The organism is Amycolatopsis sp. NPDC005003 (assembly GCF_053600695.1).
In genome coordinates this window covers 168,531-224,326 of the sequence record NZ_JBSGAI010000013.1, presented here as the reverse complement: position 1 = coordinate 224,326, position 55,796 = coordinate 168,531, and the positions used below count along the sequence as shown (strand labels likewise).

General features: G+C 71.2%; 54 protein-coding genes and 1 rRNA gene. 22 read left to right on the top strand and 33 right to left on the bottom strand.

Annotated features, from left to right (window positions below; all coding sequences use genetic code 11):
* From ACWED2_RS18005 to ACWED2_RS17995, 3 genes are all read right to left on the bottom strand, one after another.
* A 16S ribosomal RNA gene (locus tag ACWED2_RS18005) occupies window positions 1-172 on the bottom strand; the annotation flags it as partial.
* Between the two features lie 347 nt (window positions 173-519).
* On the bottom strand, window positions 520-1,794 hold the full coding sequence (gene tyrS / locus ACWED2_RS18000; protein WP_449691599.1) for a tyrosine--tRNA ligase: 1,275 nt from the start codon (window positions 1,792-1,794) through the stop codon (window positions 520-522).
* A 32-nt stretch (window positions 1,795-1,826) separates the two neighbouring features.
* On the bottom strand, window positions 1,827-2,465 hold the full coding sequence (locus ACWED2_RS17995) for a DNA-3-methyladenine glycosylase (RefSeq protein WP_449691598.1): 639 nt from the start codon (window positions 2,463-2,465) through the stop codon (window positions 1,827-1,829).
* 110 nt (window positions 2,466-2,575) lie between these two features.
* Here ACWED2_RS17995 and ACWED2_RS17990 point away from each other — a divergent pair, with 110 nt between their 5' ends.
* From ACWED2_RS17990 to ACWED2_RS17980, 3 genes are read left to right on the top strand one after another with little or no spacing between them, the layout of a single operon-like run.
* Window positions 2,576-3,130, top strand: coding sequence for a hypothetical protein (locus ACWED2_RS17990; RefSeq protein WP_449691597.1), 555 nt, complete (start codon window positions 2,576-2,578; stop codon window positions 3,128-3,130).
* Window positions 3,127-3,795, top strand: coding sequence for a DUF4166 domain-containing protein (locus ACWED2_RS17985; protein ID WP_449691596.1), 669 nt, complete (start codon window positions 3,127-3,129; stop codon window positions 3,793-3,795). Before ACWED2_RS17990 ends, ACWED2_RS17985 begins: the two co-directional genes overlap by 4 nt.
* Window positions 3,795-4,445: a TetR/AcrR family transcriptional regulator gene (locus tag ACWED2_RS17980; protein WP_449691595.1), complete on the top strand. Its 651-nt coding sequence runs from the start codon at window positions 3,795-3,797 to the stop codon at window positions 4,443-4,445. Before ACWED2_RS17985 ends, ACWED2_RS17980 begins: the two co-directional genes overlap by 1 nt.
* Here ACWED2_RS17980 and argH read toward each other — a convergent pair.
* The 8 genes from argH to argC are packed head-to-tail and all read right to left on the bottom strand — an operon-like array spanning window position 4,438 to window position 11,884.
* Entirely contained in the window at window positions 4,438-5,853 is a 1,416-nt protein-coding gene (gene argH / locus ACWED2_RS17975) for an argininosuccinate lyase (RefSeq protein WP_449691594.1), read from the bottom strand. The two genes, ACWED2_RS17980 and argH, sit on opposite strands and share 8 nt — an antisense overlap.
* A gap of 34 nt (window positions 5,854-5,887) precedes the next feature.
* Window positions 5,888-6,166: an argininosuccinate synthase gene (locus tag ACWED2_RS17970; protein WP_449691593.1), complete on the bottom strand. Its 279-nt coding sequence runs from the start codon at window positions 6,164-6,166 to the stop codon at window positions 5,888-5,890.
* Window positions 6,163-6,663, bottom strand: coding sequence for an arginine repressor (locus ACWED2_RS17965; protein WP_449691592.1), 501 nt, complete (start codon window positions 6,661-6,663; stop codon window positions 6,163-6,165). The genes ACWED2_RS17970 and ACWED2_RS17965 overlap by 4 nt, the downstream gene beginning before the upstream one ends.
* On the bottom strand, window positions 6,660-7,586 hold the full coding sequence (argF, locus tag ACWED2_RS17960; protein WP_449691591.1) for an ornithine carbamoyltransferase: 927 nt from the start codon (window positions 7,584-7,586) through the stop codon (window positions 6,660-6,662). Before argF ends, ACWED2_RS17965 begins: the two co-directional genes overlap by 4 nt.
* A complete protein-coding gene (locus tag ACWED2_RS17955; protein WP_449691590.1) occupies window positions 7,586-8,788 on the bottom strand; it encodes an acetylornithine transaminase in 1,203 nt (400 codons plus the stop codon). The genes argF and ACWED2_RS17955 overlap by 1 nt, the downstream gene beginning before the upstream one ends.
* Window positions 8,785-9,702, bottom strand: coding sequence for an acetylglutamate kinase (argB, locus tag ACWED2_RS17950; protein ID WP_449691589.1), 918 nt, complete (start codon window positions 9,700-9,702; stop codon window positions 8,785-8,787). Before argB ends, ACWED2_RS17955 begins: the two co-directional genes overlap by 4 nt.
* Window positions 9,699-10,859, bottom strand: coding sequence for a bifunctional glutamate N-acetyltransferase/amino-acid acetyltransferase ArgJ (gene argJ / locus ACWED2_RS17945; protein WP_449691588.1), 1,161 nt, complete (start codon window positions 10,857-10,859; stop codon window positions 9,699-9,701). The genes argB and argJ overlap by 4 nt, the downstream gene beginning before the upstream one ends.
* On the bottom strand, window positions 10,856-11,884 hold the full coding sequence (gene argC / locus ACWED2_RS17940; RefSeq protein WP_449691587.1) for an N-acetyl-gamma-glutamyl-phosphate reductase: 1,029 nt from the start codon (window positions 11,882-11,884) through the stop codon (window positions 10,856-10,858). Before argC ends, argJ begins: the two co-directional genes overlap by 4 nt.
* Window positions 11,885-11,958: 74 nt before the next feature.
* On the opposite strand from argC, the gene ACWED2_RS17935 reads away from it, so the two are divergent.
* Entirely contained in the window at window positions 11,959-12,951 is a 993-nt protein-coding gene (locus tag ACWED2_RS17935; RefSeq protein WP_449691586.1) for a helix-turn-helix transcriptional regulator, read from the top strand.
* A gap of 275 nt (window positions 12,952-13,226) precedes the next feature.
* Here ACWED2_RS17935 and ACWED2_RS17930 read toward each other — a convergent pair whose 3' ends face one another.
* Entirely contained in the window at window positions 13,227-13,724 is a 498-nt protein-coding gene (locus ACWED2_RS17930; protein ID WP_449691585.1) for a helix-turn-helix domain containing protein, read from the bottom strand.
* Between the two features lie 202 nt (window positions 13,725-13,926).
* Window positions 13,927-15,510: an alpha/beta hydrolase gene (locus ACWED2_RS17925; RefSeq protein ID WP_449691584.1), complete on the bottom strand. Its 1,584-nt coding sequence runs from the start codon at window positions 15,508-15,510 to the stop codon at window positions 13,927-13,929.
* A gap of 193 nt (window positions 15,511-15,703) precedes the next feature.
* On the opposite strand from ACWED2_RS17925, the gene ACWED2_RS17920 reads away from it, so the two are divergent.
* Window positions 15,704-16,393: a DNA alkylation repair protein gene (locus ACWED2_RS17920; RefSeq protein ID WP_449691583.1), complete on the top strand. Its 690-nt coding sequence runs from the start codon at window positions 15,704-15,706 to the stop codon at window positions 16,391-16,393.
* A 413-nt stretch (window positions 16,394-16,806) separates the two neighbouring features.
* Here ACWED2_RS17920 and pheT read toward each other — a convergent pair whose 3' ends face one another.
* From pheT to infC, 6 genes are all read right to left on the bottom strand, one after another.
* Entirely contained in the window at window positions 16,807-19,380 is a 2,574-nt protein-coding gene (pheT, locus tag ACWED2_RS17915) for a phenylalanine--tRNA ligase subunit beta (RefSeq protein WP_449691582.1), read from the bottom strand.
* Entirely contained in the window at window positions 19,380-20,441 is a 1,062-nt protein-coding gene (gene pheS, locus ACWED2_RS17910) for a phenylalanine--tRNA ligase subunit alpha (protein WP_449691581.1), read from the bottom strand. The genes pheT and pheS overlap by 1 nt, the downstream gene beginning before the upstream one ends.
* A 188-nt stretch (window positions 20,442-20,629) precedes the next feature.
* Window positions 20,630-21,445, bottom strand: coding sequence for a TrmH family RNA methyltransferase (locus ACWED2_RS17905; RefSeq protein WP_449691606.1), 816 nt, complete (start codon window positions 21,443-21,445; stop codon window positions 20,630-20,632).
* Window positions 21,442-21,819, bottom strand: coding sequence for a 50S ribosomal protein L20 (gene rplT, locus ACWED2_RS17900; RefSeq protein WP_004559056.1), 378 nt, complete (start codon window positions 21,817-21,819; stop codon window positions 21,442-21,444). Before rplT ends, ACWED2_RS17905 begins: the two co-directional genes overlap by 4 nt.
* Before the next feature lie 67 nt (window positions 21,820-21,886).
* On the bottom strand, window positions 21,887-22,081 hold the full coding sequence (rpmI, locus tag ACWED2_RS17895) for a 50S ribosomal protein L35 (RefSeq protein ID WP_086840453.1): 195 nt from the start codon (window positions 22,079-22,081) through the stop codon (window positions 21,887-21,889).
* Between the two features lie 67 nt (window positions 22,082-22,148).
* Window positions 22,149-22,769, bottom strand: coding sequence for a translation initiation factor IF-3 (gene infC / locus ACWED2_RS17890; RefSeq protein WP_086840451.1), 621 nt, complete (start codon window positions 22,767-22,769; stop codon window positions 22,149-22,151).
* A gap of 196 nt (window positions 22,770-22,965) precedes the next feature.
* Here infC and ACWED2_RS17885 point away from each other — a divergent pair, with 196 nt between their 5' ends.
* The 4 genes from ACWED2_RS17885 (at window position 22,966) to ACWED2_RS17870 (ending at window position 25,653) form a co-directional block, all read left to right on the top strand.
* Complete coding sequence (locus tag ACWED2_RS17885; protein WP_191313234.1) at window positions 22,966-23,325, top strand: DUF1844 domain-containing protein; 360 nt, start codon at window positions 22,966-22,968, stop codon at window positions 23,323-23,325.
* A gap of 157 nt (window positions 23,326-23,482) precedes the next feature.
* Complete coding sequence (locus ACWED2_RS17880) at window positions 23,483-23,977, top strand: hypothetical protein (RefSeq protein ID WP_449691580.1); 495 nt, start codon at window positions 23,483-23,485, stop codon at window positions 23,975-23,977.
* Window positions 23,978-24,025: 48 nt separating this feature from the next.
* Window positions 24,026-24,661, top strand: coding sequence for a GntR family transcriptional regulator (locus ACWED2_RS17875; RefSeq protein ID WP_449691579.1), 636 nt, complete (start codon window positions 24,026-24,028; stop codon window positions 24,659-24,661).
* Window positions 24,658-25,653 carry a 1-aminocyclopropane-1-carboxylate deaminase gene (locus ACWED2_RS17870; RefSeq protein WP_449691578.1) on the top strand — a complete coding sequence of 332 codons (996 nt, stop codon included), beginning with the start codon at window positions 24,658-24,660 and terminating at the stop codon, window positions 25,651-25,653. The genes ACWED2_RS17875 and ACWED2_RS17870 overlap by 4 nt, the downstream gene beginning before the upstream one ends.
* Before the next feature lie 15 nt (window positions 25,654-25,668).
* On the opposite strand, the gene ACWED2_RS17865 is transcribed toward ACWED2_RS17870, so the two are convergent.
* Genes ACWED2_RS17865 through ACWED2_RS17855 form a run of 3 tightly spaced genes read right to left on the bottom strand, consistent with a single transcriptional unit; the run spans window position 25,669 to window position 27,781 of the window.
* Window positions 25,669-26,052, bottom strand: coding sequence for a RidA family protein (locus tag ACWED2_RS17865; protein WP_449691577.1), 384 nt, complete (start codon window positions 26,050-26,052; stop codon window positions 25,669-25,671).
* The gene (locus ACWED2_RS17860) at window positions 26,052-26,810 is read right to left on the bottom strand and encodes an IclR family transcriptional regulator (RefSeq protein ID WP_449691576.1); all 759 of its coding nucleotides are present in this window, start codon (window positions 26,808-26,810) and stop codon (window positions 26,052-26,054) included. Before ACWED2_RS17860 ends, ACWED2_RS17865 begins: the two co-directional genes overlap by 1 nt.
* Window positions 26,807-27,781 (bottom strand): sugar kinase, encoded by a 975-nt coding sequence (locus ACWED2_RS17855; protein ID WP_449691575.1) that lies wholly within the window; start codon window positions 27,779-27,781, stop codon window positions 26,807-26,809. The genes ACWED2_RS17860 and ACWED2_RS17855 overlap by 4 nt, the downstream gene beginning before the upstream one ends.
* A 113-nt stretch (window positions 27,782-27,894) precedes the next feature.
* Between ACWED2_RS17855 and ACWED2_RS17850 the strand changes: the two genes are divergently transcribed.
* From ACWED2_RS17850 to ACWED2_RS17815, 8 genes are read left to right on the top strand one after another with little or no spacing between them, the layout of a single operon-like run.
* Complete coding sequence (locus tag ACWED2_RS17850; RefSeq protein WP_449691574.1) at window positions 27,895-29,193, top strand: amino acid deaminase; 1,299 nt, start codon at window positions 27,895-27,897, stop codon at window positions 29,191-29,193.
* Window positions 29,193-30,788, top strand: a complete 1,596-nt coding sequence (locus ACWED2_RS17845) for an N-acyl-D-amino-acid deacylase family protein (protein WP_449691573.1) — start codon at window positions 29,193-29,195, stop codon at window positions 30,786-30,788. The genes ACWED2_RS17850 and ACWED2_RS17845 overlap by 1 nt, the downstream gene beginning before the upstream one ends.
* Window positions 30,785-32,173: a GntP family permease gene (locus ACWED2_RS17840; RefSeq protein WP_449691572.1), complete on the top strand. Its 1,389-nt coding sequence runs from the start codon at window positions 30,785-30,787 to the stop codon at window positions 32,171-32,173. The genes ACWED2_RS17845 and ACWED2_RS17840 overlap by 4 nt, the downstream gene beginning before the upstream one ends.
* A 48-nt stretch (window positions 32,174-32,221) precedes the next feature.
* Window positions 32,222-33,346: a lactonase family protein gene (locus ACWED2_RS17835; RefSeq protein WP_449691571.1), complete on the top strand. Its 1,125-nt coding sequence runs from the start codon at window positions 32,222-32,224 to the stop codon at window positions 33,344-33,346.
* Between the two features lie 8 nt (window positions 33,347-33,354).
* Window positions 33,355-34,638, top strand: a complete 1,284-nt coding sequence (locus tag ACWED2_RS17830; RefSeq protein ID WP_449691570.1) for an extracellular solute-binding protein — start codon at window positions 33,355-33,357, stop codon at window positions 34,636-34,638.
* Window positions 34,638-35,585, top strand: a complete 948-nt coding sequence (locus tag ACWED2_RS17825) for a carbohydrate ABC transporter permease (protein WP_449691569.1) — start codon at window positions 34,638-34,640, stop codon at window positions 35,583-35,585. The genes ACWED2_RS17830 and ACWED2_RS17825 overlap by 1 nt, the downstream gene beginning before the upstream one ends.
* Window positions 35,576-36,424, top strand: a complete 849-nt coding sequence (locus tag ACWED2_RS17820) for a carbohydrate ABC transporter permease (protein ID WP_449691568.1) — start codon at window positions 35,576-35,578, stop codon at window positions 36,422-36,424. Before ACWED2_RS17825 ends, ACWED2_RS17820 begins: the two co-directional genes overlap by 10 nt.
* 1 nt (window position 36,425) lies before the next feature.
* Window positions 36,426-37,793: a beta-N-acetylhexosaminidase gene (locus ACWED2_RS17815; RefSeq protein ID WP_449691567.1), complete on the top strand. Its 1,368-nt coding sequence runs from the start codon at window positions 36,426-36,428 to the stop codon at window positions 37,791-37,793.
* Here the strand turns inward: ACWED2_RS17815 and ACWED2_RS17810 are convergent, their stop codons facing one another.
* Complete coding sequence (locus ACWED2_RS17810) at window positions 37,794-39,548, bottom strand: M64 family metallopeptidase (protein WP_449691566.1); 1,755 nt, start codon at window positions 39,546-39,548, stop codon at window positions 37,794-37,796.
* Window positions 39,549-39,694: 146 nt separating this feature from the next.
* Between ACWED2_RS17810 and ACWED2_RS17805 the strand changes: the two genes are divergently transcribed.
* Window positions 39,695-40,798 (top strand): hypothetical protein, encoded by a 1,104-nt coding sequence (locus tag ACWED2_RS17805; protein ID WP_449691565.1) that lies wholly within the window; start codon window positions 39,695-39,697, stop codon window positions 40,796-40,798.
* 16 nt (window positions 40,799-40,814) lie between these two features.
* On the opposite strand, the gene ACWED2_RS17800 is transcribed toward ACWED2_RS17805, so the two are convergent.
* On the bottom strand, window positions 40,815-41,483 hold the full coding sequence (locus ACWED2_RS17800) for a response regulator (RefSeq protein ID WP_354850970.1): 669 nt from the start codon (window positions 41,481-41,483) through the stop codon (window positions 40,815-40,817).
* Complete coding sequence (locus tag ACWED2_RS17795; RefSeq protein WP_449691564.1) at window positions 41,480-43,066, bottom strand: ATP-binding protein; 1,587 nt, start codon at window positions 43,064-43,066, stop codon at window positions 41,480-41,482. The genes ACWED2_RS17800 and ACWED2_RS17795 overlap by 4 nt, the downstream gene beginning before the upstream one ends.
* A gap of 145 nt (window positions 43,067-43,211) precedes the next feature.
* Between ACWED2_RS17795 and ACWED2_RS17790 the strand changes: the two genes are divergently transcribed.
* Window positions 43,212-44,555: a cation:dicarboxylate symporter family transporter gene (locus tag ACWED2_RS17790; protein WP_449691563.1), complete on the top strand. Its 1,344-nt coding sequence runs from the start codon at window positions 43,212-43,214 to the stop codon at window positions 44,553-44,555.
* 165 nt (window positions 44,556-44,720) lie between these two features.
* On the opposite strand, the gene ACWED2_RS17785 is transcribed toward ACWED2_RS17790, so the two are convergent.
* Window positions 44,721-45,116: a winged helix-turn-helix transcriptional regulator gene (locus tag ACWED2_RS17785; RefSeq protein ID WP_449691562.1), complete on the bottom strand. Its 396-nt coding sequence runs from the start codon at window positions 45,114-45,116 to the stop codon at window positions 44,721-44,723.
* Window positions 45,117-45,219: 103 nt separating this feature from the next.
* Between ACWED2_RS17785 and ACWED2_RS17780 the strand changes: the two genes are divergently transcribed.
* Window positions 45,220-46,638 carry a DHA2 family efflux MFS transporter permease subunit gene (locus tag ACWED2_RS17780; RefSeq protein WP_449691561.1) on the top strand — a complete coding sequence of 473 codons (1,419 nt, stop codon included), beginning with the start codon at window positions 45,220-45,222 and terminating at the stop codon, window positions 46,636-46,638.
* Between the two features lie 116 nt (window positions 46,639-46,754).
* On the opposite strand, the gene ACWED2_RS17775 is transcribed toward ACWED2_RS17780, so the two are convergent.
* The 4 genes from ACWED2_RS17775 to ACWED2_RS17760 form a co-directional block, all read right to left on the bottom strand.
* Entirely contained in the window at window positions 46,755-47,198 is a 444-nt protein-coding gene (locus tag ACWED2_RS17775) for an SRPBCC family protein (RefSeq protein WP_449691560.1), read from the bottom strand.
* Between the two features lies 1 nt (window position 47,199).
* Window positions 47,200-47,922, bottom strand: a complete 723-nt coding sequence (locus tag ACWED2_RS17770; protein ID WP_449691559.1) for an anti-sigma factor family protein — start codon at window positions 47,920-47,922, stop codon at window positions 47,200-47,202.
* Entirely contained in the window at window positions 47,919-48,470 is a 552-nt protein-coding gene (locus ACWED2_RS17765) for a sigma-70 family RNA polymerase sigma factor (RefSeq protein ID WP_026469270.1), read from the bottom strand. The genes ACWED2_RS17770 and ACWED2_RS17765 overlap by 4 nt, the downstream gene beginning before the upstream one ends.
* A gap of 144 nt (window positions 48,471-48,614) precedes the next feature.
* Entirely contained in the window at window positions 48,615-49,118 is a 504-nt protein-coding gene (locus ACWED2_RS17760) for a hypothetical protein (RefSeq protein WP_449691558.1), read from the bottom strand.
* 222 nt (window positions 49,119-49,340) lie between these two features.
* Between ACWED2_RS17760 and ACWED2_RS17755 the strand changes: the two genes are divergently transcribed.
* Window positions 49,341-49,877, top strand: a complete 537-nt coding sequence (locus ACWED2_RS17755; RefSeq protein WP_449691557.1) for a fibronectin type III domain-containing protein — start codon at window positions 49,341-49,343, stop codon at window positions 49,875-49,877.
* A gap of 3 nt (window positions 49,878-49,880) precedes the next feature.
* On the opposite strand, the gene uvrA is transcribed toward ACWED2_RS17755, so the two are convergent.
* Together uvrA and ACWED2_RS17745 are read right to left on the bottom strand one after the other, a co-directional pair.
* Window positions 49,881-52,733 carry an excinuclease ABC subunit UvrA gene (uvrA, locus tag ACWED2_RS17750; protein ID WP_449691555.1) on the bottom strand — a complete coding sequence of 951 codons (2,853 nt, stop codon included), beginning with the start codon at window positions 52,731-52,733 and terminating at the stop codon, window positions 49,881-49,883.
* Between the two features lie 90 nt (window positions 52,734-52,823).
* Window positions 52,824-54,029, bottom strand: a complete 1,206-nt coding sequence (locus tag ACWED2_RS17745; RefSeq protein ID WP_449691554.1) for an acyltransferase family protein — start codon at window positions 54,027-54,029, stop codon at window positions 52,824-52,826.
* A 111-nt stretch (window positions 54,030-54,140) separates the two neighbouring features.
* On the opposite strand from ACWED2_RS17745, the gene ACWED2_RS17740 reads away from it, so the two are divergent.
* On the top strand, window positions 54,141-54,818 hold the full coding sequence (locus ACWED2_RS17740) for an MBL fold metallo-hydrolase (RefSeq protein ID WP_449691553.1): 678 nt from the start codon (window positions 54,141-54,143) through the stop codon (window positions 54,816-54,818).
* Window positions 54,819-54,866: 48 nt separating this feature from the next.
* On the opposite strand, the gene ACWED2_RS17735 is transcribed toward ACWED2_RS17740, so the two are convergent.
* Complete coding sequence (locus tag ACWED2_RS17735) at window positions 54,867-55,553, bottom strand: alpha/beta fold hydrolase (protein ID WP_449691552.1); 687 nt, start codon at window positions 55,551-55,553, stop codon at window positions 54,867-54,869.
* Between the last annotated feature and the right edge of the window lie 243 nt (window positions 55,554-55,796).

Sequence of the window (55,796 nt, the reverse complement as noted above, 5' to 3'; positions counted from 1 at the left end):
TCCGGTATTAGACCTCGTTTCCAAGGCTTATCCCAGAGTGCAGGGCAGATTACCCACGTGTTACTCACCCGTTCGCCACTCATCCACACCCGAAGATGCTTCAGCGTTCGACTTGCATGTGTTAAGCACGCCGCCAGCGTTCGTCCTGAGCCAGGATCAAACTCTCCAACAATGAACAGTTTAATCGAGGCAATTTTCTTGCTCTCAAAGGAAACCCCGACGAGGGGGTTTCATATAAGCTCTACTGGCTTAGTTCACTAGCACACTGTTGAGTTCTCAAGCAACACACCCCGAACTTGCCGCGATCAAGCGGCTCGCTCGAAGCGAGTCATTCCTAGCAGTTTTTGGTGGGACACCCACTCAATCGCTGTCCGCGAGAGCTTGGTTCGTGTCCCGGTGGCCACCCGGTTTCCCTGGCGACTTGGAGAACTTTACACCCCCGGAAGAGGCCCGAAACAGGGGGGGTACCTTAACCGCGTTCCCGCAGGTCAGGCCCCTGTTTCGGGCCGCCGGGGCCGGTCAGCCGCCGAGCGCGACGCCGGCGACGTTCCGCTTGCCCTTGCGAACGACGAGCCACTTGCCGTGGAGGGCGTCCTCGCGGGACGGCTTCCACTCCTCGTCGACGACCTTCACGTTGTTCACGTACGCGCCGCCCTCCTTGAGGGTGCGGCGCGCGGCGCCCTTGCTGTCCACCAGTCCCCCGGCGAGCAGCAGGTCGACGATCGTCGGCTCGCCGGACGGGTCCACCTTGCCGTTCGGCACCTCGGCCATCGCCGCGTCGAGGGTGCGTTCGTCCAGGTCGCCGAGCTCGCCGCGGCCGAACAGCGCCTGGCTGGCGTTGATGACCTGCCGGGTCTGCTCTTCGCCGTGGACGAGCGTGGTGAACTCCTCGGCCAGCCGCTTCTGCGCGGCCCGCAGGTGGGGACGCTGTTCGGTGTCCTCCGCCAGCGCGGCGATCTCCTCCTGGTCGAGGAAGGTGAACATCCGCAGGTAGCGGACGACATCGGCGTCACCCACATTGACGAAGTACTGGTACCAGGCGTACGGCGAGGTCATCTCCGGGTCGAGCCAGAGATTCCCGCCGCCCGTCGACTTGCCGAACTTGCGGCCTTCCGCGTCGGTGACCAGCGGCGCGGTCAGCGCGTGCACACTCGCGCCGTCGGTCCGCCGGATCAGGTCGACGCCGCCGATGAGGTTGCCCCACTGGTCGGACCCGCCGACCTGCAGCTTGCAGCCGTACTGGCGGTGCAGCTGCAGGTAGTCCTGCGACTGCAGGAGCAGGTAGCTGAACTCGGTGTACGACATGCCGTCGCCCTCGAGCCGGCGCTTCACCGTCTCCCGGTTGAGCATGACGTTGATCGAGAAGTGCTTCCCGACGTCGCGCAGGAACTCCAGCGCGGTCTGCTGCCCGGTCCAGTTCAGGTTGTTCTCGACGATCGCGCCGGTCGGCGAATCGTCGAAGTCGACGAACCGTTCGAGCTGGCCGCGGATGCGCCCGGCCCACTCGGCGACGACGTCGAGGGTGTTCAGCGTGCGCTCCCCGGTGTCACGCGGGTCGCCGATCATCCCGGTCGCGCCGCCGGCCAGCACGATCGGCCGGTGCCCGGCGCGCTGGAACCGCTTGAGCATGAGCAGCGGGACCAGGTTGCCGGCGTGCAGGCTGGGCGCGGTCGGGTCGAAGCCGCAATAGAGCGTCACGGGACCCTGGTCGAGCTCGCGCCGGAGGGCGTCGATGTCGGTGGACTGCGCGATCAGGCCGCGCCAGGACAGCTCGTCGAGGATGTGTTCGCTCACGCCTGTAGATCCTCCCGCACCAGGTCAACCGACTAGCTGGCGGGTCGGACCCGCCGCTTGCCGCCCCGGCGGTAGGTGGACACGGCGGGTGACGCACCGTCCCAGAACCGCCACGGCGTGTCCATCGCCATCGCGACGCCGACGCGCGGGCCACTGCGGATCCGCTCGGCCGGCACCCGCTCGCCCACGTACAGCCGGACCGGCGACGCCGGGTCGGTCAGGTCGACGCCGTTCTCGTCGCGGTCGATGCGCAGCACCGACGTCAGGATCGCCGGGCCCTTGGCGAGTTCGCCGGTTCCCCGCGCGTTCGGCCGCCGTTTGCGGACGACGTCGAGGCCGGTGACGACCTCGCCCGCCCGCAGCAGCACCGCGCCGGCGACGCCGTCGGTCGAGCCGACGATGTTCGCGCAAAAGTGCATCCCGTAGACGAAGTAGACGTACAGGTGGCCGGCCGGGCCCCACATGACCGCGTTGCGCGGGGTCTGCCCGCGGTAGCAGTGCGACGCCGGGTCGTCCTCGCCCCGGTAGGCCTCGACCTCGACCAGCCGGACGCCGACGGTGCCGTCGGGCCCGTCGGCCTCCAGGACCGAGCCGAGCAGCAGGTGGGCCAGGTCGACCGGGTCGAGGGCGAGTTCGTCGCGGGTGAACAACCGGTCTGCGTCGCCGCTCAAACGGATTCCTCTCCTCGGCTGCCTGGCCCGGTCACCCTAACCCTTGAGCGGTCGCTCAAACTTCTCTACAGTCGTTTTGAGCAGTCGCTCAAAACGAGGGGAGACCAGGGATGCGACCGAAAGCGCTGTACATCGAGACTGTGATCCGCACTGATCTCGACACGCTCTGGCGGCACACCCAGGACCCGGACCTGCACCGGCGGTGGGACCTGCGCTTCGCCGAGATCGCGCCGATCGAGGGGCACGACGGGCACTTCCTCTACGCGTCGCGGTTCCTCGGAGTGACGGTCACCGGCGTCGGGGTGAGCGCGGCGTCGCGCACCTGGCCCGGCGGCTCGCACACCTCGGTGCTGCGGTTCGCCTCCGCCGACCCGCTGTCGCTGATCAGCGCGGGCGCCGGGTTCTGGCGCTACACGCCGGTCGGCGACGGCGTCCGGTTCGTCACCGGCTTCGACTACGGCACCCGCTGGGGACGCTTCGGGCGCGCGGCAGACCGGGTGTTCCGCCCGCTGTTCGGCTGGATGACGGCCTGGTCTTTCGACCGGCTCCGGATCTGGCTCGAGACCGGGGTGCCACCCGAGGAACAGCTCTTGACCGGGCCCTCGGCCGCCCGCTGCGTCCGGACGCGGCCTCGCGACCGGGTGCCGGCCGGAGCGTCGTCGTGACCGGCGTCTTCGAGCGCACGCTGGGCGCGGACTTCGCGAAGCTGCACCCTCGGATGCGGGAACGGCTCGCGCTGTCGGGCGCGCGCGGGATGATCGGCCACGGCGTGATGGACCGGATCTGGCGCGGTCCCGGTTTCACCGTGCCGTTCCTGTGGCTCGGGTCGGCGCGGCACATCCTGTTCCCCGAACACGGCCGCAACGTGCCGTTCACCATCGAGAACTACCCGTACGTGGACGGCCGAGGCCGCGAAACGGTGTCCTTCGTGCGGACCTTCGAGCTCCCGGAGCGGCGCCGGCGGTTCGACGCCCAGATGGTGCACAGCGCCGGGCGCGGGCTCGTCGACTACCTGGGGACGCACCAGCACCTGGCGGTCGACCTCGCGATGTCGGTCCGGCCGGACGGCGGGTTCCGGATCCGCTCCGGCGAGTTCCGGGTCCGGGAGGGGCCGCTGCGGACGCGTCTGCCGCGCGGCCTGACCGGGACCGCCACCGTCGACGAGTGGTTCGACGACGAACTCGGGGAATTCCGGATCGTGGTGGCGGTGGTCCACCCGCGCTTCGGGCCGGTGTTCGGCTACCGGGGCGGCTTCCGCGCCCGGTACGTCGATATCGGCGGAGGGGTGAGCGGGGCGGTGAAGCCACTCCGTGAGAAGGTCATGGACTGATGGGCACCAGCCGGAACTCCAGTTCGCAGGACACGAAGCAGCGGCTCGTGGACGGCGTGCTGGAGGTCGTCCGGCAGCAGGGCATCACCGCCGTCTCCGCCCGGTCGGTTGCCAGTGCCGCGGGCGCGAACCAGGCGCTCGTCTTCTACCACTTCGGCAGCGTCGAAGAGCTCGTCGCGCAGGCGTGCGTCTCCGCGACGGAGGCCCGCGTCGCGCTCTACCGGGACCGGTTCGCCGCCGTGGCCACGGTCGGCGAGCTGCTGGCGCTCGGGCGGGAGATCCGGACCGCGGAACGCGCGGAAGGCAACCTGGCCCTCCTCGCCCAGACCCTCGCCGGGGCGCAGGGCAGCGAACGGCTCGCCGAAGCGACCCGGGAAGGCCTGGACAAGTGGATCACCGAGGTCCGGTCGGCGCTCGAACGCGTGCTCACCGGGTCGCCGCTGGCCGAGCTCGCGGATCCCGACGGCCTGGCCCACGCCGTGTCCACCGGTTTCCTCGGGCTGACGCTGTTCGACACAGTCGATCCCGACGGCGCCGAGCAGGCCGTCGCCGCGCTGGAGCAGCTGGCCGTGCTCGTCGACGTCCTGGACGGGCTCGGCCCGGTGGCCACGCGGGCCGTCCGGGCCAAGCTCCGGAAGTCCCTCAGTTGAGCCACTGACGGGCCGCGGTGACGCGCTCTTCCAGCCGCGCTCGCTGCTCGGCCACGCGCACCGGGGCCGTGCCGCCGCGGGCGTCGCGGGAGTTCACCGAGCCTTCGACGGTGAGGACCTCCCGCACCGCCGGCGTGAGCGCGGGGTTGATCTTCTCGAACTCCTCGTCGGTCAGCTCGTCCAGGCCGACGCCGCGGGACTCGGCGACGCGGACGCTCTCGCCCGCCGCTTCGTGCGCGACGCGGAACGGGACGCCCTGGCGGACCAGCCACTCGGCGATGTCGGTGGCCAGGGTGAAGCCGGCCGGGGCCAGCTCGGCGAGCCGGTCGGTGTGGAAAGTGAGCGTGGCGAGCATCCCCGCGATCGCCGGGAACAGGAGCTCGAGCTGCTCGACCGAGTCGAACACCGGCTCCTTGTCCTCCTGCAGGTCGCGGTTGTAGGCCAGCGGCTGCGCCTTGAGGGTGGCCAGCAGGCCGGTGAGGTTGCCGATCAGCCGGCCCGCCTTGCCGCGCGTCAGCTCCGCGACGTCCGGGTTCTTCTTCTGCGGCATGATCGAGCTGCCGGTGGCCCAGGCGTCGTCCAGCGTCACGTAGCCGAACTCGGCGGTGTTCCAGATGATCACCTCCTCGGCGATCCGCGACAGGTTCACCGCGAGCATCGCCACGGCGAAGGCGAACTCGGCGACGAAGTCCCGCGAGGCGGTGCCGTCGATGGAGTTCTCGACGCTGGTCGCGAAGCCCAGCTCCTCGGCGACGGCCTCGGGGTCGAGGCCCAGCGACGAGCCGGCGAGCGCGCCCGAGCCGTACGGTGACTCGGCCGTGCGGGCGTCCCAGTCCTGCAGGCGCGAGACGTCGCGCAGCAGCGCCTGGCCGTGGGCCATCAGGTGGTGGGCCAGCAGCACCGGCTGGGCGTGCTGCAGGTGCGTGCGGCCGGGCAGGATCGCGTCCGGGTGCCGTTTGGCCTGCGAAACCAGCGCGTCGACGACCTCCAGGGTGCCGGCGACGACCCGGCGGGCGGCATCGCGCAGCCACATCCGGAAGAGCGTGGCCACCTGGTCGTTGCGCGAGCGGCCGGCGCGCAGCTTGCCGCCGAGCTCGGTGCCCGCGCGCTCGAGCAGGCCGCGTTCGAGAGCCGTGTGCACGTCCTCGTCGGCGATCGTCGGGGTGAACGCGCCCGACGCGACGTCCTGGGCGAGCGTGTCCAGCGCGGTCAGCATGCCGGCGAGCTCGTCTTCGGTGAGCAGGCCCGCCTTGCGCAGCACGCGAGCGTGCGCGCGGGACCCGGCGATGTCGTAGGGCGCCAGGCGCCAGTCGAAGTGCGTCGACGCGCTCAGCGCGGCCATGGCCTCCGCCGGACCGCTGGCGAACCGGCCGCCCCACAGCTGCACCGGCTGCTCGTTCCCGCTCACTGTTCTCGCTTCTCCTCGGTGTTCGTTCGGGTGTTCAGGCGACCGTGATCCGGCCGTCGTACAGGACCAGCCGGACTTCGCCCGAAACGGTGTCGGTCAGCCTGGCGCATCCGCGGCCGGTCCGCCGTTCGAGCGCGGCACACGCTTCGCCGCGGCCGATCCGCTGCGCCTCGCCGCGCGCGCTCAGCATCCGGCGGGCTTCGGCGACGGAAACGGTCTCGCCGTCGATCGCCACCGGGATCCCGCCGTCGAAGGTGATCACGACCTCGTCCGGCGCGAGGAACTCCCCCTCGGCCGGAAAGATGTCGATCATGGTGATCCTTCGTCCGCCGATCGCTGGGCGAGGGCGGCGAAGCGTTCGGCCAGGTCCTTGCCCGTCAGCGGTTCCCGCGCGATCACGGCGACGGTGTCGTCGCCGGCGATCGAGCCGACGACTTCTTCGAGCGCCGCCCGGTCGATGGCGCTGGCCAGGAACTGCGCCGCGCCCGGTGGCGTCCGCAGCACCATCAGGTTGCCGGACGAGTCCGCCGACACCATCAGCTCCGCGAGCAGCCGGGAGAGCCGCGACGTGCCGCCCTGCACCCCGCGGACCGGACTGCCGTCTTCGGGGATCACGTACACCGGCGCGCCCGAGTCCGGCCCGCGCAGCTTGACCGCGCCCAGCTCGTCGAGGTCGCGCGACAGCGTCGCCTGGGTGACCTCGATGCCTTCGGCGGCCAGCAGCTTGGCCAGCTCGGTCTGGCTGCGGATGGTCATGGTGGACACCAGTTCGGTGATCCGCGCCTGCCTGCCCACCCGGCTGCCGGTCATCGTCGGCTCTCCTCGAACAGCCAGACCAACAGCGCCTTCTGGGCGTGCAGGCGGTTCTCGGCCTCGTCCCAGACCGCGCTGGCCGGGCCGTCGATCACCTCGTCGGTGATCTCCCAGCCGCGGTGCGCGGGCAGGCAGTGCAGCACGATCGCGTCGTCCGCTGCCTTCTTCAGCAGCTCGGTGTTGACCTGCAGGGCGCGGAACGGGCCCACGCGGTCGAGCCCGTCGTTCTCCTGCCCCATCGACGTCCACGTGTCGGTGACCAGGACGTCCGCGCCGTCGACCGCCGCGTACGGGTCGGTGTAGACGGTGGCGGTGCCGCCGGTCTCGCTCGCGCGCTTCTTCGCGTCCAGCATCACGCCCTGGTCGGGCTGGAAGCCGACCGGCGAGACGACCCGGACGTGCATCCCGGCGGTGACGCCGCCGAGCAGCAGCGAGTGCGCCATGTTGTTGGCACCGTCGCCGAGGTAGACGAGGGTGAGGCCCTCGAGCTTCCCCTTGCGCTCACGGATCGTCATCAGGTCGGTGAGCACCTGGCACGGGTGGAACTCGTCGGTGAGCGCGTTGATCACCGGGATCGACGCGGCCGACGCCATCGTCTCGATGCGCTTCTGCGCGAAGGTGCGCCACACGATCCCGTCGACGTACCGCGAGAGGACCCGCGAAGTGTCCTCGATCGTTTCTTCGCGGCCGAGCTGCATCGAACGGCCGTCGACGATCACCGGGTGGCCGCCGAGCTGGCTGATACCGACCTCGAACGAGAACCGGGTCCGCGTCGAGTTCTTCTCGAAGATCGCCGTGATGGACTTGCCGGCCAGGGTCTTGTTGCCCAGCGGGTCGGCCTTGAGCGCGTCGGCGAGGTCGAGGATGGCCTTCTGCTCGGCCGGACTGACGTCGTCGTCGCGGAGGAAATGGCGCAGCATCAGTCGGAGTCCTTCGTGGTGGAGTCGAGCACGTTCGGGAGTGCGGCGAGGAAGCCTTCGGCCTGGTCGCCGTCGAGGACGAGCGGGGGCGCGAGCCGGACGGCGTCCGGCGCGACCGGGTTGACGAGGTAGCCCGCGGCCTGGGCGGCCTGGGCGACCGCCGCCGAAACGGGCTGCTTCAGGGCGATGCCGAGCAGCAGCCCGGCGCCGCGCACGCCGGCGACGAGGGGATGCCCCAGCGCCTCGACGCCCGCCGCGATGTCCTTGCCCAGCGAAGCGACGTGGTCGAGGAGCCCGCCGGCGGCGATGGTCTTCAGCACCGCCAGGCCGGCCGCGCAGCAGACCGGGTTGCCACCGAAGGTGGTGCCGTGCTGGCCGGGCTTGAGCAGATCGCCCGCCGCGCCGACGCCGATCACCGCGCCCAGCGGCAGCCCGCCGCCGAGGCCCTTCGCCAGCGTGATGACGTCCGGCACGATCCCGGCCTGCTGGTAGCCGAACCAGGTGCCGAGCCTGCCGAGGCCGGTCTGCACCTCGTCGAGGACCAGCAGCGTGCCGGTGGCCTTGGTGATTTCGCGGGCGGCCTGCAGGTAGCCGTCCGGCGCCGGGATGACGCCGGCCTCGCCGAGCACCGGCTCCAGGAAGACGGCCGCGGTGTCGGTGTCGACGGCGGCCTTGAGCGCCTCGACGTCCCCGAACGGCACGTGCTCCACGCCGGGCACCAGCGGTTTGAAGGCGTCGCGCTTGGCGGGCTGGCCGGTGAGCGTCAGCGCGCCCATGGTCCGGCCGTGGAACGCGCCTTCGGCGGCGACCACCTTGGTGCGCCCGGTCAGCCGGCTGATCTTCAGCGCGGCTTCGTTGGCCTCGGCGCCGGAGTTGACGAACAGCACCTTGCCGTGGCCGGTGAGGCCGGCGACGTCGAGCAGCGCCTCGGCGAGCTCGACGGCCACCGGGTTGACATACAGGTTGGAGGTGTGGCCGAGCCGCTTGATCTGCTCGGTGACGGCTTCGACGACGGCCGGGTGCGCGTGGCCGAGCGCGTTGACGGCGATGCCGCCGACCAGGTCGACGTACTCCTTGCCGTCGGCGTCCCACACCTTCGCGCCCTCGCCGCGCACCAGCGTCAGCTTGGGGGTGCCGTAGTTGTCCATCAGGGCGGACTGCCAGTGCGCCTGGCCGTCCACATTGGACTTGAGGTCGGTCACGGGAGCTCCGTTTCGGGGAAGACCATGGTGCCGATGCCGCGCGAGGTGAAGACCTCCAGCAGCACCGAATGGGCGAGGCGGCCGTCGATCACGTGCGCCCGGCGCACGCCGCCGCGGATGGCGCGCACGCACGCCTCCATCTTCGGGATCATGCCGCTGGCCAGTTCGGGCAGCATGGTCTCGAGGCGGTCGACGCGGATGCGGTCGATCAGCGACGACCGGTCGGGCCAGTTCGCGTACAGGCCTTCGACATCGGTGAGCACGACGAGCTTTTCGGCGCCCAGCGCGGCCGCCAGCGCACCCGCGGCCGTGTCGGCGTTGACGTTGTGCACGACGCCCTCGACGTCCGGGGCGACCGTCGACACGACCGGGATGCGCCCGGCGTTGACGATGTCGAGCACCGCGTCCGGGTTGACCTCGGCGACCTCGCCGACGAGCCCGATGTCGACCTGTTCACCGTCCACAGTGGCCTGTTTGCGCTCGGCGGTGAACAACCGGGCGTCCTCGCCGGAGATGCCGACCGCGTACGGCCCGTGGGCGTTGATCAGCCCGACGAGCTCACGGCTGACCTGGCCGGTGAGCACCATCCGCACGATGTCCATCGTCTCCGGCGTGGTGACCCGCAGGCCGCCCTTGAACTCGCCTTCGACGCCGAGCCGCTTGAGCATCGCGGTGATCTGCGGGCCGCCGCCGTGCACGACGACCGGGCGCAGGCCGGCCAGCCGGAGGAACACCATGTCCTCGGCGAAGGCCGCCTTCAGCTGGTCGTCGATCATCGCGTTGCCGCCGTACTTCACCACCACGGTGGCCCCGTGGAACCGCTGCAGCCAAGGCAGCGCTTCGATGAGCACCCCGGCCTTTTCGGCCGCCGTCGCGAGTCGCTCGTCCGCGGAAATCAGAGCCTCCTGGTTCATGAGGAGTACGCGCTGTTCTCTTCGACGTAACCGTGCGAAAGGTCGGTGGTGTAAATGGTCGCCGTGCCGGTGCCGAGGCCGAGATCGACGACGATTTCGACGGCCCGGCCAGTGAGGTCCGCTTCGGACCGGTCGGCGGCCGGCACCCCCTGGGCGAACAGGGTGACGCCGTTGATCGCGATCGACACGGCCTCCGGGTCGATGCGGGCAGGCACCCGGCCGAGCGCCATGGCGATCCGGCCCCAGTTCGGGTCGGAGCCGAACAGCGCCGTCTTGACCAGGTTGTCCTCGGCGATCGTGCGGGCGACCGCGATCGCGTCGGCCTCGGTGGCCGCGCCCCGCACGGTGACGTCGACGTCCTTGGTCGCGCCCTCGGAGTCCGCGCGCAGCTGGAGCACCAGGTCGTGGCTGACCGCGGTGAGCAGCTCGGTGAGCTCCGCTTCGGTGGGCTCGATCCCGCTCGCGCCGGACGCCAGGACCAGGACGGTGTCGTTGGTGGACGTGCCGCCGTCGACGTCGAGCCGGTCGAAGGTGACGTGGGTCGCCGCGCGCAGGGCACGGTCGAGGGTCTCCTTGTCGACCACGGCGTCGGTGGTGAGGACCGAGAGCATGGTGGCGAGGTTCGGCGCGAGCATGCCCGCGCCCTTGGCGAAGCCGCCGACGCTCCAGCCGCTGTCGTGCTTCGCGAAGGACTGCTTAGGCTTGGTGTCGGTGGTCATCACGCCCTTGGCGGCGTTGAGGCTCGCTTCGGCACCCGTGTCGAGGGCCTTGAACGCGGCGTCCACTCCGGACAGGACCGCGTCCATCGGCAGCCGTTCGCCGATCAGGCCGGTGGAGCAGACGGCGACCTCGATCGCGCCCGCCTGCAGGACCTCGGCGACCTTCTCGGCCGTGGCGTGGGTGTCCTGGAAGCCGCCGGGCCCGGTGGCCGCGTTGGCACCACCCGAGTTGAGGACGACGGCCCTCAGCCGCTGCTGCTTGAGCACCTCCTGCGACCACAGCACCGGCGCGGCCTTGATCACGTTGCGGGTGAACACCCCCGCGGCGACGCCGAGCGGGCCGTCGTTGACGACCAGGGTGAGGTCGAGCGCGCCGGAGGCCTTGATCCCGGCGGCGACGCCGGCGGCGCGGAAGCCCTGGGGGCCGGTGACGGTCACGGTGCCACTCCTACGGTGGGAAGCCCGGTGGTTTCCGGGAGGCCGAGGGCCAGGTTCATCGACTGGACGGCACCGCCGGCGGTGCCTTTGGTGAGGTTGTCGATCGCGGCGACGACGACCAGGCGCTTCGCGTCGGCGTCCACCGCGACCTGCAGCTGGGTGTTGTTCGAGCCGAGCGTCGCCGAGGTCGTCGGCCAGGCGCCCGCGGGCAGCAGCTGGACGAACGGCTCCGCGTCGTAGGCCTTCTCGTACGCCGCACGGGCGGCGGCCTCGTCCACATCGCCCTTCAGCGGAGCGCTCGCCGTGGTGAGGATGCCGCGGGGCATCGGCGCGAGCACCGGGGTGAAGGACACGGTGACCCGCTCCCCCGCGACGGCCGAGAGGTTCTGCGCGAACTCGGGGGTGTGGCGGTGCGCGCCGCCGACGCCGTACGCGCTCGCCGAGCCCATCACCTCGGAGCCGAGCAGGTTCGGCTTGAGGCTCTTGCCGGCCCCGGAAGTCCCGGTGACCGCGACGATCGTGACGTCGGGCTCGATCAAGCCGGCCGCGAACGCGGGCACCAGGGCCAGCGAGCCGCCGGTCGGGAAGCAGCCGGGCACGGCGATGCGCTTGGTGCCGGCGAGCTTCTCGCGGGCGCCGGGCAGCTCGGGCAGGCCGTACGGCCACTGGCCGGCGTGGTCGCCGCCGTACCAGCGCTGCCAGTCGCCGGCGTCGGCCAGGCGGTGGTCGGCGCCGAGGTCGACCACCAGGACGTCCGGACCGAGCTGCGACGCGATCGCCGCGGAGTGCCCGTGGGGCAGCGCGAGGAAGACGACGTCGTGACCGGCGAGGGTCTCCGGCGTCGTCTCCGCCAGGACGCGGTCGGCGAGCGGGGCGAGGTGGGGCTGGTGGACGACGAGCTTCGTGCCCGCGCTGCTGGCGGCCGTGAGCGCGCCGATCTCGACCTCGGGATGGGTCAGGAGCAGGCGCAGCAGCTCACCACCCGCGTACCCGCTGGCTCCGGCCACCGCGATGTTCACCGTCATACGCATGATTATGCACGCCCTTGCAAGTCTAAACAAACCCGGAGTGGTGGCCGCCACCTTGGGATGCTGGGCGCATGACGGACACCCCGGCCCGGTTGCTCGGCCTGCTTTCCCTGCTCCAGACACCCCGGGAGTGGCCGGGCAGCGAACTGGCCGACCGCCTGGGCGTCAGCCCGCGCACCATCCGCCGCGACATCGAACGGCTGCGCGACCTGGGCTACCCGGTCGAGGCCAGCCGCGGGGTGGCGGGCGGCTACCGGCTGGTCGCCGGCACCGCGATGCCCCCGCTGGTGCTCGACGACGAGGAAGCCGTCGCGATCGCGGTCGGGCTGCGCACCGCGGCCGGCCAGACGGTCGACGGCATCGAGGAGGCGTCCGTGCGGGCGCTGGCCAAGCTGGAGCAGGTCCTGCCGGCCCGGCTGCGCCGCCGGGTGGGCACGATCGGCACGGCGACGGTCGCCGTGCCGGCCACCGGGCCCGTCGTCGACCCGGCACAGCTGACGGTGTTCGCCGGGGCGATCGCCAACCACGAGACCGTCCGGTTCCGCTACCGCGCCCACGACGGGGCCGAGACCCGGCGCCGAGCCGAGCCGCTGCGGCTGGTCGCCGCCGGACGCCGCTGGTACCTGGTGGCGTACGACCTCGACCGGGCGGACTGGCGCGTGTTCCGCGTCGACCGCGTCCGCGACGCCCAGGCCACCGGCGGCCGGGTGGTGCCGCGCGAGCCGCCGGCCACGGACCTGGCGGCCTACGTCATCGACCGGTTCTACGACCTGGCGCCGTCGTACCGGGCGGTGGCCGTGCTCGCGGAGCCGGCGTCGCAGATCGCGCCCCGCCTCGGCCAGGCGCTGGGCGAGCTGACCGATCTGGGCGACGGCCGCTGCCGGTGGCGGAGCCACACCGACACGGTGGACTGGCTCGCGTTCCGGCTGCTCGGGCTGGGGTGCGCGTTCACGGTCGAGGAACCGCCGGAACTGATCGAACACCTGCAGGCGCTGGCCACGCGCGCAGCCGTGGCGGCCGGGGTGGCCTTGCCGGACCGCGCCGACAGCTCGCTTCGGGGTTAGCAGCCGGAAACCGAGGTTTCCGGCTCGGGCGCAGGCGACGCGACCCCGCTGCCGAACCAACGGCCCGGAACCACGGGTCGTCCGGCTGTCCGCCCAAGCCGCGCGGCAAGACTTCGAGCCCACCCGATGCTTCCCGCACCGCCGCCGGGCTCGGGGCGCACCAGAGTGCGCCACCTTTGGTGACATGTCCACTAGACCCTCCTGGCTGGTCGGTGAGCTGACCCAGGCGTTCGGCGGCAGGCCGGCCCGTCGGGGACCGGCCTGCCGCCGAACGGTCAGCTCGGCTCACCTCCGTCCGGGTCCGTGCGCCTGCTCGGCGGCACGGGGAGGTAGCAGCCCGGGTGCTCCGGGTCGCAGCCCACGCGCGGCAGCCGGGCGCGGATGCCGCCGGGGGTGCGCTCGAAGTACGCCGCGATCTGCGCGACGCTCTCCCCCGCGATCCACCGGTTCTCCAGCTCCGCGTCCGCCCCCTCGCTCCACGGGCGGCCCTGCTGGGCAGGACGGCCCGCGGATCTTCGCCGCGACCCGCGGCCCTCGCCGGTCGCGGACAGCAATCCGTCCGTGACGAGCTCCGCCACCGTGGCCGCCACCGCGACGTCCAGGTCGAGGCTGCCCTCGGCGACCGGTTCGCCGCCGGGGCCACCGGCTTCCAGGGTGATCATCACCCGGGGTGTGGGTTCGGCGCGGTCGACGTCCGTCCTGGTCGAGACCACGATCTGATAGGTGTTGTCCGCTGCCCGGACCTCGGTCCGGCGCTCTTGGATGATCGACATGCCACGAAGCTAGCGCGCACCCCCGACAATTTCGGCCACGCGCTGCTCACGGCCCACTCCGCTCCGAAATTGTCGGACCCCTCGCCTAACGTCTCCACCGGCCACGAACCGTCACGAGGAGGCGACGATGGGACACCGGCGGACAAGACGCTGCCCCGGTCCGGAAGAACCGGACCGGGGCAGCGGGATGCGGCGGTTGCGCTCAGAAGTGCAGCAGCTGGGCCAGCGTGCTCTGCTTCTCCTGGGCGGCCTTCGCGGAGTTGTCCGACTTCTGCGCCGCGGCGCCGTCGGGCACCGGCGGCGGCACCGGGCTGCACTGCACGTCCGAGTGGTTGCCGGGCCGGCGCTTCGGCAGCGTGCCGGTGGCCAGGTAGTCGGCGATCTTGTCGTCCACGCAGGACACCCCGGACAGCGAGCCGGCGTGCGTCGTCCCGCCCGGCGCGCTGATCAGGCTCGAGTTCGGGAACCGCTTCCGCACCTCGAGGCTGCCGGCGTACGGCGTGGCGGCGTCGAGCTCTTCACTGATGAGCAGCGCGCCGGCCACCTTGCTGCCGTCGATGTTCACCGGCTTGCCCGCCTTCGCCGGCCAGTACACGCAGGGCGCGTTGAACCAGGCGTTGCCCCAGGTCTCGAACGGGGCCTTGAAGTAGGTCAGCCAGTTGTCGATCCGCCACCGGTTCCAGTCGGTCGGCCACTGCACGTCGGTGCACTGCACGCCCAGGTAGACGGCGAACCCGTTGTCCTCGCCCGGCGGGTTCGAGCTGTCGTAGAGCTCTTTCAGGGTCTGCCAGTCGCCCTTGTGCACGTAGCCGTCGAAGGCCTTGGCCATGTCGACCCAGCCGAAGACGTAGTAACCGGCCTGCAGGAAGACGTCGGTCCACTCGTCGCCGCCGATCACCCCGCCCGCCGGGCTCTTGGCGAGCTTGCGCTGCGTGTCGTACCAGAGCTTCTCGACGGCGTCGCCGGTCTTGCCGAGGTGGTAGACGTCGTCGTACTTCGCGAGCCAGTCGAAGTAGATCTTGATGTTCTTGTCGAAGGCGACGTCCTGGTCGAGGTTGGCCTGGTACCAGACCTTCCGCGGGTCGACGTTGCCGTCCAGCACCATCCGGCGGACGTTCTTCGGGTACAGCGTGCTGTACACCTGGCCGAGGTAGGTGCCGTAGGAGAAGCCGTAGTAGTTGATCTGCTTCTCACCGAGGGCCTTGCGCAGGCTGTCCATGTCCTGAGCGACATCGGTCGTCTTGATGTGGTTCAGGATCTCGCCGTTCTTGCGGCACGCGTCGGCGTACCCCTTCGAGCGGGCCAGCCAGGTCTTCTCCAGCTGCACGGTGGTCGGCACGTAGGCCGGCCGGTTGTAGCTGAAGTAGTTCCCGTCGCAGCTGATGGCGGGCTTGCTGGACCCGACGCCCCGCGGGTCGAAGCCGATCCAGTCGTAGTTGTCCCCGGCGTGGTTCGGCACGTACTTGCCGAGCACCGACAGGCCGAGGCCGGAGCCACCAGGGCCGCCCGGGTTCACCAGCATGATGCCCTGGGACTGCGCGGTCTTGTGCTTGATCCGCGACACCGCGACGGAGACCTTCGCCCCGCCCGGCTTCGCGTAGTCCATCGGCACTTCGAGGAACCCGCACTCGGCGCCGTTGGCCTTGAGGCTCGCCGACGCGCAGGGCCCCCAGGCGATCGGCGCGGGGGTGAACTGCACCCCGGGCTCCGCCGAGGCGGCGGGCGCGGCGGCCATCAGCCCGGCCGCGAGCCCCGCGGCGGCGATGGCGGCAACGATTCTTTTCACAGTCGTCCTTTTCGTCCGCATTCGACAGCGTTCGCCAGATTTCGACGAAACTACCGGCAACCTCGGACAATCTCGCTGACCGACGCGGCTTCCGCCATCCGTCTTTCGTCGGTATCTGCGGCGACCGCGCGGCGCCGGAACTGTCGGTGGCCGGCAGTACGCTGCGGACCGCCGGAGCCCGACAGGAGGACCGATGAGCGCGGACGAAAGGCTGGTCGCGGCGATCCGCGCCGGGCTGGCGGAGCTGGCCGACCCGGCGAAGGCGCCGGCGATGCAGGCGTACATGAAGTCGGCCATGCCGTTCCGCGGAGTGGCGAAACCCGAGCGCAGCGTGCTCCTCAAGCGGGTGCTGGCCGACCACACATTGCCCGATCGGGTGACATTTTCCGGAACTGTCCTGGAGTTGTGGCGGGCGGCCGAATTCCGCGAGGAGCGCTACGCGGCGATCGATCTTTCCGGGTACCGGGCCTACCGGCGCTGGCAGGATCCGGACCTGGTCCCGGTGTACGAGGAGATGATCGTCGACGGCGCTTGGTGGGACGTCGTGGACGAGGTGGCCATCCGGCGGATCGGCCCGATCCTCCGTGCGCACCGCGCCGAGCTGACCCCGAAGCTCCTGGCCTGGGCCCACGACCCCGACCTCTGGCGCCGCCGGACGGCGATCATCTGCCAGGTGGGGGCCAAGGAGGACACCGACACGGACTTGCTGACCCGCGCGATCGAGCCCGCGATCGCCGAGCCGGAGTTCTTCCTGCGCAAAGGGATCGGCTGGGCCCTGCGGGACTACGCGAAGACGGCGCCGGACTGGGTGCGGTGCTTCGTGGACGACCACCCGGGGTTGTCCGGATTGTCGAGGCGGGAGGCGCTCAAGCACATCGCGTGAGGTGCGGTGGCAGCGCGCCCGGGGGCTTTGGGGGCCGGGGGCCGGGGGCCGGGGGCCGGGGGCCGGGGGCCGGGGGCCGGGGGCCGGGGGCCGGGACGATCGTGTACCCAGGCGCGGCTTGTGCGCCCGAAGGGTCGGCTCCCGTACCTGAATGGTCGGCTCGCGTACCTGGACGGTCGGCTCGCGTGTCTGGAGGGGCTTCTCGCGTGGCCGGAGGGGCATCTTGCGTGTCTGGAGAGGCATCTCGCGTGGCTGGAGAGGCATCTCGCGTGTCTGGAGGGGCATCACCCCGGAGTTGGCGGGGTTGGGTTGCGGGCGGTGCGGGCCAGCATCGCCCGCTCGAGGCGGAGGCGGGCCGGCCCCTCCTGCTCTGGCGAGCGGGAGGGGCCGGGTGACCGTCAGGGCGGGTGAGGTCAGGCTCGGAGGGTGGCGCCGAAGCGCTCGCCTGCTGCTGCCACCGCCGCGTCGCGGGCCTTGGTGGCCTCGTCGACCGTCAAGGTCCGGTCCGGAGCGCGGAACCGCAGCTTGTACGCCAGCGATCGCTTGCCTTCGCCGACCTGCTCGCCCGCGTACACGTCGAACAGGGTGATGTCCTCCAGCAGCTCGCCCGCGCCCTCGCGCAGCACCGACGCCAGGTCCGCCGACGGGACCTCCGCCGCCGCGACCAGGGCCACGTCCAGCAGCACCGGCGGGTAGCCCGACACGCTCGGCGCCGGGCGGGCATCGGGCAGCGGGATCGCGTCCAGGTCCAGCTCCATCGCCACCGTGCGCGGCGGCAGGCCGAGGGCTTCGACCACCTTCGGGTGCAGCTCACCCGCGTGGCCGACCGGCCAGTCGCCGACCCGGAGCTGGGCGCAGCGGCCCGGGTGCCACGGCGGGAGGTCGGCCGCCTGGACCGTCAGCTCGACGCCGGCCGCCTCCGCGACCGTGCGGGCCGCCTGGACCGCGTCGGCCCAGTTCGCCTGCTCGCCGGAGCCCCACCAGCCCGCGCGGTGCCGGTTGCCGGCGAGGACCACGGCCACGTGCAGCGGCTGCTGGGGCACCGCCGCCTCCAGCAGGGCCAGTTCCTCGTCCGACGGCCGCCGGTCGACGCCGAGGTCGGGGACCTTCAGCGGGTTCGGGGCGGGGAGCAGCACCTGGCCGATGTGGTACAGCGACACGTCCTTCATCCCGCGCGACACGTTGCGCTGCAAGGTGTCCAGCAGGCCTGGCAGCAACGTCGTCGCCAGGCGGTTGCGGTCGGCCTCCAGGGGGTTGCGGACCACCACCGCGTTGCGGCGGACGTCGTCTTCGGGCAGGCCGAAAGCGTCCCACACCGCGTCGCCGACGAACGGGAACGGGCGCACCTCGACGTACCCGGCCTCGGCCAGCGCCCGGGAGACACTCCGGACCCGCCGCTGGCTGTCGGTCAGCCCGCGGCCGGCCGGGGCCGCCGGGAGCGTCGACGGGATGCTGTCGTAGCCCTCGAGCCGCAGCACCTCTTCGACGAGGTCGGCCGGCTGGCGCAGGTCGCCGCGCCAGCTCGGGGGGATCGCCGTGACCAGGCCCGTGCCGTCGTCGCCCGTGCCGACCGACACCTTGCAGCCGATCTGGGTGAGCCGGCGGACCGTGACGCCGCGCTGGTAGTTCACGCCCGCGACCTTGTCGGGCAGGTTGATCGGCATCACGACCGGCGGGTTCGGCTCGACCGTGCCCTCGTCGGTGCGGCCGGGTTGGATGGCGGCGTCGCCGTACTGGCGCAGCAGGCGCGCGGCCAGCTCGACCGCCGCCGCGCACAGCTGCGGGTCGGTGAACCGCTCGAAGCGCTTGGCGGCCTCGGAGAACAGCTTGTGCCGGCGCGCCGTGCGGCTGATCGCCGCCGGGTTCCAGTGCGCCGCCTCGAGCAGCACGTCGGTGCTTTCCGGCGTGATCTCGGTGCTGGCGCCGCCCATCGTGCCGGCGAGCGAAATGACGCCGCTGTCGTCGGCGATGACCACGTCGTCCGGGTCGAGCGTGCGCTCCACGTCGTCCAAAGTGGTCAGCTTCTCGCCCGGCTTCGCCCGGCGCACCACCAGATCACCCTGGATGGCCTTGGTGGCGAACGCGTGCAGCGGGTGCCCGAGCTCGAGCATCACGTAGTTCGTGACGTCGACGGCCAGCGAAATCGACCGGATGCCGGCCAGCATCAGCCGCCGGCGCATCCGCCACGGGGTCGGCGCGGTCGCGTCCAGGCCGGTGACCCGGCGCAGCACGAACCGCGGGCAGCCTTCCGGGTCCTCGACGCGCACCGGCCAGGCGTCGCCCTCGGCCGCCGGGACCTCCAGCAGCGCCGGGTCGCCGAAGGGCACGTCGAGCGCGTTCGACAGCTCGCGCGCGAGCCCGCGGATCGACAGCGCGTACCCGCGGTCCGGGGTCGGGGCGAGCTCGATCACCGAGTCGTCGAGGCCGAGCAGCTCGCTCGCGTCGTCGCCCGGGCTCGCGGTGCCCGGGGGCAGCACGAGGATGCCGGTGTGGTCGTCGCCGAGGCCGAGCTCGCGCGCCGAGCAGATCATGCCGTCGCTGATCCGGCCGTAGGTCTTGCGGGCGGCGATTTCGAAGTCGCCCGGCAGGACCGCGCCCGGCAGCGCGACGACGACCAGGTCGCCCTCGACGAAGTTGCGCGCGCCGCAGATGATGCCGCGGGTCTTGATGCCGTGCGGGCCCTCGTCGAACTCGCCGGCTTCGTCGTCGTCCTCGTCTTCTTCGTCGTCGAGGTCTTCGTCGAGCTCCTCGGCTTCGTCGGCGGGCTCACCGACGTCGACACGGCAGAACCGCACCGGCTTCTTGAACTCGGTGAGCTCCTCGATCTCGGCCACCCGGCCGACGACCAGCGGGCCGGTCACGGGGCCGAGCTCACGCAGGTCGTCGACCTCGATGCCGATCCGGACGAACGCGTCGGCCAGGTCCTGCGGGGTGACCTCCTCGTTGAGATCGAGGTGTTCGGTCAGCCAGCTGACTGGAACTCGCACTACGCCTCCGTTCCGAAGGGAAGGGTGAAGCGGACGTCGCCCTCCACCATGTCGCGCATGTCCGGGATCCCGTTGCGGAACTGCAGGGTGCGCTCGATGCCCATGCCGAAGGCGAACCCGGAGTACACCTCCGGGTCGACGCCGCAGGCGCGCAGCACGTTCGGGTTGACCATGCCGCAGCCGCCCCACTCGACCCAGCCGGGGCCGCCCTTCTTCTCCTCGAACCAGACGTCCACCTCCGCGGACGGCTCGGTGAAGGGGAAGAAGTGCGGGCGCAGCCGCGTCTTCGAGTTTTCGCCGAACATCGCGCGGGCGAAGGCGTCCAGCGTGCCCTTGAGGTGGGCCATGGTGATGCCCTTGTCCACCGCGAGGCCCTCGACCTGGGTGAACACCGGGGTGTGCGTCGAGTCGAGCTCGTCGGTGCGGTACGTCCGGCCGGGGCAGACGACGTACACCGGCAGGTCGCGGTGCAGCAGCGTGCGCGCCTGGACCGGCGAGGTGTGCGTGCGCAGCACCAGGCCGGAGTCCTCTTCGCCGACGTAGAACGTGTCCTGCAGCTGGCGGGCCGGGTGGTCCTTGCCGAAGTTCAGCGCGTCGAAGTTGAACCACTCGGCTTCGAGCTCGGGCCCCTCCGCGACTTCGTAGCCCATCGCGACGAAGGCGTCCGCGACGCGCTCGGAGATGGTGCTGATCGGGTGCCGGGCGCCGCGCGGCACCCGGTCCCACGGCAGGGTGACGTCGACGGCTTCTTCGCGCAGCACGCGCTCGTCGCGCTCGGCCTGGAGCTCGGCGCGGCGGGCGTCGAAGGCCGCCTGGATCGCCTGGCGGGCCTCGTTGACGCGCTTGCCGGCCTCGGCCTTCTCCTGCTTGGGCAGGGCGCCGATCCCGCGGCGGGCCAGGCCCACCGGGGACTGGTCACCGAGGTGGGCCGGCTTGACCTCGGCCAGCCCGTCGAGCCCGGTCGCGGCGGCGAACGCCGCTTCGGCGGCCTTGACCGCCTCCTGCAGCGTCTCGGGGGCGAGCACCGCGCCCTGTGCTTCCTTCTCCGTGGCTCCGGACATAACTCCTCGGCGTCCGCTGGGACTGGTCGTTCGCGCTCCGCCGCACACGGCACGCGAGAGGTCAAAGGCGGGAAAAGTCTATGGGATCGGCTCCGCACGCCCCCGGTCGCCCCGGGCGCGTGCGGACGCACGGTCACCGCCCGGCGAAGTCCGCCACTCCGGACGCCGGCCGCGGCCCGGCGAGCGGGTCAGCGCCGCGCCGCCATCGCGCTGGTGTAGACGCAGACAGCCGCCGCGGTGGCGAGGTTGAGGCTCTCGGCGTGGCCGTACAGGGGGATCCGGACGGCGAGGTCGGCGCGGTCGAGGACGTCGGCGGGCAGGCCGTGCGCCTCGTTGCCGAACACCCACGCCGTCGGCGTGGCCAGGTCCACCCGATCGAGTTCGGCGTCGGCGTAGCCGTGGGCGGCGAACGTCCGCAGGCCCGCGGCCGAGCAGGCGGCCAGCGCGGCCGGGACGTCTCGGACACGGGCGATCGGCAGGTGGAACAGGCTGCCGGCGGCCGCGCGGACGCACTTGCCGTTGTGGGGGTCGACCGTGTCGCCCGCCAGGACCACCGCGTCGGCACCGGCCGCGTCGGCGACGCGGATCACCGTGCCCGCGTTGCCGGGGTCGGCGACGTCCACCAGCACCACCACGAGCCGGGCGGCCGGGGTCACGGCCTCCTCGAGGGGCCGGTCCAGCAGCGCGCAGACGGCCACGATGCCTTGCGGCGTCACGGTTTCCGACAGCCCGTCGGCGGCGCGGTCGGTGATCGGCGAGACCGGGACACCGGCCTCGCGGGCCGCGTCGACCAGGCCGGGGTGCTGCGCGGCCGCGCGAGAGGTGACGAACAGCTCGTGCACCCTGCCGTGCTCGAGCGCGGCCTCGACGGCGTTGGCGCCTTCGGCCAGGAACCGGCCGGTCTTGTCGCGTTCCGCGCGCCGCGTCAGCTTGCGCGCAGCAACGACCCGGGGGGTCCGTTCGGTGAACGGTTCCGCCCCGGGTCGCGGAAAGCTGCCGGTCAGGCCGACTTCGCTTCGCCGGTGTTGACGTTGGCCTTGGCGAGCTCGGCCAGCGCGGTGAAGGCGGCGGCGTCGTTGACGGCGAGGTCCGCGAGGATCTTGCGGTCGACCTCGACACCCGCGGCCTTGATGCCCTGGATGAACCGGTTGTAGGTCACGCCGTTGGCGCGGGCGGCCGCGTTGATGCGGGTGATCCACAGCTGGCGGAAGTCACCCTTGCGGGCACGGCGGTCCCGGTAGGCGTAGTTCAGCGAGTGAAGCGTCTGCTCCTTGGCCTTGCGGTACAGCCGCGAACGCTGGCCGCGGTAGCCGCTGGCCAGTTCGAGAGTTGCGCGACGCTTCTTCTGGGCGTTGACCGCCCGCTTGACGCGTGCCACGGGTCCATCCTGTCGATCTCAGGGGGCGAGGGGGACGCCCCGGGTGGTTACAGCAAGTTCTGCGGGATCAGATGCCGAGCAGGCGCTTGACGCGGCTGACCTCGGTCTTCGACACCTCGGTGGTGCCCTCGAGGCGGCGGGTCACGCGGCTGGACTTCTTCTCCATGCGGTGGCGCCGGCCGGTCATCTGGCGGCGCAGCTTGCCCGTCCCCGTCTTGCGGATGCGCTTGGACGTCCCGCTGTGGGTCTTCATCTTCGGCATTTCTGTCCTCTTTCGTGCGGCGGCTCACCGGAGAACCGGTGAGCCGCTGACTCGTGCTGGTCGGCGCCTACGCCTCGGGGGCCTGCTCGGGAGCGGGCTCGGCCTTGGCCTTCGGCTTCACGTTCTTGTGCGGGGCCAGCACCATGATCATGTTGCGGCCGTCCTGCTTGGCCGAAGACTCGACGAACCCCAGTTCGGTGACGTCCTCGGCGAGCTTCTGCAGCAGCCGGTAGCCGAGCTCCGGCCGGGACTGCTCGCGACCGCGGAACATGATCGTCACCTTGACCTTGTTGCCCGCCGCCAGGAAGCGCGACACGTGACCCTTCTTGGTCTCGTAGTCGTGCTGGTCGATCTTGGGGCGCAGCTTCTGTTCCTTGATGACGGTCAGCTGCTGGTTGCGCCGCGACTCGCGGGCCTTCTGCGCGCTCTCGTACTTGAACTTGCCGAAGTCCATGAGCTTGCACACCGGCGGGCGGGCCTGCGGCGCGACCTCGACGAGGTCGAGATCGTTCTCCTGCGCCAGGCGCAGCGCATCCTCGATCCGGACGATGCCGACCTGTTCGCCGGCGGGGCCGACGAGTCGGACCTCCGGCACCCGGATACGGTCGTTGATGCGTGTCTCGGAGCTGATGGGGCCTCCTTGGTCCGAGGAATGTTTCCTGTTCTCGTTTCGACCTGGTGCCCACATAGCGAAGGCCCCGACACCGTTCGGTGTGCGGGGCCCACTCTGTTCCGATCGTGCCCCGGAGGGCACTGCTTCGCTTCGGACTTGCGTCCTGGCGAGACCGGACCCGGACACCTGTACGGTGACGCGGGTGGGAGCGGGGCTCCACTTGCCGCCCCCGATCGCTCGGGGGCTGGTCGCTCGTGGAAGGGTACCAGACGTGTCAGAACAACCCTCCGAACAGCCCCCTTATTCCCCCGAAGCCCGCCACCTGGAGGACATCCCCAGCGTGGAGGTGATCAGCCGGGCGGCGGTGATGCTGCTGTCGGCCGGCGCCGAGCGGCTCGGGCTCGCCGACGCCGACCCGGCGACGTCCCCGCACCGCGACCTCGACGAGGCGCGCCGCCTCATCACCGCGCTCGCCGGGCTCGTGACGGCCTCCGCGGAGTACCTGGGCCTGCACGCCGGCCCGTTGCGCGACGGCCTGCAGTCGCTCCAGAAGGCGTTCCGCGAAGCTTCGGCCGTGCCGGACGAGCCCGGCCAGGGCCCCGGCGAAAAGTACACCGGCCCGGTTTACTGATCCGACGGCCCGGCCGCCCGGCCTCGTGCGGCCGTGTCTTGAAGATCGCCTCGTTGTGGCCCACCCCGCTGGGGGCGGGGCGGGCGCCCCGGCCGAAACCGACCCGCGTGGGCCGGGCGGTTCGCTCCGGCTACGGCGTGCGGCACACTTCCGTGTCGTGCTGACTCCACTCGTCGCCGGGGTGTTCGCGCTCGCCGGGGTGCTGCTCGGGGTGTTCCTCGAACCGGTCAAGGCCCGGGTCGCCGCGCGGACCCGGCTGCGGGAGGAGCGGGCGCTGCGCTCCGCCCAGCTCGTCGAAGCGGCGACCACGGCCCGCGACGCCGTTCTGTGGCTCTTCCGGACCGTGCGCACGGTCGCGCCGGCGGTGCCCGCGAGCCCCGAACTCGTTGCCGAAGCGGAACAGCGGTACTGGAGCGCCCGCAGCGACCTCAAGAAGGCTCTGCTGCTGCTCCGCCTCGTCGGGCCGGACGAGCTGATCGCCGGCGCGCTGGCCGTCGCGGAAGCCGATCGGGCGCTGCGGACACTGTGGTTCGACCGCGCCCCGGAGGCCCGGCAGTCGCACTCCGCCGAGATGTCGGCCGTGCTGCGCCAAGGACGGCACGCCTTCGACGAATTCACCGACCTCGCCCGGCGGCTCACCACGCCGAGCTGAGCAGAACGGCGCTTGCCGGACACGGCACCGACATCTAACATGTTAGATGTGAGTCTCTCGAAGGTCACCCGCCCGTTGCTCCGCGACGAGGCCTACGACCGCATCCGCCGCGCGATCGTCGACGGCACGCTGCCGCCCGGCGCTCCCCTGCGCGACGGCGACCTCGCCGACCAGCTCGGGCTGTCCAAGGCTCCCGTGCGCGAGGCCCTGCGGCGCCTGGCCGACGACGGTCTGGTCGACTCCAAGCCGCAGAGCTACACGCGCGTGTCCGAGGTCATGTCGCCCGACGTGCTCGACGCCCGGGAGATCGTCCGGGTGTTGCACGAGTTCGCCGTCCGCCAGGCCGCCGCGAGGTGCCGCCCGGCCGACATCGCCGCCATGCGCGCGGCCAACGACCGGTTCGCGAACGCCATCGAAGCCCGGGACATCGCGGCCGCCGTGCAGGCGGACGACGAGTTGCACGACGTCCCGGTCCGCCTGGCCGGCAACGCCGCGGTGGCCGCGACCCTCGACCGATACACGCCGCTCCTGCGCCGCCTCGAGCACGCCCGGTTCAGCTCGGCACTCGCCTGGAACTCCGTCGAGCGCCACACGAAGCTCATCGACGCGCTCGAGAAGCACGACACCCAAACCGCCGTCGAGGTGATCTCGACCATCTGGACCGAACTGCTGGAGGACCGATGACCCTCGCCGACTTCCCCCGCTACCCGCTGTTGTTCGGCCCGTCGCCGGTGCACCCCCTCGACCGGCTCACCGAACACCTCGGCGGCGCGAAGATCTGGGCCAAGCGCGAAGACGTGAACTCCGGCCTCGCGTACGGCGGGAACAAGACCCGCAAGCTCGAGTACCTCGTCGCCGACGCGCTCGCCCAGGGCGCCGACACGCTCGTTTCCATCGGCGGCGTCCAGTCCAACCACACCCGCCAGGTCGCCGCGGCCGCCGCCCGGGCCGGGCTGAAGGCCGTGCTGGTACAGGAAAGCTGGGTCGACTGGCACGACCCGCTCTACGACAAGGTCGGCAACATCCAGCTGTCGCGGATCCTCGGCGCCGACGTCCGGCTCGTCGAGGCCGGCTTCGGCATCGGCTTCAAGGAGGCGTGGGAGAACGCGGTCGCCGAGGTCGAAGAGCGGGGCGGGAAGCCGTACGCCATCCCGGCCGGCGCCTCGGACCACCGGCTCGGCGGCCTCGGCTTCGCGAACTGGATCGTCGAACTGGAACGCCAAGAAGAAGAACTCGGCGTCTTCTTCGACACCGTGATCGTCTGCTCGGTCACCGGCAGCACGCAGGGCGGGATGGTCGCCGGGACCGCGCTCGGCAAGAACCGCCGGATCCTCGGCATCGACGCCTCCGCCAAGCCGGAAGAAACCCGCGAGCAGGTCACGCGCATCGCGCGCAACACCGCCGAGCTGATCGGCGCCGGCGAAATCCCCGAGGTCGAACTGGACGACCGTTACCACGCCGGAATCTACGGCATCCCCGACAAGTCCACAGTGGACGCCATCGGGACGTGCGCCCGGCTGGAGGGGATGATCACCGACCCGGTGTACGAGGGCAAGTCGATGGCCGGGCTGATGGACCTCGTCAAGAACGGCGAGATTTCCCGCGACTCGAACGTGCTCTACGCCCACCTCGGCGGGCAGCCAGCCCTGAACGGCTACACGAGCGTCCTGGGCTGACCACCTGCCGCAGGCTCAGTCCAGCACGCAGAGCACGTCGATCTCGACGAGCAACTCGCCCGGCAGGCCGACGTACACCGTCGTGCGGGCGGGCTGCGGCGCGTCGCCGATCAGCTCGTCGTACACCTCGTTGAACGGCGCGAAGTGCGCGGTGTCGGTCAGGTACACCCGGACCATGATCGCGTCGGCGAGGCTCGAGCCCGCCTCCGCCAGCACCGCTTCGATGTTCTTGAACGTCTGCCGGGTCTGGCCCGCGACGTCGTCGCCGACGATCGCGTTCGTCGCCGGGTCGAAGGCGACCTGGCCGGCGACCTGCAGCAGGTTCCCCTTGCGGACGGCCTGCGAGAACTTCGCCGGCGGCTTCGGCGCGTTCTCGGTGGAAACTGCCGTCTTGCTCATCAGTGCCCCTTTCCGTTCTCCGTCCATCCACTGTGGACGGAAGCTTCCTTGGTGGCGGCCCGCAGTTCGGGCACCAGCGCCAGCAGGCCTTCGTAGTCGAGCAGCACCTTCGGCACCGACATCGACGCGGCGGCCAGCACCTCGCCGCCGGTCCCCCGGACCGGCGCCGCGATGCAGTGGATGAAGTCCTCGTGTTCGGCGTTGTCGACCGCGTACCCACGCTCGGCCACGCGTTCCAGCTCCGCCAGGTACTCCGCGGGCGTGGTGATCGTGTTCGGCGTCCGGACCGGGTACTCGATCGACCGCGCGATCTCCTCGCGGCGGGCCGGCGGCATCGCGGCGACCAGCACCTTCCCCACCGCCGTGCAGTGCAGCGGCGCGCGCTTGCCGATGCGCGAGTACATCCGCACGGAATGCCGGCCTTCGAACTTGTCGATGTAGACGACTTCGCCGTCCTCGTAGCTGGCCAGGTGCACGGTGTGCCCGGTGCGCGCGTTGAGGGCGGCGAGCGCGGGGTGCGCGCTGCGCCGGACGTCGAAGGAGTCCAGGGCCTGGTTGGCGAGGTCGAACATGGCGCTGCCCAGCCGGTAGTGCCGGGCGCCTTCGCGGCGGACGAAGTGGTGCTGCTCGAGGGTGCGCAGCAGCCGCAGCACCGTCGACTTGTGCACGCCGATCTCGTCGGCGAGGTCGTCGAGCGTGCGCGCGTCCTGCGCGATCGAGTTCAGCAGCGTCAACGCGCGGTCGAGGCTTTGACTCACGTGCGCACCACCCCTTCGCCGGTCAGCCGGACCGAACGCCACTCGTCCGGGTCCGCGTGCAGCAGGGTATCCACGACCGCGGGCGGCAGCGGCACGCCGACGTCGTCGTGGGTCAGCAGCGTGACCGCGGCCTGGAGATGCCCCTGACGCAGCCGTTCCAGGGGCGTGGCACCGCGCAGGGTCGCGGCGAGGAACCCGGCGGCGAAGGCGTCACCCGCGCCGACCGGCTCGACGACGTCGACCTGCAGCGCGGGCGCGAACAGCGGCTCCCCCTCGACGAGGGTCGCGCCGCGCTCGCCGTGCTTGACGACGAGCGTGCGCGGCTGCGGCAGCAGCGCCCGCAGCTTCGCGGGGTCACCGGTCCCCCACACGCGCTCGGCCTCGTCGTCGCCGGTCAGGACGATGTCGGCCTGGGCGGCCAGCTCGGCGAGCAGCCCCGGATCACGGCCGGCCCAGAGCGCGGGCCGCAGGTTGACGTCGAACGAGACCAGCCGGTCGCCGCGGGGCAGCTCCAGCAGGGCGCGCACCAGCGCGAGGCAGCTGTCCGACAGCGCGGGCGTGATCCCCGACAGGTGCAGCACGCGGACGCCGTCGAGGTTCAGCCGGTCCAGCAGCGACGGGCCCATCCCGGACGCGGCCGAGCCGGACCGGTAGTAGCGCACCGGACTGCCGCCCGCGCCGCTTTCCTTGACGTAGAGCCCGGTCGGGCGCGTCGGATCGACAACGCACCCGCTGACGTCGACACCGTGGGAGGCGACCTCGCGCAGCATCGCCCGGCCGAACGGGTCGTCCCCGACCGCGCTCACCCAGCCGCTGCGGACGCCGAGCGTCGGCAGGTTGCAGGCCACGTTCGATTCGGCCCCGCCGATGGTGCGCACCCAGCGCTTCACCTCGTCCGGCGGGCCGGGTTCGGCGGGCACGAACAGCGCCATCGTCTCGCCCACGCACAGCACCTCGGGCCCGCTCGTCACTTTCCGTCTCCCCTGTCCGTCACCCCGTTGACCTGTGGCGACTCGGATGCTACACCTATGGCACTCAAAATGCGCAACAGTCGTTGCAACATACGCAACCGAGGTCGCCGCCGATGAACCCTTGCCTGATGGACCCCGCCGCGCTCGACGCCCTCCGCCAGGAGCGGATCGACTGGCGCTTCCGCTCGGCCGCCCCCGCTCTGGGCGGGCTCACGCTGGCGGAAGCCGCGGACCGCCGGCTCAACCTGTTCGCCGACGGGTTCTTCGCCCCCTTCGTCGTCCTCGACGAAGAGGCCCTCGAACACAACCTGCGGACGATGGCCGCCTGGTGCGCCGCGCGGGGCGTGGTGCTCGCTCCGCACGGCAAGACGACCATGGCACCCCAGCTGTTCGCGCGCCAGATCGAGCACGGCGCCTGGGGTATCACCTGCGCGAACGCCGGGCACCTCCGGATCTACCGCGCCTTCGGCGTCTCCCGGATCCTGCTGGCCAACCAGCTGCTCGACAGCGCCGGCCTGCGCTGGCTGGCCGCCGAACTGGCGGCCGACCCCGAATTCGAGTTCCTCTGCTGGGTCGACTCGGTCCGCGGTGTCGAGCTGATGACCGCGGGCCTCGAAGGCGCCGAGCGCCCGGTGGACGTGCTGGTCGAACTGGGCGCCGACGGCGGCCGCACCGGCGTCCGCGACACCGCGACCGCGCTGGCGATCGCCGAGGCGGTGCACGCGAGCCCGGTGCTGCGGCTGCGCGGCACCGGCGGCTACGAAGGCGCGCTGTCCCACGACACCGACGAAGCCGCACTGGCCAAGATCAGCTCCTATGTGGACGGTCTGCGCGACCTGGCGATCTCCTTCGCGGACAAGGGCCTCCTCGACGGGCAGATCATCGTCACCGCCGGCGGCAGCGCCTACTTCGACCAGGTCGCGAACGAACTCACCAAGCCGTGGCCCGACGGCCTCGACGTGCTGCCGGTGCTGCGCAGCGGCGCCTACCTGACCCACGACGACGGCTTCTACCGCGAGATCTCCCCGCTCGGCGACCACCCGCGCATCGACGGCGTCGACTCCTTCCGGCCGGCGCTGCGGGCCTGGGCGCAGGTGACGTCGAAGCCGTCGGGCGAGCTCGCGCTGCTCACCCTCGGCAAGCGGGACGCCTCCTTCGACGAGGGCATGCCCGAGCCGCAGCTGCGCCGGACGCCGGGCGGCCCCGCCGAACCCCTCGAAGGTCACGTCGTCGCGAAGATGAACGACCAGCACGCCTTCCTGACGCTGCCGCCGGGGTCGCCGGTCGAGGTCGGCGACTGGATCGGGCTCGGCCTCTCGCACCCGTGCACGGTGTTCGACAAGTGGCCGCTGCTGCCGGTGACCGCCGCCGACGGCGAAACCGTCGTCGACTACGTCCGGACGTGGTTCTGATGGCCGTCGTCGTCAAGAACGCGCTGGTCGCCGACGGCACCGGCGCGCCGCCGGCCCGCCACGACGTCGGCATCGCCAACGGGGTGATCGCCGAAGTCGCCGACGCGGGCTCGCTCACCGGCGGCCGGACCATCGACGCCGACGGACTGGTGCTCGCGCCCGGGTTCATCGACATGCACTCGCACTCGGACCTGCAGCTCCTGGCCAACCCGGACCACCCGGCGAAGATCACCCAGGGCGTGACGACCGAAGTCCTCGGCCAGGACGGGCTGTCCTACGCGCCGGTCGACGACGTCGTGCTCCAAGCACTGCGGCAGCAGCTCGCGGGTTGGAACGACGACCCGCCGGGCTTCGACTGGAACTGGCGCTCGGTCGGCGAATACCTCGACCGGCTCGACCGGGGCATCGCCGTCAACGCGGCCTACTTGGTGCCACAGGGCACGGTCCGGATGCTCGCCGTCGGCTGGGACGACCGGCCCGCGACGGACGCCGAGCTGACCCGGATGAAGGACCTGGTCGCGACCGGTCTGCGCGAAGGCGCGATGGGGATGTCGTCCGGCCTCACCTACACGCCGGGGATGTATGCGGAGACGAGCGAGCTGGTCGAGCTGTGCCGGGTCGTCGGCGAGCTCGGCGGGTTCTACAGTCCGCACCACCGCAGTTACGGCAAGGGCGCCCTGGAGGCGTTCGCCGAGATGATCGACGTCTCGCGGAGATCGGGCTGCCCGCTGCACCTGGCCCACGCGACGGTGAACTTCTCGGTCAACAAGGGCAAGGCCCCCGATCTGCTGAAGCTGCTGGACGACGCCCTCGACGACGGCTGCGACATCTCCCTTGACACCTACCCGTACCTACCGGGCGCGACCTACCTGAGCGCGTTGCTGCCGAGCTGGGCCACCGAAGGCGGCCTCGACGCCACGCTCGCCCGCCTGTCCGATGTGGACGAACGAGAGCGGATCCGCGCGGTGATCGAAGAGTCCGGTTCGGACGGTGCTCACGGCGTCCCGATCGACTGGGAGGCCATCGAAATCAACGGCGTCCGCAACGAGCACAACGCCCACCTCGTCGGGCACAGCGTCGCCGCGTCGGCGCGCAAGCAGGGCACCGAACCGGCCAAGCTCTACTTCGACACGCTGCTCGACGAACGGCTCGGGACGTCGTGCCTGATGCACGTCGGGCACGAGGAGAACGTCCAGGCCATCATGCGGCACTCCACGCACACCGGCGGCAGCGACGGGCTGCTCGTCGGCGCCCGGCCGCACCCGCGGGCCTGGGGCACGTTCCCCCGCTACCTCGCCCGGTACGTCCGCGAACTCGGCGTGCTGGACCTCGCCGAGTGCGTCGCCCACCTGACCGGGCGGGCCGCGCGGCGGCTGCGGCTGGCCGACCGCGGCCTGGTCCGCGCCGGGTACGCCGCCGACCTGGTGCTGTTCGACCCCGAAACGATCACCGACACCGCCACCTTCGACGATCCCCGGCAGGCCGCCGCGGGCATCACCCATGTCTTCGTCAACGGCATCGCCGCCCTCGACGACGGAAGCCCCACCGGCGCCCTAGCCGGACACTCCCTGCGCAACCCCCGGAGAGCACGATGATCCACTGGCTGCAACACACCACCGGCGGGCTGCTGACGCTCGCCGCCGTCTCGATCGCCGTCCTGCTGGTGCTGATCATCAAGCTCAAGCTGGAACCGTTCATCGCGCTGATCGTCGTCGGCCTGCTGACCGCGCTCGCCGCGGGCCTGCCGGTCGGGACGATCGTCGGCTCGGCCCAGAAGGCGTCGGACTCCCTGCTGGAAAAGGGGTTCGGCAGCATCCTCGGGCACATCACGGCGATCATCGGCCTCGGCACGATCCTCGGCTCGATCCTGGAACGATCGGGCGGCGCGAAGGTGCTCACCGGAGCGCTGCTGCGGTCGTTCGGCGAGAAGCGGGCACCCCTCGCAATGGGCGTCGCCGGGTTCGTCTTCGGCATCCCGGTGTTCTTCGACATCGGCATCTTCGTGCTGGCGCCGCTGGTCTACGTCGCCGCGCGCCAGGGCGGCAAGTCGCTGGTGCTGTACGCGATGCCGCTGCTGGCCGGCCTGTCGATCACGCACGCCTTCCTGCCGCCGCACCCCGGCCCGGTGGCCGCGGCCGGCCTGCTGCACGTCGAGCTCGGCTGGATCATCCTGATGGGCCTGGCCTGCGGCATCCCCGCGTTCCTCGTCGGCGGCGTGCTCTACTCGACGTGGATCGGCAAGCGCATCACCGTCGACGTGCCCGAGGACATGGTCTTCGCCGAGGAAGAGGGCGAGAAGGAGGAGAACCCGCCGTCGCTCGGGCTGGTCGCGGCGATCATCGCGGTGCCGCTGGTGCTGATCCTGGCCGGCACGTTCGGCAGCATCTGGCTGCCGAAGGGCTCCGCGCTCGCCGGTGTCGCCGCGTTCATCGGCACCCCCGCGGTCGCGCTGACCGTCGCCGTGCTGCTCGCGTCCTGGCTGCTGGGCCTGCGGCGCGGGTTCACCGGCAAGGACCTCAACGAGCTGGCCGCGAAGTCGCTGCGGCCGGTCGCGATGATCCTGCTGGTCGTCGGCGCGGGCGCGTTCTTCGGCGCGGTGCTCTCGGCGACCGGGATCGGCAAGGCCGTGGCCGACTCGCTGCACGACGCCGGGCTGCCGGTGCTGCTCGCGGCGTACGTCATCAGCTGCGGCATGCGGATCGCGCAGGGTTCGGCGACCGTCGCCATCGTGACCACCAGCGGGATCATCGCGCCGACCGTGGCCCAGCTCGGGTATTCGCAGATCCAGCTGGCGCTGCTCGTGATGGCGATTTCGGCCGGCTCGATCATCGCCTCGCACGTCAACGACGGCGGGTTCTGGATCGTTTCGCGGTACTTCAACCTCACCGTGCCGCAGACGATCAAGTCCTGGACCGCGCTGGAAACCGTGCTTTCCCTTTCCGGATTCGGGGTTTCGGCATTGCTCATGGCCGTGGTCTAGACCATACTGGAGCCTGTCACCGCCGAAACCCGTTGGGAGACAAAGACGATGACCGGACTTTCCCGTCGCACGTTCCTGGGTGCCGCGGCCGGTGCGGGCGCGGCCACCGTGCTCGGCAGCCAGCTCGCGTCGGCGGCCACCACGCCGAAAGGCTGCTTCGCCGGAGGAACCGTGTACATCGGCAGTTACACCAGCGGCGCGACCGGGCACGGGCTCGACGTCACGACCCGGTCCGGCGCCGCGCTGAACCCCGTGCGCACGGTGCCCGGCATCACCGACACGTCGTGGTTCGACCGCAGCGCCGACGGCAAGACGCTGTACGTCACCAACGAAGGTGACCCGAACGGGTACGTCTCGGCGTTGGACATCACCGACCCGGCGAACCCGAAGCTGCTCAACAAGGTTTCGTCGAAGGGTGGCGCGCCGACGCACCTCAGCGTGCATTCGGGCGGGAAGTACGTGCTGGCCGCGAACTACAGCTCGGGCAGCGTCGTCGTGCTGCCGGTCCTGGCCGGCGGCAAGCTCGGCGCGGCCACGGACCTGGTCACCCACCACGGCGCCGAGCGGGACGCGCACGCCCACCAGGTGGTCAACGACCCGACCGGCCGCTGGGTGCTGGCGGTCGACCTCGGCGCGGACTCCGTGTACGTCTACGGGTTCGCCGCCGGGAAGCTTTCGCTGCACCAGCAGCTGAAGCTGCCGTCGGGTGCCGGGCCGCGGCACCTCGCGTTCGACCGCAGCGGGAAGTTCGCCTACATCCTGGGCGAGCTGCGGGCGGAGGTGACGGTGGCGAGCTGGGACGCGGCCGCCGGGAAGCTGAAAGCGCTCTCGGTCGTCCCGGCCGTGCCCGCCGGGAGCACGGGTGACCGGTTCCCCGGCGAGATCATCGTGTCGGACGACGGGAAGTTCGTCCACGCGACCGTCCGCGGCCCGAACACCCTGGCCACGTTCACGGCCTCCGGTGCCACGCTGAAGCTGGTGTCGACGGTCCCGACCGGCGGGAACTGGCCGCGGCACGTGGCCCTCGACCCGTCCGGAAGCTGGTTCTACGTCTCGAACCAGCGTTCCGGCACCGTCACCTGGCTGCCGCGCGACCCGGCCACCGGCCTGCCCGGCGCGCCCGCTGGTTCGCTCGCCGTCGGGTCCGTCAACTCCGTCTACTTCGCCTCGTGAGGTTCACCATGAGACTGCGCCGCACCCTGCCCGTCGTCGCCGGGCTGGCCCTGCTGGCCGGCTGCGCGCCCACCCAGTCCGCACCCGCGGGCGGCGGCGGGGACGACAAGACCGGCACCGTCCGCGTCTGGCTGTTCGACGAGGCCAACCGCGCGCCGAAGGAGGCCGCGGTCAAGGACGCCATCACCGAGTTCAAGGCCGCTCACCAGGGCGTCGAGGTCGACGTCCAGTGGGTGCCGGTCGAGGGCCGCGCCGACAAGTTCTCCGGTGCCTTCAACGACCCGGCCAACGCCCCGGACGTCGCCGAGTTCGGCAACACCGATGTCTCGAACTACGCGGCCACCGGAGCGCTGGCCGACCTGACCGGCGACCTCGCGGCGTGGCCGGAAGGCAAGGACCTCATCCCGACCGTGCTGGACACCGCGAAGTCCGGCGGCCAGACCTACGGCCTGCCCTGGTACACCGGCATCCGCGCGCTCTACTACCGGACCGACGTCTTCACCGAGCTCGGCCTCAAGCCGCCGTCGACGCTCGCCGAGCTGACCGACACCGCCCGCCGGATCCGCGCCGCCAAGCCGGACCTCTACGGCATCGCCGTCGGCGGCAAGTACACCTACGCCATGCTGCCCTTCCTGTGGGCCAACGGCGGCGAGCTGGCGCAGCAGAGCGACGGCAAGTGGAAGTCGACGGTCGACGGTGAGCAGGCCAAGGCCGGCGTGACGCAGTACGCGACCCTCCTCAAGGACGACATCTGCCCGCCCGCGCAGTGCGCGAACCTGACCGGCACGCAGAGCGTCACCGCGTTCGCCGGCGGCAAGGCCGGGATGACGATCGGCGGCGACTTCAACCGCAAGGCCGTCGAGCAGGGCGCGGTCAAGGGCAAGTACGCCGTCGTCCCGATCCCGGGCACCACGGCGGGCAGCGTCGCGCCCGCCTTCGCCGGCGGCAACCTGCTGGGCGTGTTCAAGGCGAGCAAGCACCGCAGCCTGGCGCTGGAGTTCGTCGAACTGCTCGGCGGCGCGAAGTACCAGGAGAAGATGTACACCGCGATGGGCAACCTGCCGACGCTGGGCAGCGTGCAGCAGAAGCTCGCGGCGAACGACCCCTTCCTCAAGCCGTTCGTCGACACCCTGAAGGCGGGCACCAAGTTCGTCCCGGCGACGCCCGCGTGGTCGAAGATCGACAGCCAGAACGTGCTGCCGACGGCCGTGCAGCAGATCGCCACCGGCGGGAAGGACCCGTCGGCGGCGCTGGCCGACGCGGCCGCCGCGATGAACAAGGCCTTCGGCTAGTGGTGGCAGTCCAGGAAGCCCCTTCCGTCTCGGCCCCCGCGCGGCGGCCGAGACGGAAGGGGGACGGCCGGGCCGCGGCGCTGTACCTCGCCCCGGCGGGCGTCCTGCTCGCCGCGCTGCTGGCCTACCCGATCTACCAGCTGGTCCTGATCTCGTTCTACGACTACGGCCAGCCGCAGGCCGCGGGCAACGCGCCCCTGGTGTTCCTCGGCTTCGCGAACTACGCGGACCTGCTTTCCCAGGCGCAGTTCTGGACCGTGCTCGGCAAGACGGTCGGGTTCGCCGCGGCCTGCGTCGTCGGCTCGCTCATCGTCGGCACCGGGCTCGCGGTGCTGGCTTCGCGGGTGCGTTCCCTGCCCCGGATGCTGCTGTTCCTGGCCGCGCTCGGCGCGTGGTCGACGCCGGCGATCGCGGGCTCCTACGTCTGGCTGTTCCTCTTCGACACCGACTTCGGCCTGGTCAACGAGGTGCTGTCCGGGCTCGGGCTGCCGTTCGAGCACCACTCGTGGACCTTCGGCACGCTCGGCGCGTTCGGGCTGGTCGCCGCCGAGGTGATCTGGTGCTCGTTCCCGTTCGTGCTGGTCACGATGTACGCCGGGATCAAGGGCGTCCCGGACGAAGTGCTCGAAGCGGCGTCGCTCGACGGCGCGTCGGCGTGGCGCACGACGTGGACGATCGTGCTGCCGATGGTGCGGCCGCTGCTGATGATCGCCACCGTCCAGTCGATCATCTGGGACTTCAAGGTGTTCACCCAGATCTACGTGATGACCAACGGCGGGGGCGTCGCCGGACGCAACCTGGTCTTGAACGTCTATGCGTACCAACAGGCTTTCGCCGGGCAGGAGTACGGCCTCGGCTCGGCGATCGGAGTCGTGATGACGCTGTTGCTGCTGTCGGTCACCGGGCTGTACGTCCGGTCGCAGCGCCGGAGCGCGGCATGGCTGTGAAACGCCCCGGACGGCTGGCCGCCGAGGTCGTCACCGTCGTGATCGCCGGGATCGTCGCGTTCCCGCTGTACTGGATGCTGCTGTCGGCGGTGAAGCCGGCGGGCGAGATCCAGTCGGCTGCACCGAAGCCGTGGACGTTCCATCCGTCGTTCGACAGCTTTTCGCGCGTGCTCACCGTGTCGGGCTTCGGGCGGTACTTCGTCAACAGCCTGCTGGTGGCCCTGGTCGTCGTGGCGCTGTCGCTGGTGCTTTCGTTCCTCTCGGCGGTGGCACTGACGCGGTTTTCCTTCAAGGGCCGGACCGTGCTGCTGGTGATGACGCTGGTCGCCCAGATGGTGCCGGTGGAGGCGCTGACCATCCCGCTGTTCTTCCTGATGCGGTCCCTCGGCGGCGCGGTCCCGGCCCTGGGTCTCAACGAGCTGGGCTCGCTGGTGCTGGTGCACCTGGCGTTCAGCCTGCCGTTCGCGATCTGGATGCTGCGCGGGTTCGTCGCCGCGGTGCCGGTGGAGCTCGAGGAGGCGGCCAAGCTCGACGGCGCGTCCCGGATGCGGTTCACCTGGCAGATCCTGTTCCCGCTGGTGGCGCCCGGCCTGGTCGCGGTCAGCGTGCTCGCGTTCATCCACGCGTGGAACGACTTCCTGTTCGCCAAGACGTTCATCGTCTCCAAGACCGAGAACCAGACGCTGCCGCAGGCGATCCTCGTGTTCTTCAAGCCGGAGGACACCGACTGGGGCGCGGTGATGGCGTCCTCGACGCTGATGACGATCCCGGTGCTGGTGTTCTTCGTCCTCGTCCAACGACGGCTGGTGTCCGGCATGGCCGGCGCCGTGAAGGGCTGACATGGCTTTCGACACCCTGCTCCCCCGCCCGGTCTCGGTGACGCCCGCGCCGGGCTCCTGCCCATGGCCGTCCACTGTGGACGTTCGGCCCGCTTCTCTGCCGCCTGAGGGGTATCGGCTTTCCCTCTCGCCCGCCGGGGTGGTTCTGGAGGTGGCAGATCCCGCCGGGGAGGTCTACGGGCGGGAGACGTTGCGGCAGCTGGCGGGACCGGGCGCGTTCCGGGTGGCCGGGTTCGCGCCGACGTCGCTGCCGTGCGGGGTCGTCGAGGACCACCCGCGGTTCGGGTGGCGCGGCTGCCTGCTGGACGTCGCCCGGCACTTCCGGACCAAGGCCGAGGTGCTCCGGTTCGTCGACCTGCTGGCCGCGCACAAGCTGAACGTGCTGAACCTGCACCTCACCGACGACCAGGGCTGGCGCTTCGAGGTCCCGTCGTTCCCCCTTTTGACGTCCGTGGGCGGCTGGCGGCCGTCGTCGATGGTGGGCAGCGGGGGCGCGCAGGACGGGCGTCCGCACGGCGGGTTCTACACCGGTGACGACCTGCGGGAGATCGTCGCCTACGCCGCCTCGCGGGCGGTCACGGTGGTGCCGGAGATCGACGTCCCCGGCCACGCGCGGGCGGCCCTCGCCGCCTATCCCTCCCTGGGGACGTCGTCCTCCTACGAAGTCTGGACCTCCTGGGGTATCAGCACCTCGCTGCTTTCCCCCGTGGAGTCCACTTTGGACTTCTTCCGGCAGGTGTTCGACCACCTGCTGGAGATCTTCCCGTCGCCGGTGATCGCCTTGGGCGGCGACGAGACGCCGGGCGCGACCGACGAGCACCGCGCGTTCGTCCGCCGGCTGGCCGAGTACCTGGTGGCCCGGGGCCGCACCCCGATGGGCTGGGACGAGGTCCTCGACATCGACGGCCTCCCGCCGATGGTGATCGGCGCGTGGCGCAACGAGGACGCCGGCGTGCGCGCGGCTTCTCTCGGGCACGACGTGGTGATGTGCCCGGAGCAGCACGTGTACCTGGACCACCGGCAGGCCGCGGATCCCGAGGAGCCGATTCCGGTCGGGGAGGTGCACACGGTGGAGGACGTGTACGCGTACGAGCCGGCGCTGAGCGGGTCGCGGCTGCGGGGCGTGCAGGCGCAGGTGTGGAGCGAGCACCTGGACAGCGTCCGCCGGGTGGACTACATGGCGTTCCCGCGGCTTTCGGCGTTCGCGGAGGTGGCGTGGAGTTCCGGGCCGCGGGATTACGCGGAGTTCCTGCCGCGGCTGCGGGACCACCACTTGCCGCGGCTGGACGCGCTCGGGGTGGAGTACCGGCCGTTGGACGGGCCGCGTCCGTGGCAGATGCGGCCGGGGGTGCCGGGCCGGCCGCGGTGATCACGGCAGCAGCGTCACCGTCACCGACTTCGTCGGGCCCACGTTCCCCGCCGCGTCGACGGACCGGTACTCGATGCGGTGCTTGCCGTACCCAGGCTTGCGCTCGGCGAACGGCGAGACCGTGAGGCCGCCGGAGCCGAGGTTGCCGTACGCCAGCCCGTCGATGTCGGTGCCGAGCGCGGTGAACAGGTACGGCGCCTTCGGGTCGGTCGGCCAGCCGAAGTACTTGTACCAGCCGTCGCCGTCGACGCGGAACTCCGGCATGCCGTCGGGCGAGGTCAGCCGCAGGGTGAACGAACCGTGGAACACGTTGTCCCCGGCGGGCGGCAGCTCGGCCGTGGTCGCCGGGCCCGTCGCGTCCACCGTCCACGTCAACGTCGTGCCGCCGGTCGTCGCCGTGAGCGTGTGCGAGCCGCGGGGCACGTCCAGGGCGAAGTCGGGGCCGGTCCAGGCCAGGCGGCCGTCCAGCCTCCAGACGACCTCGGGGATCGAGCCGGTCGGCTCACCGGTTTCGACGTAGACCATGTCGTGGCCGCCGACCGGGCGCGAAACCGGCGTCGAGGCCACCACCGCCGGGCCGGCGGCGGGCGGGGTGACCACCGCCGTGTCGACCGTCCAGGTGCGGGTCGCCGACGGGCGGGCGGCCGGGTCGCGGACGAACGGCGTCGGGTCGGTCACCGTCGCCGTCAGGGTGTGCTTGCCCGGCTTCACGCGCACTGTGCGCAGGTCGACCGCGTCGCGGCCGGGCAGCCTCTTGCCGTCGAGGGTCCAGGTGATGTCCAGGCGGTGGTCCACCGGGTGCATCGGGCGTACCCAGACGACGCGGTCGGCGCCGATCGTGCCGGCCGGGGTGCCGCCGGCGACGAGCGGGACCTTCGCCGCGATCCGCTGTGTCATCCGTTCGCGGCCGACCTGGTCGAACGCGTAGCCGAGGGTCTTCATCATCGAGTGCGCGCTCGGCCGCCACACGCCGGTCTGGGTGTACAGCCCGCCTTCGAAGCGGCCGATCGTGCCGCCGGACTCGCTGGGTTCGCCGAGCCAGCGCCACCACTTGGCGTGCTGGGCCCGCATCTGCGGCTCGGTCAGCAGGGTGTGGTGGATCGAGTCCGGCTCACCGCCCTCGTACGCGCCACCGGGGACGTTGCGGGCGTAGTAGTCGTACTCGTCGTCGAGGCCGCCGAGCGAGTGGCCGAGTTCGTGCGGCGAGATCAGCGCGGACAGCGCGTTCCCGCCGGACGCCGTCGCGTAGGTGCCGCCCGCGCCGCCGTAGGTCGAGCTGTTGCCCAGGGCCAGGATCTGGCGGTTCGCCGGGGTCGTGCCGGGCACGAGGTCGGCGTACCGCTGCGCGGCCGCGTCGTCGACGGTCAGCAGCCGCTGCACGCTCTGCGGGTTGCAGCCGCCCCAGAAACCCATGTTCAGCGGGGTGTCGCGCCGCGGCGCGGCCAGCCCGGGGTCACAGTCCACACCGGACTCCGGGGAGGCGATGGACACGGCGTAGACGTTGAAGTAGCTGCGGTAGGACTTGAACGGCTCCAGCGACCACAGGGTGTTCACGTGCCGCTCGACGTCGGCGAAGAACTTCGGCTGCTCGGCGGCGGTGTAGCCGTCCCCGAGGACAACGAGGTTGAACCGCTGCGCGACCGGCCCGGTCACCTGGACTTCGCTGACACTCGCGGCAGGCTCCCCGGCGTACGCCGGAGTGGCGACCCCGAGCGAAACCACGAGCGCTGCGACGAACCCGGCCCACTTCCGCATGGCGGCACTCCCCTGGTCGGTGATCTTCCCGGTGTACCGCACCGGGTGCGGCACCGGAACCGCCGGAAGTCGGCCGCTGCGAGGTATAGGCCGTTATACGCGGGTCTGGTGAAACGATCTGCCGCTCTCCGGCGACTGACTCGACTGTGGAGCAGCTCAGTTCCGGAGTCATCGGTCTGGTCGTCGGTGCGGTGCTCGGGCTGGCGCTGTCGGTCCTCTTCGAAGACGCCTTGAAAGGCGCGTTGACCAGATCGGCCGGTCGCCTCCGTCGCGCGCTCACGCGTGAGGCCGTCCCGGACACCGACACGGGGTTCGCGATCGGCACCTTGAGAACCAGTGTCGTGCTCATCGAGGGTGACGGCACCCAGGTGATCGACGAGCAAGCAGTCGAGGTGGTCGTCGATCCGGGCTCCGTGGAGCTGCCCGCCGATGTCGCCCGGCTGCGGGAGGAAGTCATCGAGCGGCAAGGGGCTTCCGCCGCGGCGGGCCGGCAGGCGCACTGGAACGGACCGACCTACGCGGTGTCCGGCTTCTCGGTGCAGCGTCTCGGCGTCGACGAGCTGCCGGGAGTTCGCCTGCGTGTCAAGGGCACCGACTACTTCACGTTCCTGGCGACGCAGCAATTGGACCGCGAGCTCCCCAGCGGAGAGACCCTCCGCGACAAGTACGTGACCCCGTTCCCGGTCACCGAGGTCCCCGACTTCATGTGCGCGAGCTTCGGCACCTACGTAGCCGTGGTCACGGCGGACCGGAAGGCCGTCTTCGCGAAACGGAGCAAGACGGTGGGGGCGTTCCCGGGCCTCTGGGACGCGTCGGCCAATGAGGGGTTGTCCCGGTCACTGGACTCGCACGGCCGCACCCCGCCCGGCCTCTACGACGTCGCCCGGCGTGGTCTGCGCGAGGAGCTGGGACTGGACCGCTCCGAGTACCACCTGGAACTGCTGGCCTTCGACGTCGATCGCGCGACGAACCAGTGGGGGTGCATGTTCACGGCTTCCCTGCACGAGCTGACCGCGGCACAACTCGCCGAGCGCCGGACCCGGGGAGTGGCCGACAAGTGGGAACACGACGAGTGGGAGTTCGTGCGCTTCCAGCCCTCGGATGTGGTGAGCCACCTGCTGCGGCCCGATCGCCGCGAGCAGTGGACTCCGGTGGCACCGGCATTGTTCCACCTCGCCCTCGTCCGGCACTTCGGGCGTGCGAGAGTCGAACGGCAGGTCCGTGAACTGACCCGCTCCACCCGACGGTGAAGCCCGGTCACCAAGCTCACACGCGCGTCAGCCGGTACCAGACCTCCGGCCGCCCGACCTGGCCGTAGTGCGGCTCACGGTGGGCCATCCCGTTGTCCGCCAGGTACTCCAGGTACCTCCGTGCCGTCACGCGGGACGCGCCGATCGCCGAGGCCGCCGCGCCCGCCGAAAGGCCGTCCGCCGCGCCGGAAAGCGCGTCCGTGATCGCTTCCAGGGTCTGGACGCTCATGCCCTTCGGCAGCGGGGGCTGCTCGGTCGTGCGCAGCGCCCCGAGGGCCCGGTCGATCTCCGCCTGGCCGGTGACTTCGCCGGACGCGTCGCGGAATTCCGCGTAGCGCTCGAGCTTTTCGCGCAACGTCGCGAACGTGAACGGCTTGAGCAGGTACTGCACCACGCCGACCGACACCGCCGCCTTCACCAGGCCGAGGTCTCGGGCCGACGTCACGGCGATGACGTCGATCGGGAGCCCGGCCGCGCGCAGCGACCGGCAGACCGCCAGTCCGTGCGTGTCCGGCAGGTAGAAGTCCAGCAGCACCAGGTCGACCGGCTCGCGTTCGCAGAACCGCAGCGCCTCGCCGCCGGAGTGGACCACGCCCGCCACCGCGAATCCGGGGAGCCGCTCGACGTACACGCGGTGCGCCTCGGCGGCCACCGGCTCGTCCTCCACCACCAGCACGCGGATCACCGCGCCGCCTCCTGCCGCGGGAGCCACACAGTGAACACCGCGCCGCCGTCGCGCCCGACTTCGACCGTGCCGCCGTAGCGGCGCACCGCCTGGCCGACGAGCGCGAGCCCGAGCCCGTGGCCGTCCTCGGCCTTCGTCGACCAGCCGCGGCGGAACACGTCGGCGCCCTCGGGCACGCCCGGCCCGGAGTCGGCGACGCGCAGCAGCAGCCCGTCGTCCTCCGTGCGGGCGGTGACGACGACCTTCGGGTGCCCGGTGCCGCGCACGGCCGCGTCGAGGCCGTTGTCGATCAGGTTTCCGAGGATCGTCACCAGGTCGCGGGCTTCGACACCGAGCGAGACGTCGTCGATCACGGTGTCCGGCGTGACCGTCAGCTCGACCCCGCGCTCGCTCGCTTCGGCCGCCTTGCCCAGCAGCAGCGCGGCAAGTACCGGCTCCGCGACAGCGCCGACGACCCGATCGGTCAGCTCCTGGGCGAACGCGAGCTCGGCGGTGGCGAACTCGACGGCCTGCTCGGGTTTGCCGATCTCGACCAGGGAAACGACCGTGTGCAACCGGTTCGCCGCCTCGTGCGCCTGCGACCGCAACGCCTCGGCGAGGCCGCGCGCGGTGGTCAGCTCCCCGGTCAGCGACTGCAGTTCCGTGTGGTCGCGCAGGACGACGACGGTGCCCTGCGCGCGGCCGCCCGAGCGGACGGCGGTGGTGCTGACCAGCAGCACGCGCGAGTCCGTCAGGTGCAGTTCCTCGGCCCGGTTCTCCGCCGACGTGAACGCCTCGGCCAGCCCGTCCGGCAACCCCAGCGTCGCCAGGTCGCGGCCCACCGGGTCGGCGTCGAGGCCGAGGAGCGTGCGCGCGCCGTCGTTGCAGAGCCCGATCCGCCCGTCCCGGCCGACGAGCAGCACGCCTTCGCGGACCGAGTGCAGCACGGCCTCGTGGTACTCGAAGAGGTTGCTCAGCTCGTCCGGCGCGACGCCGCGGGTCTGGCGCCGCAGCCGGGCACTGATCAGCCAGCCGCCGAGCGCCCCGACCAGCACGACCGCGCCCGCGACGCCGAACAGCGGCAGCAGCCGCTCGCGCAGCTCGGCCGAGATCGCCGCGACCTTGATCCCGACCGCGACCAGCGCGACGACCCGGCGGCCGGCGTCGAACACCGGGACGACCGTGCGCACCGACGGGCCGAGTGAGCCGGTGTAGGTCTCGGTGTAGTCGTGGCCCTGCTGGGCCCGGGCGATGTTCCCGATGTAGTGCTGCCCGATCAGGGCGGGGTTGGGGTGCGTGTAGCGGATCCCGGCCGGGCTCATGATCGTGATGAAGTCGACCTGGGTGTCGTGCTGCACGCGCAGCGCGAACGGCTGCAGCGTCGCGCTCGGGTTCGGCGTGGTCACCGCGGCGACGACGGTCGGCGCGTCGGCGACGGTCCGAGCGATCGCGCTCACCTGGTCCTCGGCGTTCTGCTCGACCGCCCGCCGCGCGTCGAGCCAGGCGAAGGTGATCCCGGCGCCGGCCAGCACGCAGAGCACCACCAGCTGCAGCACGAGCAGCTGGCGCGCGAGGCTCCAGTGGGACCGCAACGTCGGGGGCACCTCCTCATACCAGCACACCGCTCGCGCAGCTGTCCGAACGGGACGGTGCGATCATCACACGAACTCAATGAACACAAGTGAGCCGGATCACCGAACTCGGCCTACAGTGTGCCGCAACCTGAACACCCCCGAGCTGGAGGCAACGGTGCCTACACCGACCCCCGACGCGGCGCCGCGCCGCCGCGACAAGACCCACTACCTGTACCTGGCCGTGATCGTCGCGGTCCTGCTCGGGATCCTGGTGGGCTTTCTCTTCCCCGGTTTCGCCAAGGGCCTCAAGCCGCTGGGCGACGGGTTCGTCAACCTGATCAAGATGATGATCTCCCCGATCATCTTCTGCACCATCGTGATCGGTGTCGGCTCGGTCGCCAAGGCGGCGAAGGTCGGCAAGGTCGGCATCATGGCGCTGGCCTACTTCATCCTGATGTCGACCTTCGCGCTCGCGATCGGCCTGGTCGTCGGCAACCTGCTGCACCCGGGCGAGGGGCTGCACCTCAGCCCGGCCGACGTGAAGAGCGTCCAGAAGTCCGCCACCGGCTCCGAAGGCCCGGTCGACTTCCTGCTCCACATCATCCCGAAGACGTTCGTGTCCGCCTTCACCGAGGGCCAGGTCCTGCAGACGCTGCTCATCGCGTTGCTCGTCGGCTTCGCGCTGCAGAAGCTGGGCTCGAAGGGCGCGCCGATCCTGCGCGGCGTCGAGCACATCCAGCGGCTGGTCTTCCGGGTGCTGGCGATGATCATGTGGGCCGCCCCGATCGGCGCGTTCGGCGCGATCGCCGCGGTGGTCGGCGCGACCGGCTGGGCGGCGCTGAAGAGCCTCGCGGTGATCATGATCGGCTTCTACGCGACCTGCCTGGTGTTCGTGTTCGTCATCCTCGGCCTGGTGCTGTGGATCGGCGCCCGGGTCAACATCCTGAGCCTGCTGCGCTACCTCGGCCGCGAGTTCCTGCTGATCCTGTCGACGTCGTCGTCGGAATCGGCGCTGCCGCGGCTGATCGCCAAGATGGAGCACCTGGGGGTCGGCAAGTCGGTCGTCGGCATCACCGTGCCCACCGGGTACTCGTTCAACCTGGACGGCACGGCCATCTACCTGACCATGGCGACGCTGTTCATCGCCGCGGCCCAGGACGAGCCGCTCTCGATCGGCGCGCAGATCGGCCTGCTGGTGTTCATGATCATCGCGTCGAAGGGTGCGGCCGGCGTCAGCGGTTCCGGCATCGCCACCCTGGCCAGCGGCCTGCAGTCGCACCGGCCGGAACTGGTCAACGGCGTCGGCTTCATCCTCGGCATCGACCGGTTCATGTCCGAGGCCCGCGCGCTGACGAACTTCGCCGGCAACGCCGTCGCGACTGTCCTCATCGGCAACTGGACCAAGGAGTTCGACCGCGAACAGGCGGAACGGGTGTTCGCCGGGACCGCGCCGTTCGACGAAGCCACGTTGATCGACGAGGAGCGGCAACCCGAGCCCGAGGAAGTCGCGGCGAGGTAGCTCCCCCAGACGTTCGTGCCCATGCCCCCGCTGTGCACGAACCACCGCGGGCCGCGGTGCGAGTCTCCCCGACCTCGCACCGCGGCCCGTTCCACGTCGGGGCACCACGCGTGATGCCCGTCGGATCACGCGAGATTCCCCTCGGAACACGGGCGGAAAGTGCGGTCAGCCGGCGGCGTCGTAGGCGACGCGCGCGGCCGCGATGTCGTCGCGGTGCTGCTCCGCCCAGCCGAGCAGGCCGTTCAGCGACTGGTACAGCTCCTTCGCCATCGCCGTGGCCTCGTACTCCACGCGCGGCGGGACGGTCGGGTAGATCGTGCGGACCAGGAGGCCGTCGCGCTCGAGGTTGCGCAGGGTCAGCGTCAGCATCCGGCGGCTGATCCCTTCGACCGAGCGTTCCAGCTCGGTGAACCGCACCGGGCCCCGGATGGCCTCCAGGAGGATGCCGATCGCCCACTTCCCGCTGATCCGGTTGATGACCTCGAGCACCGTGCAGATGTCGAGTTTCTCCGGGTCGATCTCGGTGACCTGGACGGGTACACCGATGTTCCCCTGGGACATGAAAGTGCCTCCTTACGCGGACACCCATGGTCACACATGATGGGCACTGTTACAAGAAGTGCCCTGGCGACGACCAGGGGAATCTCGACTGGAGGGGCCTGACATGGCCGAGAACCACCCCACCCGCTCCCGCGGCCTCGCGCTGGCGGTGCTGTGCGCCGCCTCGCTGATGGTCGTGCTCGACAGCAGCATCGTCGCGGTGGCGCTGCCGGCGATCCAGGCCGACCTCGGCTTCACGGCCGCCGGGCTGTCCTGGGTCTTCACCGCCTACCTGGTCGCCTTCGGCGGCCTGCTCCTGCTCTCCGGGCGGCTGGGCGACCTGCTCGGCCGCCGCCGCGTGTTCCTCGGCGGGCTGAGCCTGTTCACGCTCGCCTCGCTGGTCGCGGGCCTGGCCACGGACGCGGGTGTCCTGGTCGCGGCGCGGTTCGCCCAGGGTGTCGGCGGGGCGCTGGCGTCGGCCGTGGTGCTCGGCATGATCGTCACGATGTACCCCGAACCCCGCGCCCGGGCGAAGGCGATCGGGGTCTACAGCTTCACGCAGGCGGCGGGCGCGTCGATCGGGCTCATCGCCGGCGGCGCGCTGACGCAGGCGCTGAGCTGGCACTGGACGTTCTACGTCAACCTGCCGATCGGCGTGGCGGCGCTGCTGATGGCCGTGCGGGTGGTCGCGCCGGACCGCGGGACGGGTCTGCGGGCCGGCCTCGACGTGCTCGGTGCGGTCCTGGTGACCGCCGCGGTGATGCTCGGCGTGTACGGCATCTCGTCGTCGTCCTGGGGCGCGCTGGTCGCCGCGGTCGTGCTGCTCGCGGCGTTCGCGGTGCGGCAGGCGAAGGCGCGGACGCCGTTGCTGCCGCTGCGGCTGTTCCGGATCCGGGCGGTGGCCGGCGCGAACGTGGTGATGGTGCTGATGGTCGCCGGGATGCTCGGCTTCCAGTTCGTCACGGCGTTGTACCTGCAGCAGGTGCTGGGCCTGGACGCGCTCTGGACCGGCGTCGCGTTCCTGCCGGTGCCGCTGGTGATCGCGGTGGCGTCGCTCGGCTTCGCGGACAAGCTCACGGCACGCTTCGGCCCGCGGACGGTGCTGCCGGCCGGGCTCGGCCTGGTGATCGTGGGCCTGCTGCTGCTCACCCGGGTGTCGGGCTCCTACTTCGCCGACGTGCTGCCGCCGCTGCTCCTGATGGGGCTGGGCGCCGGCGCGGCCATCCCGGCGCTGATGGGCCTGGCGATGGCGGACGTCCCGGCGGCCGACGCCGGCGTCGCGTCCGGCCTGATCAACACGACCCAGCAGGTCGGGGCAGCAGTGGGCACCGCGGTGCTGGCCGCGGTCGCCGCCGCTCGGACCGAAAGCCTCGGCGCGGTGGACCACCGCGAGGCCTTGGCGGCCGGGTACCGGCTGGCCTACGGGGTGAGCGCGGGCTTCCTGATCGCGGCGGTCGCCCTGGGCGGCCTGGTCCTGGCCCGCCGCCCCCGCCGAGCCACGGCGGCTCCCGAGCCGGAACTGTGCACCGCCGATCTCGCGTGACCCGGCCCGGAACTCGCGTGATCAGAAACGTAACTCGCGAGATTGAAGCCGTAACTCGCGAGTTCCGGCCTCGATCACGCGGGTTCCGGCTTCGATCACGCCGGTTACGGCCCTGATCACGTGAGGTAGGTGGAAAGCCCACGGTGGCCCCGCCGCATCATCAGCGCGTGGTTCGCGCGGAAGAGCGGCCGGGCCACCGTGTCGAAGCGCCGCAGCAACTCCTTCCGGGCCTGGACGTCCTGCGTGATTTCCAGCAGCGTGCCCGCGCCCGCCGCGCGGACCGCTCCCGCCAGGGTCCCGTCGAGGTCGCCACTGAGCCTGACCCGCATCAGGCCCGTGCGCTCGTCCTGGTGGTCCCGGTGCATCCGGACGACTATCCGGAACGGCAGCCGGGACCGGCAAACCAGCTCGGCGGTGTCGTCGTCCACACGGCGCACCGCGCGGACGTCCGACCACCACCGCGGGTAGCCCGCGAGGTCGGTGACCACGTCGAACACCCGCCCGGGCGCGGTCCGGGGCAGCAGCCACGTGCTGCGGAACCGGTACTGCGCGCCCGTCACGTCACACCTGGGCCGAAACCAGTTTCCGGCCGTCGACCGTGACGATGTCGATCGACTTCACGTCGTCGGGCGCGACCAGGGCCGACCCGTCGAGGTTGAAGCCCGAGCTCTCCCACTTCTCGGACACCTGCCAGCTGCCGGCGGTCACCGCCTTGCCGTCCTTGGTCACGACCTGGAGCAGGCACTTCTCGCCGGCTTTGACGCCCTTCACGCTGACGTCCGTCTTGACCCAGCCCTGGAACGGGCTGATCGACGCGGCCAGTTGCACGCCGGTCTTCGGATCCCGGGCTTCGACGGTCTTCGTGCCGGGGACGTTCGACTGCGGTACCGCAAGGGGCCCGTCGTTGCCCGGGGCCGTCTGGCGGCCCACCAGCACGCCGCCGCCGAGGGCGGCCACCACGAGCACCGCCGCCGCGACCAGGGCGAGGCCCCGGCGTGACGTCGACCGGCCCGAGCGGGCCGGAGCCACGCGCTCTTCCTCGTCGCGCACCCGGCGCAGGGTCTTCTGCAGCAGCAGGTCCCCGCCCTCGGGCGGCCCGTCGAGGAACGCCTCGGGCGGTACCTCGTCGAGCGAGTCGCGCAGGGCCACCAGCTCGTTGAGGTCGAACCGGCACTGCGCGCAGGTCTGCAGGTGCCGCCGCTCGAAGTCGGCCGCCTCGTTGGGATCGAGCGCGCCGAGGGCGTACGCGCCGAGCTGCGTGTGACTCTCGTCCACCGAGTTCATCGCGCCACCTCCGTTCCGCTCGAAATCATCGCTGCTCTGAGTGCTCGTAGTGCGTAGTACGACCTTGATTTCACGGTACCCGGCGCGACGCCCAGTGTTCTCGCCGCTTCGGCCACCGTCCGTCCCCGGTAGTAGATCTCCACCAGGACCTCTCGATGCTCGTTGGACAGCCCGTCCATCGCGCCGAGCACGGTCATCGAGTCGACCACGCCTTGGGCGTGATCTCGCTCGACGGCCGGGGTCGGCACGCCTTCGGCCGGTTCGGCCACCTCTTGTGGCCGGGCCGCCCGGGCCCGTGCCCGGTCGGTGACCAGGTTGCGCGCGACGGTCAGCAACCACCCGCGCACCGAGCCCTTTCCGTCGTTCTGCAAGTCGTCCGCGTGTTTCCACGCACGGACGAGCGTCTCCTGGACCACGTCCTCGGCTGCCGCCCGATCCCCGGTCAGCCTCGTCGCGTAGGCCAGCAGGCTTCGCCCGTGTTCGGCGTAGAGCTGCCGAATCAGGTCTTCGCCTTTGGCCTTCTTAGGCCGCCTGCCTCCTATGGCCACCCTCGTCCTCCCGACGGTGTTCTGAGTCGTCGAGGACAGTAGTGCAACCCTCAGCTCCACCGGCGGTGCGTGCGCCGAGCGCAGCGCGACCATGGTGTTCATCGGCTGCCCGTCCTTCCTCGTTTGCCCGGAAACCGTCGTCCGTCAGGACCCTGACCCGCCGGCCTTGCCGCCCGCGGTGATCTTGCTGCCGTCCGGGGCGATCGCGAACCACGTGCCGTTCGCGCCCTGGCCGTTCATGTCGCCCGCCGCCTTGTCGCCCGTGAACTCGTACAGCGGCCAGCCGTTGAGCGTGATCTGCTTGCTGCCGTCCTTGCGGGTCGTCGTGCCGACCTGGGTGTCCTGGATGCCCTTGAGCATCGGCGTGGCCACCCCGGCGAGCATCGGCTGCCAGGACTTCGTGCAGTCGCCGTCGCAGTTCGACGTCGGCGGCTGGGAGAGGTCCTTGTCGAACCGGTAGAGCGTCTTGCCGTCGGCGTCGGTGACCACCGAGCCGACCCCGTTGACCGTGCCGACCTGGAGCATCTTGTGCCCCGGTTCGCCGTGCTGTGGCCCTTGGGCACCGTCGGCCATCTCGCCGCAGGCGGACAAGGAAGCGACGGCGACGAGCGCCAGCGCGCTGACGACCACCGGCCGGATACGGTTCATGACGTTCTCTCCTCGGTGAGGGCGGCTCCGCCATCCGGCGGACCTCGACACCCAGAACACGGCGGCGGGCGCGAAACGGTTCAGCCGGTTTTCGCCCCGTTCGGTGCCGGTTCGCCGGCGGATTGGTGTGTCCCGGTGATCGGCACGATCTTGTCGCCGTGCGGGTGGCTTCCTAGGCTGATCACGTCCGCACCGCCGCCCCCGCAGTCCCGGGAGGCCGCCGTGCCCGTCAAACCCCTCGCCGTGGTGGCGCTGCTGGCCGCGAGCTGCTCCGCCGCCCCGCCGGCGTTCACCGCCACCCTGACTTCGCCCACGGAAGTGGTGCTCAGCTGGCCGGACGACGGCGCGGGCCACCGGGTCGACTACGCCAACGACCCGGCCGGGCCGTGGACGACGCTGCGGTTCCTGCCCCCGCACGTGACGAGCTACCGCCACCCGGACCTGATCCCGGAAACGCCGTTCCACTACCGGGTGCAGCCGTTCACCGGGCCGCTTTCGACGGAGCTGCACGTGGTGCCCGCCGGCGACACGGTGACGTTCAGCTGGCCCGACCGCACGCGGGACGAGGCCGGGTTCCTGCTGGAGATCCGGCGCCCGGGCGCGCCGGAGTTCGACCCGGTCGAGGTGACCGGGCCGGACGTCACCACCTGCGCGCTCTCGCTGCTGCCCGGCGAAGAGGGCTCGGCCTACCGGCTGCGGGCGCTGTACTACGGCCCGCTCTCCCCGGTGGTCCACCAGACCACCGGGAAGGAGCGGTAGCCGCTAGAGGACCGTCTTCAGGAACTGGCCGGTGTAGCTCTCCTCGATGCCCGCCACGTGCTCCGGCGTGCCCTCGGCGACCACCGTGCCACCGCCCGAGCCGCCCTCGGGGCCCATGTCGATGATCCAGTCGGAGGTCTTGATCACGTCGAGGTTGTGCTCGATCACGATCACCGAGTTGCCCTTGTCGACCAGGCCGTTGATCACGCCGATCAGCTTGTTGATGTCCTCGAAGTGCAGACCCGTGGTCGGCTCGTCGAGGATGTACACCGTCTTGCCGGTCGAGCGCTTCTGCAGCTCGCTGGCCAGCTTGACGCGCTGCGCCTCACCGCCGGACAGCGTCGGCGCCGGCTGGCCGAGCCGGACGTAGCCGAGGCCGACGTCGACGAGCGTCTGCAGGTGGCGGTGGATGGCCTTGATCGGCTCGAAGAACTCCGCGGCCTCCTCGATGGGCATGTCGAGCACGTCGGAAACCGTCTTGCCCTTGTAGTGCACCTCGAGGGTCTCCCGGTTGTACCGGGCGCCCTTGCAGACCTCGCACGGGACGTAGACGTCCGGCAGGAAGTTCATCTCGATCTTGATCGTGCCGTCGCCGGCGCACGCCTCGCACCGGCCGCCCTTGACGTTGAACGAGAACCGGCCCTGCTGGTAGCCGCGGACCTTCGCCTCGGTGGTCGCGGCGAACAGCTTGCGGACGTGGTCCCAGACGCCGGTGTAGGTGGCCGGGTTGGACCGCGGGGTCCGCCCGATCGGCGACTGGTCGACCCGCACCAGCTTGTCGACGTTGTTCAGGCCGTTGACCCGGGTGTGGCGGCCCGGCACCTGGCGGGCGCCGTTGAGCTTGTTGGCCAGCACGGTCGCGAGGATGTCGTTGACCAGCGTCGACTTGCCAGAGCCGGAGACGCCGGTGACCGAGACCAGGCAGCCGAGCGGGAACGAGACGTCGAGGCCGCGCAGGTTGTGCTCCCGCGCGCCGACGACGGTCAGCTGCCGCTTCTTGTCGACCGGGCGCCGGATCGCCGGCACCTCGATCTTCCGGCGGCCGGACAGGTACTGCCCGGTCAGCGAGTCCTTGCTCTTGAGCAGCTTCTTGTACGGTCCACTGTGGACGATGTGGCCGCCGTGCTCGCCCGCGCCCGGGCCGATGTCGACCACCCAGTCGCTGGAGCGGATGGTGTCCTCGTCGTGCTCGACGACGATCAGCGTGTTGCCGAGGTTCCGCAGCCTGGTCAGCGTCTCGATCAGGCGGTGGTTGTCGCGCTGGTGCAGGCCGATCGACGGCTCGTCGAGCACGTACAGCACGCCCACCAGGCCCGAACCGATCTGCGTCGCGAGCCGGATGCGCTGCGCTTCACCACCCGAAAGTGTGGCGGACGCGCGGTCGAGCGAGAGGTACGTCAGGCCGACGTCCAGGAGGAAGCGCAGGCGGGCCTGGATCTCCTTGAGCACCGCGCCGGCGATCATCGCCTCGCGCTGGCCCAGCTCCAGCTCGTCGAGGAACTGCGACGCCTCCGCGATGGACAGCCCGCAGACCTCGGCGATGGACATGTCGCCCCGGGTCTTGTGCGCCAGCGTCACCGCGAGGATCTCCGGCTTGAGCCGGGTGCCCTGGCAGGCCGGGCACGGCACCTCGCGCATGTAGCCCTCGTACCGCTCGCGCATGTACTCGGACTCGGTCTGCTCCTGGCGCCGCTCGAGGAACGGGATGACGCCCTCGAAGTTCGCGTAGTACGAGCGCTGGCGGCCGTAGCGGTTCTTGTAGCGGACGTGGACCTGCTCGTCGACGCCGTGCAGCACCGCCTTCTGGGCGCGCGCCGGCAGCCGCCGCCACGGCGTGTCCATCCGGAAGCCGATGGTCTCCGACAGCGACTCGAGCAGCCGGACGAAGTAGTCCGCGCTCTGGCCGCCCGCCCACGGCGCGATCGCGCCCTCGGCCAGCGACAGCTCGTCGTCCGGCACCACCAGCTCCGGGTCGACCTCCTTGCGGATGCCGATGCCGGTGCACTCGGGGCAAGCGCCGTACGGCGAGTTGAAGGAGAACGAGCGGGGCTCGAGGTCCTCGATGGCCAGCGGGTGGCCGTTGGGGCAGGCCAGGTTCTCGGAGAAGCCGCGGATCCGGTGCGGGTCGTTCTCCGGCAGGTCGACGAACTCGAGCTCGATCAGGCCGTCGGCCAGCCGCAGCGCCGTCTCGACCGAGTCGGTGAGCCGCTGCCGCGAGGCCGCCTTCACCGTCAGGCGGTCGATGACCACGCCGATCTGGTGCTTCTCCTGCTTCTTCAGCTTCGGCGGGTCGGTGAGCGCGTGCATCGTGCCGTCGACGACCACGCGCGCGTAGCCCTGCTGCTGCAGGTTCTCGAACAGGTCGACGTACTCGCCCTTGCGCCCGCGCACCACGGGGGCGAGCACCTGGAACCGGGTGCCCTCCTCCATGGCGAGCACCTGGTCGACGATCTGCTGCGGGGTCTGCTTGCTGATCGCCTCGCCGCACTTGGGGCAGTGCGCCTTGCCGGCGCGGGCGTAGAGCAGGCGCAGGTAGTCGTAGACCTCGGTGATCGTGCCCACGGTGGAGCGCGGGTTGCGCGAGGTCGACTTCTGGTCGATCGACACCGCGGGCGAGAGGCCCTCGATGAAGTCGACGTCCGGCTTGTCCATCTGCCCCAGGAACTGGCGGGCGTACGCCGAGAGCGACTCGACGTAGCGGCGCTGCCCTTCGGCGAAGATGGTGTCGAAGGCGAGGCTCGACTTCCCGGACCCGGACAGGCCGGTGAACACGATCAGGCTGTCGCGGGGCAGGTCGAGATCCACGCCGCGGAGGTTGTGCTCGCGGGCACCGCGAACAACGAGGCGATCAGCCACGCCAGGGTCCTCTCAGTGTCTTCTTCTGCTGTCATTCAACAGCTGCGGTCGCTCACCCGGTTTCGCATGCACGGGTGGCCGCGAACCATGCTACGAGCCACCACCGACAAAAACGGGTTCCGCGTCCTTGACCTGCGGTTCTTCGGGCTTTCGACGTCTGGTGAGCCACCGGTGGGCCGGGCGTTCGACCCCCGCGGTGACCGCCCAGCCGGCCAGCACGGCGGCGCCGACCACCAGGGGAAGCCGCAGCCAGCCGGGCAGACCGGCGTCGAGCAGGGCACGGGCCAGGATGTAACCCAGTTCCTGGTGCACCAGATAAAGACCATACGAGATGCCCGCGAACCAGGTGACGGCCGGGGCGATCCGGGCCAGCCCGGGGAACCGCCAGTCCGGGCCGCGGGCGGCCAGGCAGACCAGCAGGAGCAGGACGGCGAACCCGATCGTGGACGGCCAGCGCTCGGCGTCCTGCGGCAGCGCGACGTGGAACGGGAACACCTGCAGGTCCTGGGCGGCGACGGCGGCGGCCACGAACAGCGCCGCGTGCCAGGTCGCGAGCCGTCGCCGTGCCCACAGCCAGATCGCGACGCCGACGGCGAAGACGTGCAGCCGGTGCAGGCCCAGGCCGTAGTAGAACGTCTCGACGAGCGGGCTCGCCGTCCCGGGCGGGAAGGCGAGGAAGCGCAGGGCGAGCGGGACCAGGATCAGCGTCCACAGCAGGGCGACGGTCAGCCGGTGCGTGCGCCACGACCGCGGCCACAGCAGGGCGGCGCCGGTGAAGGCCAGCAGCTGCACCGGCAGCGTCCAGTAGGAGCCGTCGAGGTAGTAGAAGGCCTCCCAGCGGATGCCCCACTCCTGCACCATGCCGAGGTTGGCGACCAGGTCCAGCCCGGTCGGGATGTACCACGGCGAGGGGTTCGCCGGCGGCCCCGGCGGCACGCCGAAGAGGAACCCCGTGACGCCGGGCGGGTAGGGCAGGCCGCTGAAGGCGATGGCGGCCCACCGGGTGATGACGTACGTCACCAGGACGGCGACCAGGTACGCGGGCACCAGGCGCGCGACGCGGTTCCACAGCCACCGGCCGGGATTGCCCTTGCGCAGGCTGGCGCAGACGAAGAAGGCGGAGATCACCAGCAGGATCGCGGCGCCGAACTGCGCTGTCACACGGAAGGGGTACCCGGTGAGTTCCGGGTGCAGGAGCGCGCCCTGATGGGTGACGTGCCCGAGGACGACGGCCAGGACGGCGACGACCCGGAGGAGGTCCCAGCTGATCCGGCGCGGCGTCGGGGAGGTGGGCACGGTCGTCCTGAGGTCGGGGCTGGCGGGGTTCGCGCCCGAGCCTACGTGGCGGGGCGGCCGCCCGCTTGTGCGGGTGGAACCGCTTGGAGCGAAACGACTACCGTGTGCACGGTGAACATCGTGGACACCTACACCGGGCACGTCGACCCGGGCGGCGACGCCACCCGCCGCACCCTGGACGCGCTCACCATCACCAAGCTGTCCGTCGGCCCGATGGACAACAACGCGTACCTGCTGGTGTGCCGGTCGTCGAACGAGGCGCTGCTGATCGACGCGGCGAGCGACCCGGAGCGCATTTCCGACCTGATCGGCCACCGCCCGGACCGGCCGTCGTTGAAGACGGTGGTGACGACCCACCAGCACCAGGACCACTGGCAGGCGCTGGGCGCGGTGGCGGGGGCGAACGGCGCGAACACGGCGGCCCACCCGCTCGACGCCGGGCCGCTGCCGGTGCCGCCGGACTTCCTGGTCGAGCACGGGGACACGCTGACGGTGGGCGAGGTCACGTTGTCGGTGATCCACCTGCGCGGGCACACGCCGGGGTCGATCGCGCTGCTGTACCGGGACCCGGCCGGGCACCCGCACCTGTTCACCGGCGATTCGCTGTTCCCGGGCGGGGTCGGGAAGACGGCGTCGCCGGAGAACTTCACGTCGTTGCTGGACGACGTCGAGAAGCGGATCTTCGGGGAGCTGCCCGACGAGACGTGGTTCTACCCGGGGCACGGGGACGATTCGACGCTGGGCGCCGAGCGCCCGAAGCTCGGCGAGTGGCGCGAGCGCGGCTGGTGATCTTCCGCGGCGGGGGCTCACCGGGCCCCTGCCGCGGGAACCGGCCGATCAGGCGTTCAGGATCGCGGCGACCCGGCCGGGCACCGTCACCATCGCCATGTGGCCGGCCTTCAGCGTGACCACCTCCGCGTCCGTCAGCCGCGCCGACCTGGCCTGGAGCTCGGGCAGGTAGCAGTGGTCCTCGGACAGCTGGACGTACGTGCGCGGGATCGGGAGCCGGTAGCCGCTCAGGTCGACCGTCTCGGTCAGCAGGGCCGCGGCGTCGTCGACCACGCCGGCGAGGATGAACTCCGTCTGCTCCTCGTCGGCGTCGTTGCAGAGCATGGCGCGCGCCGCGTCGGTGCCGATGCGGTAGATGCCGCCCGAGATGCTTTCCTCCACCGCGCTGCGCACGCCCGGGTCGATCTGGTCGAGCACGCGCGTGCCGTCGTCCGGCACCACGGCCGACAGCAGGACCACCCGCCGGATGCGCTCCGGCACCAGCGCCATCACCCGGGGCACGGTGACACCCCCGAACGAGTGGCCGACCAGGACGACGTCGGTCAGGTCGCGCCGGACGACGTCGGCGGCCACGGCCTCGGCGCAGTCCTCCAGCGTCACGGTGCGCACGTCCACGTCGCCCCGCGTGCCGCGGCCGGGCAGGTCCACCGCCAGGACCTCGCCGTCGAGCAGCGGGGTCAGGCGGTCCCAGCAGCCGGCGCCCATGGTGGCGCCGTGGATCAGCACGAACGACATCGACAACTCCTCCGTGACGCGACAAGCCAACCGAATTCAGTTTTTGGGCCGGCCGAAGTTCGAACTCACGGGGAGCGGGCCAAACTGAACTCACTTAAGCTAGCAACTCGCGGCCGCCGGGCAAAGCCTCCGGAGCCACCGAAGCCACCCCCGGGCGCCGCCGAGATGGCGGCCACGTTCGGAGCAGCCGGGTAACGCTTGGGGCGTCAAAACCCGCCCACGGGCAACTCACCGGACGAACCG

Coding starts and splice junctions, on each gene's coding strand:
- ACWED2_RS17735 (WP_449691552.1), bottom strand. CDS start 55,553: ATGTCGTTCGTGCTGATCCACGGCGCCACCATGGGCGCCGGCTGCTGG.
- ACWED2_RS17930 (WP_449691585.1), bottom strand. CDS start 13,724: ATGTCGATCATCCAAGAGCGCCGGACCGAGGTCCGGGCAGCGGACAAC.
- ACWED2_RS17990 (WP_449691597.1), top strand. CDS start 2,576: ATGCGACCGAAAGCGCTGTACATCGAGACTGTGATCCGCACTGATCTC.
- ACWED2_RS17835 (WP_449691571.1), top strand. CDS start 32,222: ATGACCGGACTTTCCCGTCGCACGTTCCTGGGTGCCGCGGCCGGTGCG.
- ACWED2_RS17935 (WP_449691586.1), top strand. CDS start 11,959: ATGACGGACACCCCGGCCCGGTTGCTCGGCCTGCTTTCCCTGCTCCAG.
- ACWED2_RS17845 (WP_449691573.1), top strand. CDS start 29,193: ATGGCCGTCGTCGTCAAGAACGCGCTGGTCGCCGACGGCACCGGCGCG.
- rpmI (WP_086840453.1), bottom strand. CDS start 22,081: ATGCCGAAGATGAAGACCCACAGCGGGACGTCCAAGCGCATCCGCAAG.
- ACWED2_RS17815 (WP_449691567.1), top strand. CDS start 36,426: ATGGCTTTCGACACCCTGCTCCCCCGCCCGGTCTCGGTGACGCCCGCG.
- ACWED2_RS17820 (WP_449691568.1), top strand. CDS start 35,576: ATGGCTGTGAAACGCCCCGGACGGCTGGCCGCCGAGGTCGTCACCGTC.
- infC (WP_086840451.1), bottom strand. CDS start 22,769: ATGTGGGCACCAGGTCGAAACGAGAACAGGAAACATTCCTCGGACCAA.
- ACWED2_RS17970 (WP_449691593.1), bottom strand. CDS start 6,166: ATGATCGACATCTTTCCGGCCGAGGGGGAGTTCCTCGCGCCGGACGAG.
- ACWED2_RS17865 (WP_449691577.1), bottom strand. CDS start 26,052: ATGAGCAAGACGGCAGTTTCCACCGAGAACGCGCCGAAGCCGCCGGCG.
- ACWED2_RS17760 (WP_449691558.1), bottom strand. CDS start 49,118: ATGAACCGTATCCGGCCGGTGGTCGTCAGCGCGCTGGCGCTCGTCGCC.
- ACWED2_RS17965 (WP_449691592.1), bottom strand. CDS start 6,663: ATGACCGGCAGCCGGGTGGGCAGGCAGGCGCGGATCACCGAACTGGTG.
- ACWED2_RS17920 (WP_449691583.1), top strand. CDS start 15,704: ATGAGCGCGGACGAAAGGCTGGTCGCGGCGATCCGCGCCGGGCTGGCG.
- ACWED2_RS17780 (WP_449691561.1), top strand. CDS start 45,220: ATGGCCGAGAACCACCCCACCCGCTCCCGCGGCCTCGCGCTGGCGGTG.
- ACWED2_RS17850 (WP_449691574.1), top strand. CDS start 27,895: ATGAACCCTTGCCTGATGGACCCCGCCGCGCTCGACGCCCTCCGCCAG.
- pheS (WP_449691581.1), bottom strand. CDS start 20,441: ATGTCCGGAGCCACGGAGAAGGAAGCACAGGGCGCGGTGCTCGCCCCC.
- ACWED2_RS17785 (WP_449691562.1), bottom strand. CDS start 45,116: ATGTCCCAGGGGAACATCGGTGTACCCGTCCAGGTCACCGAGATCGAC.
- ACWED2_RS17810 (WP_449691566.1), bottom strand. CDS start 39,548: ATGCGGAAGTGGGCCGGGTTCGTCGCAGCGCTCGTGGTTTCGCTCGGG.
- ACWED2_RS17980 (WP_449691595.1), top strand. CDS start 3,795: ATGGGCACCAGCCGGAACTCCAGTTCGCAGGACACGAAGCAGCGGCTC.
- ACWED2_RS17830 (WP_449691570.1), top strand. CDS start 33,355: ATGAGACTGCGCCGCACCCTGCCCGTCGTCGCCGGGCTGGCCCTGCTG.
- argB (WP_449691589.1), bottom strand. CDS start 9,702: ATGAACCAGGAGGCTCTGATTTCCGCGGACGAGCGACTCGCGACGGCG.
- ACWED2_RS17770 (WP_449691559.1), bottom strand. CDS start 47,922: ATGAACTCGGTGGACGAGAGTCACACGCAGCTCGGCGCGTACGCCCTC.
- argC (WP_449691587.1), bottom strand. CDS start 11,884: ATGACGGTGAACATCGCGGTGGCCGGAGCCAGCGGGTACGCGGGTGGT.
- argF (WP_449691591.1), bottom strand. CDS start 7,586: ATGCTGCGCCATTTCCTCCGCGACGACGACGTCAGTCCGGCCGAGCAG.
- ACWED2_RS17870 (WP_449691578.1), top strand. CDS start 24,658: ATGACCCTCGCCGACTTCCCCCGCTACCCGCTGTTGTTCGGCCCGTCG.
- ACWED2_RS17840 (WP_449691572.1), top strand. CDS start 30,785: ATGATCCACTGGCTGCAACACACCACCGGCGGGCTGCTGACGCTCGCC.